General features: G+C 48.6%; 45 protein-coding genes and 1 pseudogene (1 of these 46 running past the window's edge). 27 read left to right on the top strand and 19 right to left on the bottom strand.

From position 1 onward, the window contains the following. The 3 genes from HF569_RS08745 to HF569_RS08735 all read left to right on the top strand — a co-directional run. On the top strand, positions 1 to 1,461 hold the 3' portion of the coding sequence (locus HF569_RS08745) for a glycoside hydrolase family 2 TIM barrel-domain containing protein (protein WP_168902138.1). 426 nt of this gene lie to the left of the window's left edge; the window shows 1,461 of its 1,887 coding nt (coding positions 427-1,887); its start codon lies off the left edge, out of view; the stop codon is at positions 1,459 to 1,461. Continuing rightward, positions 1,445 to 2,410 carry a beta-galactosidase small subunit gene (locus HF569_RS08740; RefSeq protein ID WP_168902137.1) on the top strand — a complete coding sequence of 322 codons (966 nt, stop codon included), beginning with the start codon at positions 1,445 to 1,447 and terminating at the stop codon, positions 2,408 to 2,410. Before HF569_RS08745 ends, HF569_RS08740 begins: the two co-directional genes overlap by 17 nt. 104 nt (positions 2,411 to 2,514) lie before the next feature. After that, positions 2,515 to 3,330, top strand: coding sequence for a hypothetical protein (locus HF569_RS08735; RefSeq protein WP_168902136.1), 816 nt, complete (start codon positions 2,515 to 2,517; stop codon positions 3,328 to 3,330). A 107-nt stretch (positions 3,331 to 3,437) separates the two neighbouring features. Here the strand turns inward: HF569_RS08735 and HF569_RS08730 are convergent, their stop codons facing one another. The 4 genes from HF569_RS08730 to HF569_RS08715 all read right to left on the bottom strand — a co-directional run bounded on the left by HF569_RS08730 (position 3,438) and on the right by HF569_RS08715 (position 9,989). Beyond that, entirely contained in the window at positions 3,438 to 5,339 is a 1,902-nt protein-coding gene (locus tag HF569_RS08730) for a heavy metal translocating P-type ATPase (RefSeq protein ID WP_168902135.1), read from the bottom strand. A gap of 114 nt (positions 5,340 to 5,453) precedes the next feature. Then, positions 5,454 to 5,843: a hypothetical protein gene (locus tag HF569_RS08725; protein WP_168902134.1), complete on the bottom strand. Its 390-nt coding sequence runs from the start codon at positions 5,841 to 5,843 to the stop codon at positions 5,454 to 5,456. A 384-nt stretch (positions 5,844 to 6,227) separates the two neighbouring features. Further along, positions 6,228 to 8,534, bottom strand: coding sequence for a glycoside hydrolase family 31 protein (locus HF569_RS08720; protein ID WP_168902133.1), 2,307 nt, complete (start codon positions 8,532 to 8,534; stop codon positions 6,228 to 6,230). A gap of 30 nt (positions 8,535 to 8,564) precedes the next feature. After that, positions 8,565 to 9,989 carry an SLC45 family MFS transporter gene (locus HF569_RS08715; RefSeq protein ID WP_211088948.1) on the bottom strand — a complete coding sequence of 475 codons (1,425 nt, stop codon included), beginning with the start codon at positions 9,987 to 9,989 and terminating at the stop codon, positions 8,565 to 8,567. A gap of 231 nt (positions 9,990 to 10,220) precedes the next feature. On the opposite strand from HF569_RS08715, the gene HF569_RS08710 reads away from it, so the two are divergent. After that, complete coding sequence (locus tag HF569_RS08710; RefSeq protein WP_168902132.1) at positions 10,221 to 11,201, top strand: LacI family DNA-binding transcriptional regulator; 981 nt, start codon at positions 10,221 to 10,223, stop codon at positions 11,199 to 11,201. A gap of 956 nt (positions 11,202 to 12,157) precedes the next feature. Here the strand turns inward: HF569_RS08710 and HF569_RS08705 are convergent. From HF569_RS08705 to HF569_RS08695, 3 genes are read right to left on the bottom strand one after another with little or no spacing between them, the layout of a single operon-like run. After that, positions 12,158 to 12,712 carry a Dps family protein gene (locus HF569_RS08705; RefSeq protein WP_168848809.1) on the bottom strand — a complete coding sequence of 185 codons (555 nt, stop codon included), beginning with the start codon at positions 12,710 to 12,712 and terminating at the stop codon, positions 12,158 to 12,160. Positions 12,713 to 12,748: 36 nt separating this feature from the next. Next, entirely contained in the window at positions 12,749 to 12,976 is a 228-nt protein-coding gene (locus HF569_RS08700) for a heavy-metal-associated domain-containing protein (protein WP_168848810.1), read from the bottom strand. Positions 12,977 to 13,001: 25 nt separating this feature from the next. Next, positions 13,002 to 13,229, bottom strand: a complete 228-nt coding sequence (locus HF569_RS08695; protein WP_168902131.1) for a heavy-metal-associated domain-containing protein — start codon at positions 13,227 to 13,229, stop codon at positions 13,002 to 13,004. A gap of 239 nt (positions 13,230 to 13,468) precedes the next feature. Between HF569_RS08695 and HF569_RS08690 the strand changes: the two genes are divergently transcribed. Both HF569_RS08690 and HF569_RS08685 read left to right on the top strand, forming a co-directional pair. Beyond that, positions 13,469 to 14,632, top strand: a complete 1,164-nt coding sequence (locus HF569_RS08690; RefSeq protein WP_168902130.1) for an MDR family MFS transporter — start codon at positions 13,469 to 13,471, stop codon at positions 14,630 to 14,632. Between the two features lie 257 nt (positions 14,633 to 14,889). Beyond that, complete coding sequence (locus HF569_RS08685; RefSeq protein WP_168902129.1) at positions 14,890 to 16,089, top strand: AAA family ATPase; 1,200 nt, start codon at positions 14,890 to 14,892, stop codon at positions 16,087 to 16,089. On the opposite strand, the gene HF569_RS08680 is transcribed toward HF569_RS08685, so the two are convergent. Continuing rightward, the gene (locus HF569_RS08680; RefSeq protein ID WP_168902128.1) at positions 16,073 to 16,825 is read right to left on the bottom strand and encodes an NADPH-dependent oxidoreductase; all 753 of its coding nucleotides are present in this window, start codon (positions 16,823 to 16,825) and stop codon (positions 16,073 to 16,075) included. The two genes, HF569_RS08685 and HF569_RS08680, sit on opposite strands and share 17 nt — an antisense overlap. After that, positions 16,818 to 17,291, bottom strand: coding sequence for a class Ib ribonucleoside-diphosphate reductase assembly flavoprotein NrdI (gene nrdI / locus HF569_RS08675; RefSeq protein WP_168902127.1), 474 nt, complete (start codon positions 17,289 to 17,291; stop codon positions 16,818 to 16,820). The genes HF569_RS08680 and nrdI overlap by 8 nt, the downstream gene beginning before the upstream one ends. 368 nt (positions 17,292 to 17,659) lie before the next feature. On the opposite strand from nrdI, the gene HF569_RS08670 reads away from it, so the two are divergent. Beyond that, positions 17,660 to 19,171, top strand: a complete 1,512-nt coding sequence (locus HF569_RS08670) for an ABC-F family ATP-binding cassette domain-containing protein (protein WP_168902126.1) — start codon at positions 17,660 to 17,662, stop codon at positions 19,169 to 19,171. A gap of 137 nt (positions 19,172 to 19,308) precedes the next feature. Further along, entirely contained in the window at positions 19,309 to 20,742 is a 1,434-nt protein-coding gene (locus tag HF569_RS08665; protein ID WP_168902125.1) for a DHA2 family efflux MFS transporter permease subunit, read from the top strand. 82 nt (positions 20,743 to 20,824) lie between these two features. Here HF569_RS08665 and HF569_RS08660 read toward each other — a convergent pair whose 3' ends face one another. After that, complete coding sequence (locus HF569_RS08660) at positions 20,825 to 22,159, bottom strand: MATE family efflux transporter (protein WP_168902124.1); 1,335 nt, start codon at positions 22,157 to 22,159, stop codon at positions 20,825 to 20,827. Between the two features lie 83 nt (positions 22,160 to 22,242). Next, the gene (locus HF569_RS08655; RefSeq protein ID WP_168902123.1) at positions 22,243 to 23,166 is read right to left on the bottom strand and encodes an AEC family transporter; all 924 of its coding nucleotides are present in this window, start codon (positions 23,164 to 23,166) and stop codon (positions 22,243 to 22,245) included. 141 nt (positions 23,167 to 23,307) lie between these two features. On the opposite strand from HF569_RS08655, the gene HF569_RS08650 reads away from it, so the two are divergent. Beyond that, entirely contained in the window at positions 23,308 to 23,487 is a 180-nt protein-coding gene (locus HF569_RS08650; RefSeq protein WP_168902122.1) for a hypothetical protein, read from the top strand. Positions 23,488 to 23,561: 74 nt separating this feature from the next. Here the strand turns inward: HF569_RS08650 and HF569_RS08645 are convergent, their stop codons facing one another. Beyond that, a complete protein-coding gene (locus tag HF569_RS08645; RefSeq protein WP_168902121.1) occupies positions 23,562 to 24,929 on the bottom strand; it encodes a hemolysin family protein in 1,368 nt (455 codons plus the stop codon). 215 nt (positions 24,930 to 25,144) lie between these two features. On the opposite strand from HF569_RS08645, the gene HF569_RS08640 reads away from it, so the two are divergent. After that, positions 25,145 to 25,510, top strand: coding sequence for a hypothetical protein (locus tag HF569_RS08640; RefSeq protein WP_168902120.1), 366 nt, complete (start codon positions 25,145 to 25,147; stop codon positions 25,508 to 25,510). 333 nt (positions 25,511 to 25,843) lie between these two features. Further along, complete coding sequence (locus HF569_RS08635; protein ID WP_168902119.1) at positions 25,844 to 26,269, top strand: Hsp20/alpha crystallin family protein; 426 nt, start codon at positions 25,844 to 25,846, stop codon at positions 26,267 to 26,269. 612 nt (positions 26,270 to 26,881) lie between these two features. Here HF569_RS08635 and HF569_RS08630 read toward each other — a convergent pair. Further along, positions 26,882 to 27,730 carry an aldo/keto reductase gene (locus HF569_RS08630; RefSeq protein WP_168902118.1) on the bottom strand — a complete coding sequence of 283 codons (849 nt, stop codon included), beginning with the start codon at positions 27,728 to 27,730 and terminating at the stop codon, positions 26,882 to 26,884. Positions 27,731 to 27,802: 72 nt separating this feature from the next. After that, positions 27,803 to 27,964, bottom strand: a complete 162-nt coding sequence (locus HF569_RS08625) for a hypothetical protein (RefSeq protein ID WP_168902117.1) — start codon at positions 27,962 to 27,964, stop codon at positions 27,803 to 27,805. 176 nt (positions 27,965 to 28,140) lie between these two features. Between HF569_RS08625 and HF569_RS08620 the strand changes: the two genes are divergently transcribed. Together HF569_RS08620 and HF569_RS08615 are read left to right on the top strand one after the other, a co-directional pair. Beyond that, a complete protein-coding gene (locus HF569_RS08620) occupies positions 28,141 to 30,480 on the top strand; it encodes a cation-translocating P-type ATPase (protein ID WP_168902116.1) in 2,340 nt (779 codons plus the stop codon). Between the two features lie 120 nt (positions 30,481 to 30,600). Then, entirely contained in the window at positions 30,601 to 31,125 is a 525-nt protein-coding gene (locus HF569_RS08615; RefSeq protein WP_057732142.1) for a DUF1836 domain-containing protein, read from the top strand. Positions 31,126 to 31,235: 110 nt separating this feature from the next. On the opposite strand, the gene HF569_RS08610 is transcribed toward HF569_RS08615, so the two are convergent. Further along, positions 31,236 to 33,029, bottom strand: coding sequence for a glycerophosphoryl diester phosphodiesterase membrane domain-containing protein (locus HF569_RS08610; protein WP_168902115.1), 1,794 nt, complete (start codon positions 33,027 to 33,029; stop codon positions 31,236 to 31,238). 408 nt (positions 33,030 to 33,437) lie between these two features. Between HF569_RS08610 and adhE the strand changes: the two genes are divergently transcribed. The 4 genes from adhE to HF569_RS08590 all read left to right on the top strand — a co-directional run bounded on the left by adhE (position 33,438) and on the right by HF569_RS08590 (position 38,935). Continuing rightward, the gene (adhE, locus tag HF569_RS08605; protein WP_168902114.1) at positions 33,438 to 36,056 is read left to right on the top strand and encodes a bifunctional acetaldehyde-CoA/alcohol dehydrogenase; all 2,619 of its coding nucleotides are present in this window, start codon (positions 33,438 to 33,440) and stop codon (positions 36,054 to 36,056) included. A gap of 597 nt (positions 36,057 to 36,653) precedes the next feature. Next, a complete protein-coding gene (apf, locus tag HF569_RS08600; protein WP_168902113.1) occupies positions 36,654 to 37,265 on the top strand; it encodes an aggregation-promoting factor in 612 nt (203 codons plus the stop codon). Positions 37,266 to 37,722: 457 nt separating this feature from the next. Next, positions 37,723 to 38,352, top strand: a complete 630-nt coding sequence (gene apf, locus HF569_RS08595; RefSeq protein WP_168902112.1) for an aggregation-promoting factor — start codon at positions 37,723 to 37,725, stop codon at positions 38,350 to 38,352. 232 nt (positions 38,353 to 38,584) lie between these two features. Then, the gene (locus HF569_RS08590) at positions 38,585 to 38,935 is read left to right on the top strand and encodes an aggregation-promoting factor C-terminal-like domain-containing protein (RefSeq protein ID WP_168848831.1); all 351 of its coding nucleotides are present in this window, start codon (positions 38,585 to 38,587) and stop codon (positions 38,933 to 38,935) included. 411 nt (positions 38,936 to 39,346) lie between these two features. Here the strand turns inward: HF569_RS08590 and HF569_RS08585 are convergent, their stop codons facing one another. Both HF569_RS08585 and HF569_RS08580 read right to left on the bottom strand, forming a co-directional pair. Continuing rightward, complete coding sequence (locus HF569_RS08585) at positions 39,347 to 40,972, bottom strand: ABC transporter permease (protein ID WP_168902111.1); 1,626 nt, start codon at positions 40,970 to 40,972, stop codon at positions 39,347 to 39,349. Positions 40,973 to 40,977: 5 nt separating this feature from the next. After that, positions 40,978 to 41,877, bottom strand: coding sequence for an ABC transporter ATP-binding protein (locus HF569_RS08580; RefSeq protein ID WP_168902110.1), 900 nt, complete (start codon positions 41,875 to 41,877; stop codon positions 40,978 to 40,980). A gap of 176 nt (positions 41,878 to 42,053) precedes the next feature. On the opposite strand from HF569_RS08580, the gene HF569_RS08575 reads away from it, so the two are divergent. The 4 genes from HF569_RS08575 to HF569_RS08560 all read left to right on the top strand — a co-directional run bounded on the left by HF569_RS08575 (position 42,054) and on the right by HF569_RS08560 (position 46,323). Then, on the top strand, positions 42,054 to 42,701 hold the full coding sequence (locus tag HF569_RS08575; protein ID WP_168902109.1) for a TetR/AcrR family transcriptional regulator: 648 nt from the start codon (positions 42,054 to 42,056) through the stop codon (positions 42,699 to 42,701). Between the two features lies 1 nt (position 42,702). Continuing rightward, on the top strand, positions 42,703 to 43,362 hold the full coding sequence (locus HF569_RS08570; RefSeq protein ID WP_168902108.1) for an HD domain-containing protein: 660 nt from the start codon (positions 42,703 to 42,705) through the stop codon (positions 43,360 to 43,362). 401 nt (positions 43,363 to 43,763) lie between these two features. Further along, positions 43,764 to 45,392 (top strand): mannitol dehydrogenase family protein, encoded by a 1,629-nt coding sequence (locus HF569_RS08565; protein WP_168902107.1) that lies wholly within the window; start codon positions 43,764 to 43,766, stop codon positions 45,390 to 45,392. Between the two features lie 49 nt (positions 45,393 to 45,441). Further along, positions 45,442 to 46,323, top strand: coding sequence for an aldose 1-epimerase family protein (locus HF569_RS08560; protein WP_168902106.1), 882 nt, complete (start codon positions 45,442 to 45,444; stop codon positions 46,321 to 46,323). Here HF569_RS08560 and HF569_RS08555 read toward each other — a convergent pair. Further along, positions 46,320 to 46,994: a histidine phosphatase family protein gene (locus tag HF569_RS08555; RefSeq protein WP_168902105.1), complete on the bottom strand. Its 675-nt coding sequence runs from the start codon at positions 46,992 to 46,994 to the stop codon at positions 46,320 to 46,322. The two genes, HF569_RS08560 and HF569_RS08555, sit on opposite strands and share 4 nt — an antisense overlap. A gap of 105 nt (positions 46,995 to 47,099) precedes the next feature. Here HF569_RS08555 and HF569_RS08550 point away from each other — a divergent pair, with 105 nt between their 5' ends. The 6 genes from HF569_RS08550 to uxaC all read left to right on the top strand — a co-directional run bounded on the left by HF569_RS08550 (position 47,100) and on the right by uxaC (position 57,564). After that, positions 47,100 to 48,092, top strand: a complete 993-nt coding sequence (locus HF569_RS08550) for a D-isomer specific 2-hydroxyacid dehydrogenase family protein (RefSeq protein ID WP_168848839.1) — start codon at positions 47,100 to 47,102, stop codon at positions 48,090 to 48,092. A gap of 518 nt (positions 48,093 to 48,610) precedes the next feature. Next, positions 48,611 to 50,149 carry a gluconokinase gene (gene gntK / locus HF569_RS08545; RefSeq protein WP_168848840.1) on the top strand — a complete coding sequence of 513 codons (1,539 nt, stop codon included), beginning with the start codon at positions 48,611 to 48,613 and terminating at the stop codon, positions 50,147 to 50,149. 116 nt (positions 50,150 to 50,265) lie between these two features. Further along, positions 50,266 to 51,168 carry a phosphogluconate dehydrogenase (NAD(+)-dependent, decarboxylating) gene (gene gnd / locus HF569_RS08540; protein ID WP_168848841.1) on the top strand — a complete coding sequence of 301 codons (903 nt, stop codon included), beginning with the start codon at positions 50,266 to 50,268 and terminating at the stop codon, positions 51,166 to 51,168. 932 nt (positions 51,169 to 52,100) lie between these two features. Then, positions 52,101 to 54,596 (top strand): glycoside hydrolase family 31 protein, encoded by a 2,496-nt coding sequence (locus tag HF569_RS08535; RefSeq protein WP_168902104.1) that lies wholly within the window; start codon positions 52,101 to 52,103, stop codon positions 54,594 to 54,596. A gap of 74 nt (positions 54,597 to 54,670) precedes the next feature. Continuing rightward, positions 54,671 to 56,068 carry an MFS transporter gene (locus HF569_RS08530; protein ID WP_168902103.1) on the top strand — a complete coding sequence of 466 codons (1,398 nt, stop codon included), beginning with the start codon at positions 54,671 to 54,673 and terminating at the stop codon, positions 56,066 to 56,068. 68 nt (positions 56,069 to 56,136) lie between these two features. Beyond that, positions 56,137 to 57,564: a glucuronate isomerase gene (gene uxaC, locus HF569_RS08525; protein ID WP_168902102.1), complete on the top strand. Its 1,428-nt coding sequence runs from the start codon at positions 56,137 to 56,139 to the stop codon at positions 57,562 to 57,564. Between the two features lie 14 nt (positions 57,565 to 57,578). Here the strand turns inward: uxaC and HF569_RS08520 are convergent. Continuing rightward, positions 57,579 to 57,671, bottom strand: a pseudogene (locus HF569_RS08520) (IS5-like element ISLpl3 family transposase); the annotation flags it as partial.

Below are 57,671 nucleotides of genomic sequence, written 5' to 3'. Positions count from 1 at the left end.
CTGCGCCACAAACGGGTCAGCATTGAGTTTGATGGGGTCGAACAGGCGATGTACCTGTGGCTGAACGGTCATTTTGTGGGCTATGCCGAGGATAGCTTTAGCCGCAGTGAATTTGATTTAACGCCGTACTTACAGGCGGGAGAGAATTTATTAGCGGTCGAAGTCTTCAAGCACAGTACTGCGGCCTTTCTCGAAGATCAGGACATGTTCCGGTTTTCTGGCATCTTCCGCAGCGTCCGCCTCGTTGCCAAGCCCCGTCTACACGTGGAGGATTTAACTATTCAGGCCACTTTGACGCCGGATCTTGAAACGGGAGAATTCTCGGCCCACTTAGCCCTTTCCGCGGCAGAAAGGTTGGCGGGATCCGTTACCGCCACCTTATTTACGGCGGCGGGCGAGCAACTCTGGACGACCACTCAAGCAGTAGCTGAAGAACTTACGGTCAAGGCGACTTTGCCCCACGTCCATCGTTGGGATCACCACGATCCTTATCTTTATCAGCTCAGGTTATCCGTAGTCGATGATGCGGGCCAGCTGGTTGAAGTGGTGCCCTATGCCGTGGGCTTTCGGCGGTTGGAACTCAAGGATAAGGTCATTTATCTAAACGGTCAGCGGCTGATCTTAAACGGCGTTAACCGTCACGAGTGGGATGCCCAGCGTGGGCGCGCCGTAACGGTAGCGGATATGGAGCGAGATCAACGGGTCTTCAAAGCTGCCCACATCAACGCCGTGCGGACATGTCATTATCCCGATCAGGATCTGTGGTATCACCTGTGCGATCGGAATGGGATCTATATGATGGCGGAGACTAATCTGGAGACCCACGGCACTTGGCAAAAGATGGGCGTCGTTGAGCCATCCTATAATGTTCCAGGCAGCTTGCCACAATGGACGTTGGCCATCTTAGATCGGGCGCGTAGCAACTATGAAATGTTCAAGAATCATCCAGCGGTGCTCTTCTGGTCGCTAGGCAACGAGTCCTATGCGGGCGATGCACTAGTCGCCATGGACCAGTTCTACCATACGGTTGATCCTACGCGGCTGACCCATTATGAAGGCGTTTACCGTAATCGGGCCTATGCAGACCGTATCTCCGATGTGGAGAGCCGGATGTATGATCCGCCGCGGGATATTGAGGCTTATCTGCAGAATCACCCGGCCAAGCCGTTCTTGAACTGTGAATACATGCATGATATGGGGAACTCTATCGGTGGCATGGGCAGTTACATGGCATTGCTTGAGAAATACCCGATGTATCAGGGCGGCTTCATCTGGGATTACATTGATCAAGCGCTCTGGGTCAAAGACGAGGTGACGGGGCAACCGGCACTCCGGTATGGCGGAGACTTTGATGACCGTCATTCTGATTATGAATTTTCTGGTGACGGCCTTCTCTTTGCCGATCGGACGCCTAAGCCAGCCTTACAGGAGGTGCGTCATTATTATGGCCAATACGACTAAACTCAACGTAGTTTATGGTGATGTGACACTAGGTCTTAGTGGGCCGGGATTCCGATATATTTTCGCCTATGATCGGGGCGGGCTGGAATCATTGGTCCAAGAGGGTAAAGAGTGGCTGTACCGCGTGCCGACGCCAGCTTTCTGGCGAGCCACGACCGACAATGATCGGGGCAACGGCTTTTCAGTTGCCGCGGCGACTTGGCTGGGCGCGGACATGTTTAAAACGTGTACAGCCATTAATGTGGTGGTCGATGGGCAGGCGATTCCTTTGCCAATCGCCCCCGAGAACAATCGGTATACGGCTAAGGAAACAGCGACGACAGTGACCGTGACTTTCACCTACACGACGCCGACGGTTCCAGCGACGACCGTTGATGTGGCCTATACTGTAACGGCGACCGGGCAACTGACCATCGCGGTCCATTACGCTGGTCGCGCAGGGTTACCTGAGTTGCCAGCACTGGGGCTACGTTTTCTATGTCCCACGCCGGCGACGGGCTTTGACTACCAAGGCCTTTCGGGTGAGACGTATCCCGATCGTTTAGCGGGCGGCCAACCGGGGACGTACCATGTTGAGGGCTTACCCGTGACGCCATACTTAGTGCCCCAGGAATGTGGCATGCACATGCGAACGCAGTGGGTTACGGTGACCCGCGCCACGACGCAAAATAATAGCGATCCCGATCACCAACCGTTCCAATTGACACTGCGGCAGGCCGCACATCCCTTTGCCTTTAGTTGCCTGCCTTACACGCCAGAAGAATTAGAGAATGCGACTCATATGGAAGAGTTGCCGTTGGCCCGGCGCACCGTTCTAACCGTGTACGGCGCGGTCCGGGGTGTCGGCGGCATTGATAGTTGGGGAAGCGACGTTGAGCCGGCCTACCACATTGCGGGGGACATTGACCACGACTTTAGTTTTGTAATCGCTGGTCCGGTGGCGAAGTAGCTGGCCTGGGGGATCTACGATAAAGTAGATTGATTTGATTTTGAGTTGCGCACAGCAGCTACGATTCAAAGTGTTTTTTAGGAATATACTAGGGGGTTATTGGATTGTTAAACTTTAAGAAAAAAGCGACGGTGGGGTTATTATTGGCCAGTGCTATCGCGAGTTTAGGACTATTTGCAACACCAGCAGCGGCACAAGCATCTAGCAAGTATTTGCCAGGGCAGTTTGGGAGCTACGTTCGAGCTAAGCGCAACGTATATGTTGGTATTTCACAGTGGCACGGGAACGGCTACAAGCCTTTGTTAAAGAAGAAGGGGTCATTGCTCTTTGTGATGAGTTCAAGCCAAAAATTTGGCAGTCCAGTGGTTAAATCTTCCTTCACTTCTGGGGCGGTACACTACAATCGCCTCAAGAAGTTGGCCTTTACCATGACGGATACCGTGCCACTGACAAAAGCTAACTTTAGAAAGGTCAGCCTCAAAGCGCCAATCCGTGCGGTTGCGCTGCGTCAAGGGAATGGCTTTAAAGAAAATAAAAATGGTGGTTTTGCGTCACCAATGTTTTATCTGACACTCGACAATTATATCCAGTATTACAGTCGGGCGGCGATGAAAAAATACGATGACGGTGGGGTTATGGAAATCAACTACGGGAACAGGTATGAGCTCTATAAACCGACAGCGTCTGCCAAGATGACGAAAACCACGGTCAAGGGGAATACGACGACGGTTAGGTACAATAAGTACATTAAGGGCCTGCCGGGGAAGAAGATCGGTGCTCACAAGTATCAGCTCAAGATCACCAATCTTAAAACGACGGGTAGCCGTTCCTTCGATGATGATTATTATGGGAGCACCTGGGATAATTACACCGTCAACGATAAGCCATACTTCTCTGGAATTGTTAATGACTTTGGCTAGTTCAAGTGATACCTATTCAAAATAGCAGTCGTCTTCTTGAAATAGATTCGGAGACGCTAAAAAGGTCGGGAGCGATGTCCCGACCTTTTAATATCTATTCAACTGTATTAATTCGTCGCAAGTTGTTGTGCAGGTTGCTTCGTTGGCTTGTTGACGTGGGGATGGTAACCAATTAACCGCATGGCGTTGAAGATAACCACGAGGATTGAGGCTTCGTGGACAAACATCCCGCTGGCCATGTAGATGTAACCGTAGACCAGACCAATCAGTAGGAAGATGACGGTCGCAATGGCAATCGTGATATTTTCCTTCGTGTTCGCTGCGGTCTTCTTAGCGAGGCCAACGGCGTGGTTCAAGGCCGTGAAGCTAGATTGCATTAAGACCACATCAGCCGTTTCAATCGCGACGTCGGTCCCACCACCCATGGCGATGCCGACACTAGCGGTTGCGAGCGAAGGACTGTCGTTAATCCCATCCCCGACGAAGGCAACGTTGCGACCCATGTCTTGGAACTTCTTGACGAAGGTGACTTTATCAGCTGGCAGTAAGTCAGCATGGACTTCATCAATGCCCAGTGATTCGGCAACGGCTTGGGCAGTGGCCTGATTGTCACCCGTTAACATAACCAGATGCTTGATTCCTTGCCGTTTCAGGGCAGCGAGTGCCGCTGGAACTTCAGGGCGAACCGTGTCAGCCACACCGAGAATAAAGGCTAATTTGCCTTGGTAACCAACTAATACCGTAGATTGACCTTCATCTTGCATCTCATGTAAATCGACCAATTGGGCGTCAGTTAGCGTAATGCCGTGATCTTTTAAGAGGGCTGCATTACCAACGTAGAGGGGATTGTCGTGCCATTGGCCAATCATCCCACGGCCCTTGACCGTATCAGTCATCATTGTCGGGGCATCATCAGCAATGCGGCCGGCTAAATGAGTAGTGATGGCCGTTGCCAGTGGGTGATCAGAAGTCTGTTCAACCTGGGCAACCGCACCAAGGAGTTGGTCGTCATCCGTGTATTGCTTCATGTCAGCGACGTCCATCTTACCCGTCGTTAACGTCCCCGTCTTATCGAAGACGATCGTGTCGACCTTAGAAAGACTGTCAACCACGTCGCCACCTTTGATCAGGATACCGTTCTTAGCGCCGTTACCGATTCCGGCCACGTTCGAGACGGGCGCACCGATAACCAAGGCCCCAGGGCAACCCAGTACCAATACCGTGATGGCTAAACGAAGATCTTGTGAGAAGACGTAGACCAGAATGGCGATGACCAAAACGGCTGGCGTATAGTATTGCGCAAATTTATCAATGAACTTTTCAGCAGGAGACTTAGTGTCTTGGGCTTCTTCGACCAGTTCGATAATCTTGGAGAAGGTGGTTTCGTCACCAACCTGAGTGGCTTCGATCTGTAGCGTGCCGCTTTCAACCATGGCACCGGAGTAAACACCGTCACCGTTGGCTTTATTGATCGGCCGTGATTCACCGGTAATTGATGATTCGTTGACGTAACCAGAACCACTGACAACCTTACCATCGACGGGAACTTGGCCGCCCGCCTTGACCAAGACGACGTTGCCTTCTTCCAAATCGTCAACGTCGACTTCTTCCGTGGCGCCGGCGTCGTTAACCAGTAAGGCAGTGGTTGGTGCCATCTCAGTCAGTGATTGAATGGCGCCCCGCGTTTTGGCAAGCGTCTTTTGTTCCAGGTAGGAACCGAAGAGGAATAAGAACGTAACAATAGCTGATTCTTCGAATTCACCGATGGCAAAGGCCCCGATGACGGCGATGCCGACTAAGAGTTCAATACTGAAGACCTTCGCGCGTAAGGCACTGATCGCTCGTAAGACGATGGGTGCCGCCGCGATAACGGAGGCGATGATCCAAGCGGTGTCAGTGACATAAGGCACCTTGGTGAACCAGGCGTTCAGGAAGCCGACGATGATCAAGCCGGCTGACCAGAAGGTAATGGGATTAGTGTGAGCATAAATATAACGTTGGAATGCCATAAGAGTACGATCCTTTCTTTGTCTGAGTTAATTAAGGGTTATCGTTCCTTGTTTATGTACTCATTATGCCGGGGATCGTGCCGGATTAACTTGATGCGAATCAAGTTAGGCGATTTATTTGAAAAAATCGTCATTAATTTGGGGATTATCGTGCCAGAGGGTCTGAAATTCACGGATAATCGGCGCAAAGTGATCCAGAGCAGCGGCATTCCAGTCATAGATGGTGTAGGTCACCAGGTCGGGAAAACGGTCAGAATTCGTCATGTCGGTGGAGGAACAGTTGGGTTCATAGGCTTCGTGAAGCGTAAATTTGGCTGAAAGTTGGCCCAGGGCTTCGGCAACGCGAAGAGCGGCGTGGTACCCACGAACATCGACCGTCAGCTCAGTTGAATCAGGCGCGAAGCTCTCGAAGTCGAGGTTAACACTGAGATTGCTGGTGGGATCGGGGCCCAATAGCTTGAAGATGAGATAATGGCGAAGTTGCTGGAAGTCGTGAGCTGGCATGGTCAATTCCTTTCGTAATTAAGGTTAGATTCAATTCTAACAAACGTATGTAAAAATCCCGTAAAGTCGGCGTTAAATTTACCGATTTCACGGGATTCTATTGATTTATTGAAGGTGGAAAATCAAATTGATGACTAAATCGCCATTACTATTACGATCGGCAAAATAGGCTCGCCGCTCTTAATCCGGGGGAGTAGCATAGCCGGGAGTGAGTTAACTTTGGGCTCAGCCGTGGGATTTACCAAGTGTTTTTCTTGGTAAATGGCGACTTTGAGACGTGATTTTCGGCTCAAAGCGAGGCCTAAGACCGCCCTGTGGCTTAGGCCGTCCTCCCCACAGCGATCCAGCCCAAAGTTGACGAACGGTAAGGCGACAGTCCCGCGGTTAAGCGCGGTAGCCATCGCTGGCGGCGTCGTAGGTCAACGTTACCGTACTGCCGGGCAGGTCGATCGTGATCGTCTGGTAAGCCGGCGCGAAACCATGGTGCAGCAGCTTAACGGCCACTTGACCATCCTTAACCGTAATCTCATAGCGGTTGAACTCGCCGTTTTGGTAGTTGAAGTCCAGCCCATCATCTTGGTAGTGTTCGTAAGTTCCGGCATCCCCGAAGAGTTTGAAGGTCATTGCCGTATCGGGTTCCTCGCTGATGTGGTCAACTGTGGCGCCCCATGGCAAGATGGTTCCTTGCTTGACGAAGAGGGGCAATTTATCCAGTGGGGCCTCGGCGACGATGTCTTGCCGGCCGTCGTATTCGCGGTTGTTCCAGAAGTCAATCCACTTGCCAGCGGGGAGGTAAACGAGCCGCTTAGTCTGGGATTTTTGAACAATCGGTGCGACTAGCAAATTGTCGCCGACCATGTATTCATCGTTTAAGTCGCGAACGCGTGGATCATCGTCGTAGTTCAAGACTAGTGGCCGCATGACGGGGAGACCAGTCTGGCTCTCCTGCGCGAAGAGATCGTACAGGTAGGGGATGAAGTGGTAACGGAGCTTGAGGTACTTGCGGTAAATCGACAGCGTTGGTTCACCGAAGGCCCAAGGTTCTTGGCGCCGAGTGCCCATCGCTGCGTGGTTTCGCAGGAGGGGACTGAAGATGGCTGCTTCAATCCAGCGCGTCAGTAACTCGGCGTTGGAGTCGGAAGCAAACCCACCGATATCGGTTCCAACGAAGCTAAAGCCACTGAGGCCGAGGTTGCAGAGTTGTGGGATCATCATTTGGATATGCGGCCAGATACTCCGGTTATCACCGGTCCATACGGTTGAATACTTCTGTGTGCCAGCGTAGGCCGCCCGAGTAATGACGTAAGGCCGCCGTCCCTGTTGGTCCTTTAGCCCGGTGTAAGTGGCCTTCGCCATGTTGTGACCGTAAACGTTGTGCATCTTAGCGTGGGTTGAGGGGGTATCCTGATCGCTGAAGACAGTGTCGTCAGGAATGTCGCCCTCAAAGGTTGCCGGTTCGTTCATGTCGATCCAGACCCCGCCGACGCCGTGATCCGTCAAGAACTGGTTATTTTTAGCCCACCACTTGCGAACGGCTGGCCGACCAAAGTCTGGGAAGGCGGAATCGCCGGGCCAAACTTTATTGATGTAGACCTTACCAGCCGGCGTTTTAACGAAGTAGTTGTGTTTAATGCCCTCTGCGTAGGTCTGGTAATCGGGATCTTGCTTAACACCGGGGTCAATGATGGGAATGACCTTAATGCCCCGCCGCTTTAATTTAGCCACGAAGGCCTTCGGGTCGCCGGCAAATTTCGTCTTGTCCCAAGTGAAGACCCGGTAGCCATTCATGTAGTCGACATCAAAGTGGATGGCGTCACAGGGCAGATCGTATTTCTGCAGATTGTCCGCGATGGCTTGAACCTCGGTCTGGCTCGCACTGTACCCCCAGCGTGATTGTTGGTAACCCAGTGTCCATTTCTGTGGTAAAGGTGTTCGACCGGTTAAATAAGTGTAGTTGGTGACCACGTCTTTGAGCGTTTGCCCACCAATGATGTAGTAGTCGAGGTTGCCTTGTACGGCGGAGTAGAAGTAGTAGTGCGGATCTTCCTTGCCCATGTCAAAGTGGCTCTTGTAGGTGTTGTCGAAGAACAGGCCGTAAGGATGACCATTCTTCAGCCCCAACATGACGGGGATTGATTTGTAAAGGTTAGGGAAGTTTTCCAGTTGTGGCGCTGGATTGTCGACGTTCCAATTGTCATATTCAAAGCCCCGCTTATCCAGGTAGCCGGTTTTATCGCCGAGACCGTAGAGGTGTTCATCGGGCGCCAAGGATTTGATGACTTCGTAGTAGCCCGTGTCGGACTTGACGGTGGCCTTCGTGACGCTGTGGCCCTCGGCTTCGACTAACCGCTCGTGGACTTTATCGATCCCTTTGTCTAGTAGCTGGCGGTCGCCGCGGTAATCCGTCACTAAGGCGTTGCCGTGGGCATCGTAGGCGTCGATGTGCCGCTCTGCGTCCAAGCTTAGCGTTAACGCACTGGTCTTCAATTCGTAGTGGTCGCCGGCATCGGTTAACGTGTAGTCGGTTGGCTGTTCCTTATTGCCCTCGATGGCGTAGGATTGGCCGTTATCCCCGCGGTTTTCAAAGACGCGGATGATCGCTGGCGTTACCACCGTGAGCTCTAAGGGATGTTGTGGATAGTCAAAAGTAATCGTTTGTTTAGTACGTGTGTATTTCGGTAATGTTGTCATACAAATTCTCTCCTCAATCAGAAGTTAAAGCTATTGAACATCTTCGGACAAGTCTTTCTGCGGCTTATCTTGCTTCAAAACACCAATTGCAATGACCGCAATTAGCATAGAGACACCGGCAACTAGCATCATGCCGGGCATTGATTTGCCCACCATTCGGAAGACCAAGAAGCTGGCTACGGAAGCGATGATTTGTGGCAAGCAGATGGTTCCGTTGAAGATACCGATGTAAGATCCTTCGTTGGACCCGTTCAGTGACGATGTGAAAATGTTGAAGGGTTCAACGTGGACGGTGAAGAAGCCAATCCCGATTAAACAGAATGGCAAAATCAGTAAGTATTGATTGTGGATGAAGAAGACCCAGATCAATCCGATGGCGAAGCAGGTAATCCCGAAGCGGTACCAGAATTTCCGCTTGTAAGGGTTGGTGTGCGACAGAATTAAGAAGCCGTACAGCACGGCCGCCATTGATTGAATAAAGGTGAGAATCCCATACCAGTTCCCAGCGGCTTGATAACCGGCCGAGGTGGCATTGGTGGTGTTCCAAACGTTTTGTGCAATGGCACCGGTGGTGTAAGTCCACATGTATTGAATTCCAATCCAAGCAAACATTTGGACTAAGGCGACTTCCCACAGTGCTTTCGGTGCTTCCTTAATCAGTTGCCAGATGGACTTATGGTTCTTGTGCGCCTGTGGGTCAATCTGGTGATAGTTGGCATAAGTTTCGGGATCATATTCCTTGACGGAGTGAATCGTGTAGGCTGAAATGCCTAACAGAATAGCGGCGCCAATGTAGAACGCTAACCGTACTGACAGGGGAACAACGCCTCGTTTAGCAGTGTTGGCGACCCCTAAGTAGGTTAAGACGAAAGGTAGTAACGTGGCGAGCACACCACCTAAGTTACTGAAGGCTTGTTGCCAAGACCAAGCCTTATCTTTTTGATTTTCATTGACCATGTCGCCGATGATCATCCGGAAGGGTTGCATGCAGACGTTACTGGACAGGTCCATTAATAGAATGGCAATCGCACCAAATAATAGGGCGGCCAGTGACGCGTAACCAAAACCAAATGATCCGGCGTTTGGTAGGAGAATCATGACCAGTGCCGCGATCGGCGCACTGAACAACAGGTATGGCATCCGTCGACCGAAGCGCGGTGACCACGTGCGATCGGAGTATTTACCAACTAGTGGTTGAACAATTAATCCCGCTAGTGGGGGCAAGATGAAGAAGAGTCCCAGGTTGGTTGGATCGGCCCCAATGGTTTGGAAGATCCGACTCATTTGTGACGATTGCAGTGAGAAAGCCATGTTAACCCCGCAAAAACCAAACGTAATGGCAAATAAGGTCTTTAACGGTAAATTCGGCAGGGAGTTGGCAATCCGTGCTGGCTTCTTAGTGGTAGTGCCAGTCGGTTTAACGGCCCCAGCTGCATGTGCTGTTGGTTGATTCATGATGTTCCATCCCCTTGATTAAATTAAAGCCTAATACCTTTCAACGACTACATCCTATCACTTTGCGTAAACGTTTACAATGTCTATCCATCAACAAGTTAAACGTTTACCCTTTTTGCTGGGAAATTCGCCCGATTAAGACTATAATTGGGGTATTAGTTATGGAGCGGATGGCGTTTGGCCTCAGTCTTTTGGACGTTATGCCGCAGAGTAGAAAGTTAGGTGACAATCATGACGAAACCAACCATTAAAGACATTGCGGCCCAGTCAGGCGTCTCGATTGCGACGGTCTCACGGGTACTGGCCAATAAGTCGGGATCGTATAGCGAAAAGACGGCAGCAAAAATCCTTAAGATCGCAAAGGAGCTGGGGTACCGGAAGAATTCGGCCGCAGTTGATTTGGTCAAAAAAGGTGCGGACGTCATCGCCCTCATCATCAATGCCACGCCGACGAACTTCTCCACGCAGATTATTGATGGTATTCAACAGCGGGCGAGCGAGCTCGGTCAGGGCGTGATCATTCTGTACGCGGGTAATCGGGATCATGCGTTGCAACATCAAGCGATTATCACAGCCCTGGGGCGCTCCGTGTCAGGGATCCTGCTGGCGGCGATTGAACCGGATGAAGAGGATCTGACGTTATTGAAAGAGTCACAGATTCCGTTTTGTTTTGTCTCATTGTATTTAGGTACGGCCGCAATCTTAGCGGTCAGTTCGGACAACCGGGACCTGGCTTATCAAGCCACGCAGTATTTGATTGATCAGGGCCATACGCGGATTGGTCTAGTGGGGATTGATGAGTATCATACGGGGAGTCAACGGCGGATCGGTTACCAGGAGGCGATGACGGCCAATCACTTGGCGCCCGCCACCGTCTTGCCAGGCGACTACAGCTATGAAGCGGGGGTGCGCCTGCTACAAGCGGTTAAAGATCAAGGTCTGACTGCGGTTCTGGCAGCCAGTGACATGGTCGCCGCGGGGATATTGACCGCGGCCCAGCAGCATAAAATCCGGGTACCGGCAGACTTATCTATCATGAGCATTGACGGCACAATCATCTGCCAGATTACGACGCCGGCCCTGACCAGTGTCACGCAGGACTTTTATCAGATTGGGCGGCAAAGCGTCAACAAAGTTATGGGCCAGCCAGCCTTGGATTTCGTACCCGTTAAAATTGTGGAACGCGCGAGTGTGGTTCCGCCGGCAGACTAGTGGATACTGGCAGTTGAAGAAATAACGGTCATTTTTGCAAAAAAAATATTTATGCAAAAACACTGACTGACACGATCGCCAATGGTTAAAGATTTGCCCTGTCTGGCACGCTGGGTTTTGTGTGTTGATGTTTGAAAATCAGAGATAATGCCGCCTTACCGTTCGTCAAATTTGAGCTGGAGCGCTGTGGGGAGGACGGCTAGAGCCAGAGGGCGGTCTCTAGCCTCGCTTTAAGCCGAAGAGCACGTCTTAAAGGCGCCATTTACCAAGAAAGTCACTTGGTAAATCCCACGGCTGAGCTCAAATTTAACTCACTCGCGGCTGCGGTGGGTAAACTTGTCACGCTGGTAGTCCCTGCGCCTTGCCGGTCGGCAGATATGGGCTGGAACGGTGCGAACGCAACTTGAAGCCTCGAAAGTGCCGAGTCTACAAGCTTGGTTTTCTACTAAGTCAGTAAGAAGATCACTTACTGGCTAAGTAGAACGACGCGCCTGAGCCCATATCTGCCGACCTCACGGCTGACACAGTGTGCCTGAGGTAACGGCCACAGCTGTTATTAGTCGAACTGAAAACGTTAAGTCATCACACTCTTTCAACTATTGTCTTGGTAAAACACAATCAGAGCCGGAGGAGGCCAGGGATGGAGTCAGCCGTGAAAGTGGTGTTAGCTGGCGATTTTTCAGCCAGCTTTACAGCACGGGCGACTTTGGAGACACGTGGTTTTCGTGGCTCCAAATCGAGCGAGAAGACTGGTGGTCTCCCAGGCTGAAGCGGCCCCACAGCAGGCGGAATTCCTGGCAGCCGGAGTGCGGCCAGTCATGCTAATTTAATGGTGCGAAGTCTGACCAGTACTGAGATAAAGTAGGCGTTTCATCTTTCAACCTTTAGTTGACAATAAAAAACACGGTCGTGACGTCACCTCGCAGTGTGGCGTCACGACCGTGTTTTATTAATGATTAGTCTTCATCATCGTCATCGTCTTCTTCGTCCAAGCCGTCGCGGGCATCGTTGCCCAGCACAGCTTGTAACTCACGAATGATGTGATTGTTGGTTCCGCGTAAGGTGGTGAGGAAGCTAGCTAATGCTGGCCGCTCTTCCTTTTCAGCGAGCTTGATCGCGCGGTCGATGAAAAGGTTGTGGGTATCTGCGTCGTGAACGAGCTCACTGACTTGTTCTTCGGCGGGCAGATACTTCTTAGCGCCGCTTTCTTGGAGCATGTTGTAGTCGTGAAATTCTTTAGTGGTGGTCGAGACAATTTCGCCTTCGTCTAGTAGTAATTCACCGAGGGCGTCGAATTGCTGACGGTAGGTGTCAATGTAGGTGTTGAGCAATTGACGCACGCTCAATGCTAGTGGCCCCTTCACCGACCAACGAACTTGATGGAACTTCACAATTGAAATGTGAAGATTGGCTAAAATGTGATTGGTCATGGCCCCAGCCGTAGGGACGTGGTGGTCGTGTTCCGTTTGAGCTTGTTCAGCAGCGTAGCGGTCTTCAATAGTTGTCGTCATTAGATTAACTTCCTTTCAATTTGGGGAATCAGGGGATTAGAGTGCCTTTACTTTAGAACTTTTAACCACGTAGCCGAGGTCGGTTACGGTGTCGGCCAGACTATCAGCCGTGACCTGACTGTCATCAAATTCAGCCTTGATCTTGCTGGCGTTAAAGAGTACCTTAACGTTTTCCACGCCGTCTTTTTTGCTCAGCGCGCCTTCAATCTTGGTCATGCAAGATGGGCAGGTCAGTGCGTCTAACTTCATCGTTACTTTACTCATGTTAAGAACCTCCTATTAGGTTTAATTAAAGTGCTTTAACCTTACTACTTTGAACGGCGTAGCCTAAATCGGTGACCACGTTGGCCAAATCTTCGGCAGAAACTGTGCTGTCGTCGAATTCAGCTTTAACCTTGCTAGCGTTGAAGAGCACCTTGACGTTTTGAACACCGTCTTTTTTACTCAGCGCACCTTCAATCTTGGTCATGCAAGAGGGACAAGTCAGGGCGTCCAATTTCATAGTTACTTTACTCATAATGAAAACCTCCTTCGACGAATATCGTTTGCCTTGATTACATGACTTAGTATACGGGCAAGTCACTTAGAATAACTTGACTCAAATCAAGTTACGGAAAGTTTTTTTGAAATATACATAAATTGAATAAAATCAAATCTGAAATCGTGATTTAACGGGCGTATTAATCATCGTTGTTTTCTTTCGGTATAAAATATGCGACAATGGAGAACAGAATTTAAACAAGCGAGGGACAATAAATGTGGAAAAGCAACAAGGAAGTCAGTCTGGCAGGAATTCTTTCAGCCACGTTACTGCTTAATGCGGCAGCGGCGTGTATGTGGCCGTTAACCACGGTCTACATGCATAATCAATTGCATCAGACGTTGACTTTAGCGGGGATTGCGTTGTTGGGCATGTCCCTGTGTATGATTTTAGGAAATTGGCTGGGGGGCTGGCTCTTTGATAACTGGTCACCATTTAAATCAGCGGTGTTGGGGACCCTGTGTTCATTTATCCCCATGCTGATCCTGATTTTCTTCCACGGCTGGCCCATCTTTGGCATCATGCTGCTATTCATTGGATTAGGTGATGGTGTGGTGATGACTGTGGTCAATTCGTTTGCGGCCAACGTGACGTCTATCAGTAGTCGCCGGGTCTTCAATTATTTGTATATCGGGATGAATCTAGGGGTTGTTATCGGAACGCTGATGGTCGGCTACCTGATGGATCATGGTGTACAGCTGGTCTTTATCGCCGCTAGTATCTGTTACACGGCTTTACTGCTGATTATTTTGGCGGACTTCCGAATGAAGATTACGACCAAGACACAGCACCATAAACACCAGGCGGCCAAGCCCGCACAGCTCAATCTGATCTGGCTAATTGCGGTGATGGTGTTCTGCTTGTACATGAGCTACACGCTGTGGGAAAGTGTGATTTCGGTCCACATGACTAATCTCGGAATTTCCTTTGAACACTACAGCCTGTTATGGACGCTGAACGGGCTGATGATTGTGTTTGGTCAGCCAATTGCGAATCGGTTGGGGAGTTATTTCAAGATGAGCTCGCAAATTGCGGTGGGGTCGTTGATCTTCATCCTGTCATTCTTGATCTTGGTATTTGCCAAAACGTACGCCGTCTTCGTGGTGACGATGGTGATCTTGACGATTGGCGAAATGATCGGCTTTCCCGGGATTCCAGCCTGGATTGATAAACTAGCTGGGGACAATGACAAGGGGAAATTCCAAGGCATCTACAACATGGCCATCTCGTTTGGCCGGGCAGTCGGGCCGTTGTACGGTGGCTTACTGATCGAATACGGCAGTTATCGGGACCTGTTTGGGTCGGTGACCTTGCTGATGCTGTTGGCTTTAGCAGCAGTGATGATTCGTAACCGAATGAACCGCGCCCGGTCGAAGTAAGGCCTATAACGGATCAAGCGACTAGCATGGACTGAGGAGCTTGAATAGCAAAAAAGAATGACCCTTGCGGGGGTCATTCTTTTTTTACGGAATTGAGTGTGCGGCTGAATGGCTAACACCTAATAGGAACGATGTTGATTTAACGGCATAGAGATCGCTTTCACAACGCGTATAATAGCAGATTTGGGTGAAACGGGTAAAAGTCGTTGCTTATCACCTGAACAGGCGTAATATTCTAGAAAAGAGGAGGCTGTGTTATGCTAATTGACTTCACGTTGACTAATTTTCGCTCTTACCAGGAGCCGACGACATTTTCTTTGGAGAGCGGTGGCGGTGTTCAGGAGTGGCAGCGCGAGAACACGGTTTCGCTGACTGCGGATCTGCGTGTTTTAAAGTGTGCAACGATTTTTGGGGCCAACGGTGCTGGTAAGAGTGCGGTATTAGCCGGATTAGCACGAATGCGGCAGATGGTGACGGTCCCCACGGAACAGATTACGGATGAGCTGCCTTACGAGCCCTTCCAATTTGATACAGAATCGGCGACGCAGCGGACAACTTTTACCGTGAATTTCGTGCGTAATCAGCAGATATATCGGTATGCTTTCAGCTATACGGCCACGCGGGTGATCGATGAAGTGTTGAGTGTGGCCCAAGGCGATCAGTATCAGGTCTTATTTGCGCGTGAAAATGGCGACGTGACGGTAGTTCCGGCTGGATTAGCAGTGATTGCACAGCGCGTGCGCCCCAATGCCCTGATGCTGGCGGCGTTACAGCAATGGAACTATCAACCGGCAATCGAAGTTTTTGAATGGTTTAGCCAGGATTTGGTGATCCTGGGTGAGTGGCCCAGTGGCGATTGCCTCGATGACGACTGGATTCAAACGCAATTGGTGAGCCTGCTACGAGTGCTGGGAAGTGAAGTCGCCAACGTGGTCCAACGGCGAGTGGCGATCCAGTTCTTAGACGGTTCTGCGGTGACGAGGCCGGACCTTTACCTGGTTTATGAAAAATACGATGAAGAAGACGCGGTGCGGGGCTACCAGGAGTTACCGTTGACTAGTGCCTCAGTGGGTATGCAGCAACTAGTCAGTATCAGCTTGGCTTTGATTGTGGCGCAACACGCGCAGCATCCGCGGACCATCTTGGTGGATGACCGGTTGACTGCGGTACATCCGACGGTGGTTGCCGCATTATTAGGCTTGATCAATTCAGAGGCCAATCAGAATCAGGTGGTCTTGACCACGAACCAACCGATGCTGATGAGTCAGCAGTTGCGGGTCGATCAAGTGTATTTAGCTGAAAAGAATTACCGCGGAGTCAGCCAACTGACGGCGCTACTGGACTTTGAAGGCGTGGCAACGAGCGGTTGGCTGGCGGATTACCTGACCGGTCAATTTGGTGCCATGCCCACGGTCAATGTGTCGGATCTCTTAACGATTTTTAAGGCAAAGAGTTGAGAAATCCTTGCGCCTGCAGAACTTGTGCTAATTTTGCCCGTTGTTGGGGATCGCGAGACAACTCGGCCGCAATGTGGTGGGAGAAGGTTTCCGCGCGTTGATGAGTACCGCGTGATTGGTAGTAGTCCGCAACGGTCTGATCATAGCTGGCCAGATCAGCGGCCGACGCCAGTGGCTGGTAATGATTGGTGAAGTGCATGAGTGATTGTGGTAACCGGGGTTTCTGCTCAGGTTGCTCAGCCGGATGGCCCATAGCCAGACCGAAGACGGGAAAGGTGAGGGGTGGAAGTTGGCACAGACTGATGACCTGAGCCGCATCGTTAAGGATACTCCCCATGATGGTACTGCCGAGTCCCAGGCTTTCACCAGCGACAACCATTGCTTCGGCGGCAATGCTGGCGTCGAAGATTCCGGCGAGTAGTTTATCTGTACTGTGAAGATTTGCCGTCGTCGTAGAAGTCTTAGGCGCTAATTGCGCATTGCGATATTGATCCGCTAAGAATAAGAAAAAGTGACCCGCCTTTTCTAGCCAGTGGTGGCCGGTGATGTCGCCTAAGGTTGCCAATTGCTGAGGGTCAGTAATGCTAATGATGCTGTATTGTTGTGAGAAGGTGCTGGTCGGTGCGTGCTGCGCGGCATCAACGAGGGTGGTGACCTCGGTGGCCGTTAATTTTTCAGCCGTAAACCGACGAATGCTGCGGTGATTGAGCAGCGTGTCTAGCGTGGGATTAGCCATTGGGAGCCACCTCCTTCATGCGGGTGACCAGTGCATCGTAAACGCGGGCTTCGTCACGGGGCACGCCACGTAATTCGTAGTTAGCGATGAAGGGCGCGTTGAATTTTTTAGCGTAGCGCTTGGCCGTCAGACAATACTGTTCATTAAAGTTACGATTGCCACTGCCCACGACCCCGATGAGTTGTTGGGCGTTGTTACCGTAGCTGATGTATTCACCCAAAACATTGGTCATTAATTCCTTCACACCATTGTCGATACCGTTGCCACCGTCAAGGTATGTTGGGACGAAGCAAAAGTAAGGCTGGGTTTCGGCCGTAAAGTCGCTGGCTTCGCTGATTTCAGTCGCCGTAATTTCTGGACTAGCGGCATTTTGGGCGTGTTGCTTGGCGGCATAAGCGGTTAGATTTTCGACGAAGTTGCGCGTGTTGCCTTCGATTGAGATAAATAAAATACGTAATGGTTGCATGAAATTCCCTCCAGATTCGCTGATGAACTTACTCCTAGTGTACACGGATTCTCATGGGAAAGCTTCTAAGTTTTAACCGCTGATTTTGAAAAAGTGGCGGGGTAGCTTGTCAAAAATACGGCGATATGCTATTCTAGTCGTACTTTAAGAAAGAACGAGGTATTCAGCCGATGCGTAACTAATCACTCTCAAATGTTTGTCAGCTTCACCACGGTTTAAGGGGTGGAGTGGGCCTGCAATTGGGATTGATGGTTACGCCGACTGAATTGCTAAGGGCAATCAGTGGGCGCCATTTCCATTTGGGAAATGCGGCCACCTTTTTTATTTGCCAACCATTGATCCCTGCTTTTTAAAAGGGGGACGACTTTTTGACACAAATTAACTTAATCAAAATAACTAAGACGGTGGCTGGCGAGCCGCTATTTACGCTAGATCAGCTCACGGCCCATACCGGTGAACGGATTGGTATCGTGGGGGCCAACGGGACTGGCAAGACCACCTTAGCACGGATTATTGCCGGCACCGATACGGAATTTACGGGGCAACGGACGGTGACAGCGCCGGTTACCTTGGTTCCACAAATCGCGCCAACTAATGGCCGATCTGGTGGACAAAGTATGTTGGACCGGGTGCGCCGGGCCTTGGCGCAACGGCCGGAAATTTTAATTCTGGATGAACCTTCAGCCAATCTTGATGACGATCATCAGCAATGGCTACGAGATCAGTTGCAGCATTTTTCCGGCTTGTTGCTGATTATTTCTCATGACCGGGAACTCTTGACGGCCGTGGCAACCCAAATCTGGTCACTATCAGAGAAGACGTACACGCAGTACAACGGTAATTTCGCTGACTTTGAACGGCTACGTGAACAGCAACGAGAAAATGAGTTGACCCATTATCAACAAGCCCAGCGCGAGAAACGAGAATTGAAAAAGGCCATTCAGGCCCGTCACGAAAAAGCTAATCGGATTCGTAAAGGTAGTCGTCGTATGAGTGCGGCCGAGTTGTCCAATTCAAAGACTGTGCGGGAACAGAATGCTGGGAAGATGGAACGGGGTGCCCGGGCGTTGAAGGAACGCATGGATCGGCAGACCATCGCTAGCAAGCCGCACGAGACGTCGGCCCTGAAGATGGTCAGCACGGACTTGCCGCCGGTAACGGGGAAATACTTGGTGACGGTGGCTGATCTTCATTTACAACGTGGCAAGCACGATCTGCTAGACCACGTTCAGTTGCGAATTAAACCCGGTGAACGTGTAGCCTTAGCCGGACCTAATGGGAGCGGTAAGTCGACCTTGATTGAAGCCATTTTGGGTCACCAGTCGGGAACTCACTTGGCAGCGAGCGCACGCGTCGGGTACTTTCATCAGGATATGACGGCCTTACCCAGCGACCAAACGGTTTGGCAGGTCATGAGCCGGGTCACCGCGCTGGATGACAATCGGACGCGGCAGATCATGGGGGCCTTTGGACTGAAGGCCATCTTCTATGATCGCCTAATCGGTGAGCTGAGCGGGGGCGAGCAAGTCAAGCTACAATTGTTGGCCATTCTGGTCAGTGCCAGCAACCTGTTAATTTTGGATGAGCCAACTAATTATCTGGATTTGCCAGCGCTACAGGCCTTAGAAGAGTTTCTCATTGGTTATCCCGGAACCGTGTTATTCGTGGCGCATGATCAAACGTTCCGGCAAAGGGTCGCAACCCGCGTGCTGAAATTGACGGCGCATCGGTTGATCGACCCGGCCAAGACGGCTCAGGGAACGCCAGCGACGGATCTGCCACGCTTGCAGTTTGAATACGATCAATTAATGATGGCGCCACAGTTAGATACGCAGCGATTACGTGAGTTGCGCGAGCAAATTGCCGCGCTGAAAAAGTAGCGAAAACTGATGAATTGGTAAGAATTTGTCTATGAAACCGGTTACCTCTAATTTTTCGCTAAGTTTCACTTACGAAGATACTTTTTTTCTGTTACAGTAATCCATTGTGTTTGAAATGAAAGCGAGTGTGAAAACAAATGGATTCTGTACAAAGTAGCCAAACAAGTATGGCTAAGAAAGCCCGGGTAGAAGTTGCCCACCCAATGCTAGCCATGATGGGGATGCTGATCGGGGGCTTTGTCGGGATGTTTTCCGAAACGTCCTTAAATATTGCGTTGCCACAGTTAATGGCGCAGTTAGGTGTGACGACGGCCACGGTGCAGTGGTTAGTCACGGGTTATATGCTGATGGTGGGGATTGTTTTACCATTGTCTAGCATCATTACGAAGTGGTTTACGACGCGGCAAGTGATTTTGTTTGCGTTGCTTGATTTCATGGTCGGTGCCATTATCTCGGCGAGTGCGCCAGGCTTTGGCGTCTTGCTATTTGGTCGGATGATTCAGGGGATTGCGACGGGATTAATCTTACCGTTGATGTTTACGGTGGCCATGCAAATCTTCCCGCCTTATAAGTTGGGGGCCGCCATGGGAATGGTTGGTCTGGTGATTATGTTTGCACCAGCCGTTGGTCCGACCCTTGCCGGTATCGTGCTGGGGATCGCTTCTTGGCGGTGGATTTTCTGGCTGTTCGTGCCATTCTTAATTATCGCCTTTATTTTTGCCGTCTCATCACTGAAGAATATTGCTGAGGTTTCCCGGCCCAAGGTTGATTTCGTGTCAATCTTGTTGTCTACGGTAGGATTCGGTAGTTTGGTCGTCGGTGTCAGCTTGGCTAGTGATCATGGCTGGGGCTCTACGACGGTGATTGCGGCCTTAGTGGTTGGGATTATTGTGTTGGCCTGGTACACGCACCGGCAGTTAGCGATGCCTAATCCGATTCTCAACCTGCGGGCGTTTGCCATTCCAGGATTCCGAATTGGGGCGAGCCTCGTGATGATTAATTTCGGAATTATTTTATCTGCGATGTACCTGTTGCCGATGTATATCCAAAAGGGATTGCTGGTTCCAGTTGCTCTGACGGGGATTATCATGTTCCCTGGTGGTGTGATGAACGCAGTGGTTTCTGCCGTGTCAGGGCGGATGTATGATCGCGTGGGGGCTCGGATGCCAGCGCGGATCGGCTTTATCATTTCCATGGTGGGTGCGTTGATGTTGGCTTTCACCAGCACACACAGCGCAGTCTGGTATGTGATCTTGGCCCACGTCATCTTGATGATTGGGGCACCGCTCGCGATGTCACCGTCACAAACGTATGGCTTAAACTCATTGACGGGACCAATTGCGGCCGATGGGAGTGCCATCATGAACACCTTACAACAGATTGTCGGTGCGATTGCGACGGCGATTGCCACCAGCTTGTTGGGCATTGGTCAAGCGGCTTACATTACTTCCGGTGCCAACCACGCAGCGGGGGCCTTCGTTAACGGTGCCCACTACGGGTTCTTCTTCACGTTGGCGTTGGCTGTAGCTGGGTTCTTGTTAGCGCTACGGATTCCTAAGGCTAACCGGTAATTGTTTCATGTGAAACAGTATCAATAAACAAATGGCACTCAAATCATAGCTGGTTTGAGTGCCATTTTTGTCTGTTAAGTCGTTAGTCGTCTAGGAAAGTCTTACGCCGAAAGACGCGGAAGACCATCAGTAGGCAGTAGGCGAGTGCTAGCCCCCAAGCCAGCGGGTTAGCATAGGCGATGGCGGTGAAGCCCAGACCGGCGATGGAAAGCCAGCCAGCGGCCGTCCGACCAATCAATTCGCCGAGCCCGGAGAAGATGGCGTAGAAACTGTGGCCCCATCCCTGTAACGTGTTACGGAAAATCATTAAGATGCCGTGAACGGGGAAGTAACAACTGATAATGATGATATAGAAGTTGGCTTCACGGAGGATGTCTGGATGACCCGGGCCGATAATTGCTGTGACTAGTGGTGTCTTTGCTAAGTTGATGACGGCGAAGGCCACGGCAGAGTAAATAACCTGAATCCAAACCCCATCGACAATGCCGCGTTTCATCCGGTCCCGCTGTTTAGCCCCGAAATTTTGAGCCTGATAGGTAGCCATGGCGGCTCCGACGCTCTCCATGGGTAACGTAAAGAGCTGGCGGATCTTTTCGGCTGCTGACTGCGCCGCAATGATATTGGTGCCCAAGAGGTTAATGGCGTCCTGCATCACGATGGCGCCAATGGCCGAGACGGAATATTCAAATCCCATCGGGAGACCAATCAGATTCATCTTCTTGATCCGTTTCCAGTTTAGGGCCCAGTCTTTACGTGTCAGTCCCAGGTGGAACTTAGGGAAGACGGTGAGATTGAGTAGCCCACCAATGAACTCACTGATAACCGTTGCGATTGCAGCGCCGGCGATTCCCCAGTGGAAGACTAAAATAAAGATCAAATCGAGAATGACGTTAAGCACCAAGGAGACGATGAGAAAGTAGAGGGGATGAACGGCGTCACCAAAGGAACGAAGGGCATCAGCCGAATAATTAAAGAGAATATTAGCGGGAATCCCTAAGAAGGAAATCGCCGTAAAGATAATGGTAAACCGTAGAATCTGGTGAGGCGTATGTAAGGCGATTAGCAGGGTCGGCGTTAACGCGACCATGAGAGGAGTCAATATCACGGCCAGGACGAGGCAGAGCCAGACGGCATTGGTGAGATATTGCCGAACTGCGGTAGGATTTTCTTCACCTACGCTGTGGGATAGGGGAATGCTGAAACCGATGCAGGTGCCTTGAACAAACCCCATGATCAGGAAGCTCAGGGGGTAATAAGCCCCAATCGCCGCCACCGCATCGACACCAATCAGTCGACCGACAATCAGGGTGTCGATAAAATTATAAAGTTGTTGAAAGAGGGAGCCGCCGATCAAGGGGAGTGAGAATAAAATAATTTGTTTAATCGGGCGGCCAGTGGTCAATTTGATGGGTGCCATGAGATACCTCCTGCTTTGTTAGCGTTTTCAATACTAGCTAGTATACCAGTTGATGAACTGGTAAGTAAATGGGCCGGGGTGTGCTAAAGATTACAGAGCGCGAACACGACGGGGATGGTGGCGATGCTGAAGATGGTGGAAATACTCATCAGTGTGACGGCCGGGCTGGGGTCCCCGTGAGCTTTTAGGGTGAAGAGGACCACGTTACCAGCGACGGGACAAGCGGCCATCAGAACGGTGGTGTAGAGCGGAATCCCGCTGATACCAAATGCTCGTAAGATGATAATGTCAATAATTGGAAAGAGTAGGTTGCGGAAAAGCAGGGGCCACCATAGCTGTGGATTGAGAGAAGCGCGGTTGAATTTGACGGCGGCTAGGCTATTACCGATGACGATCATGGATAATGGGGTGTTGATCGAGCTAACGTAGCGCACCGTGTGATTGAGTAAGCTGGGCAGTTGAAAGCCACTGGCGAAGATGGCTAAACCCAAAACGATCGCGACGATGTTAGGATTGAGCAGAATCTGACGCCAGTTGATGGGTGTTCCCTTTTGGCGTGGCGTAAAGAGGGCGATTCCGTGCGTCCAACAGAAGATATTAAAGGCGGCCAAGGAGGCGACCGCAAAGAACACGCCGGTACTCCCGAAGAGGGCGCTGGCGAGGGGCACCCCCATGAAGCCAGCGTTGGAATAGACGGCGCCAAACCGCATGATCCGCTGGAGGTTTGGATCGGTGGCATGTTTAAAGGCTAGATTGGTGATTAAGACCATTAGACCGTAAGTCAGGAGGATTCCCGCGAGCACGAGGCCCAGACTTTGGAGGCGGCTGGGCGAGAAGGGTTGTTCAAAGGCGTTGATAATCAGACACGGCGAAACGATATAGAGCAAAATATTGGTCAGATCAGTTGCGGTCTGACTGTGCATGAAAGCTAGTTTATTGGCAAGTAAGCCGACGCCCATGAGGAGAAACATTAAGATGATTTGATTGGTGAGTTGACCCATATCCATGATACTTACGGCTTCCTTTCTGCGATTAGGGAATAATGGCGTAACGATTTATTATGGGAGCACGGATTAGCTCCTGTCAAATTTAGGCGTGATTTCAATCAGGGTGGGGCTTACAATGGTGACAGAAGTGGAGGGAAGAGCATGCGCTTTAACCGTCAATTTTATCGTACTGTGCGCTTTTGGAGTGGACTAGTGGTCATTGGACTCATGCTACCAAATTTCATCTCAGTCAGCTTAACCAGCGCTTTCTGGTGGGTATCGCTCGCTTGCCTGATTGGTGGTGTGGGGTACGCCTTAGCTGGGTTTATTGTGCGTCACTAACGGGGCCCGTCAGTCGAGGTGTTGGACCACAAAAAAGGTCAGGACAATTTGCCCTGACCTTTTAGCATTTCTCATTACTTGTGGTCATCTTCATCAGTTACCGTTGTCGTGATTTGCTTTTGAATCGGGTTAACCGTAACTTCTAACCAATTGATGAAGGAGTTCTCGTAGTCCAAGACCTTGAGATCAAAGTTCTTTAAGTGAATGATATCGTTCACCTTGACGTTCGGATAATTATCAATAATGAATCCGGCCATCGTGACGGTCTCAGTCGTTTCAAACCCCTTGATATCGGTGTTAAAGTACCGCTCAAAGTCGTACGTGGTCATCTTACCATTGACTTGGAAAGTCCCATTTGGCTGTTTGAAGATATACTGATCGTTAGCATCATCAATCTCATCACGAACCGTTCCAAAGAGTTCTTCATAGATATCCTTGTCGGTGATGATCCCAGAAGTTCCACCGTACTCGTCAACGACAACGACGATTGGTGTCCGCTTCTTGATCATTTGTTGCAGGACTTCAGTGATGGGGGTGGTTTCAGGAGTCGTGGAAATATCACGAATCAACTTATCCACCCGAATCGAGGCATCCACCTGTTGCTGACGGATTAGATCGTAATTATAGACGTAACCGAGAATCTTATCCTTATCGCCGTCAGCCACCACCGGCAGCCGGCTGAACCGTTCCTGCAGGTAGACGTTGAGGGCATCTTTGACACTCGAGGTGATATCGATAACTTCGAGTTGCGTCCGGTCAATCATGATGTCCTTAGCAACCTTGTCATTTAGTTCGAAGGCCCGTTGCATGTAAACCAAGTCATTCTTTTCAAGCTCGCCACCTTCCACGGCACTCCGTGAAAGGTTAAGAATTTCAGCTTGGGAGAAGACTTCGTCACTTTCATTGGCGACCTTGAGACCCATTAACCGCACAACGCCAGACGCGCTAGTGTTGAGTAACCAGACAAATGGGTAAAACAGAATGTGGCAGTAATGTAAAGGCGTGACGATAAGCATCAACACCTTCATTGGCATATCGATGGAAATGTTCTTAGGCACGATTTCTGTAAAGACCACTTCCAAGTAGGTCAGCAAGAGCACCCCGATAATCACACTAATGGTATGGGTCGTCGCCGTGTTCAGATGAGCTGGTGCCAGGCCATCTAAGAGTAAATCAACGAAGAACGACTCACCGATCCACCCTAAGATGATCCCGGCAAGTGAAACTCCGACTTGCGTTGTTGATAAATATTCGTTTAAATTGGTGACCATTTTCATGGCCCGGTTGAGCTTAGTTGACGGTTTGTCACGTTCCTCGATCTTTTCTTCCAAGGCACTAGGACGCGTCTGTACTAAAGCAAATTCACAAGCAACAAAGAAAGCTGCAAAGAAGAAGGTAATTAAAATAATAATTAGGTTCACAACTATCTGACCGCTATCCACACATCATTCCTCATTTCATTAATTCTATCTCTTTATTATAGCGCGTGTGCGCCCCTTTTTATAGTAGGTAGATTGAACCAAATTCTACTCCCAAAGCGTTCGCCTGGCAACCGAACACGAGAAAATAGTTGGTTTAACTTTAGAAAATGAGATACTTAACGTTTGCGGCAAAAAGGACTAAACTGAAATTAGTAACATCAAAGGAGATTTTGATTATGGCAGATGCACCAAAGGAAGAAAAAGAGACGCCTACTATTGAGATTCCCACGGAAGACGTGGAAAAGGCGGCTAAGTTATTACTGACAACGGGGTATGTGACAAAGCACGATCTACCAAAGATGAAAGATTTATCTTGGGCAACCGCACTTTCGAAGTCCGTGACGAAGCATTTCTTGGAAGATGACGATGATCACGATCCATACGTCTACTTCGAGCAATTTGACTTTGCCGGTGGGGACATTGATTCCATTATCTTTAACATGGATATTGTGCCTACCCGTGAAGAAGCTTTGCAAGACTTAGCTGAAGCATTGGGTGAAAAGATTGTTGTTCCAAAGGATAATGATCAAAAAACTTATTAAAGTCAGCCAATTTTGGCGTACGGGAGTTCTCGACAGGGATGTCGAGAGCTCTTTTTTTAACGTTTAGTTAAGATAGTCTGACTGCCGCAACCAAAGTGGGTATTTTAACGTTAGTAAGAGTAGAGGGATTAAATGGGTGTTTGACCTTTAGTCTAAAATTTTGATCTTTGAAAAATGAATTATTACGTTTCTTTAGAATGGAGTGTTGATTTATAGGCGATTTAGGTGAATAATTAGCACTCTAAAAAAAGAGTGCTAATTATTTGCTTTTCTGACCAATGCTGACTATTATAGAAAATGTAATCAAGTAAAGCAGAAAGGGGTTAATTGATTATGGCTAATGATGTAATGAATCGGAACTTTGATTTCTTTGATCCAATGAATTTCTTCAATGAAGTAGGGAACTTGGGCCACGATATGTTTAGTGGCAACAGTGATATGAAGACAGATGTTGTTGAACATGACAAGGACTACGTTGTAACGGCAGAATTGCCAGGCTTCAAGAAGGATGACATCCATGTCGATTACCGCGATGATACTTTACGTATTTCTGGTAAGTCTGAGGTTAGTCAATCTGCCAAGGATGACGATGGCCGGATCTTACGGCAAGAACGTCACAGTCAAAATGTGGCCCGTTCCTTCTACCTGCCAAATATCGACTTGAAGCAAGTTAAGGCTAACTTCTCAGATGGCATCTTGACGTTAACCTTGCCAAAGCAAGCCGACGTTGAAGACAATCATGAAATCAACATTGACTAACTGGTATTAAGGGCTGCCTGGATTGCTGAAACTTGTCGCCTTGCTTGCCGAGACCTATAACTCAGGGTTACCACCTGCGGCTGCCAACGATTCCGGCTACTGTGGGGATCGCCTGCGGCCTGAGAAGCGGTCCTCCGGCTCGGTTTGAAGCCTGACTAGGAGCGTCAGTCTCCAAACGCGTCCCACCCTGTAAACCGAGTGAGAAGCCTCGGTCAACAGGGTCGACACAGCTGCCTCCATCGTTGTCCTCCTCCGGTTGTGCCGCTATTGTCGTGTGATACTTGCCAGTGGCGTCGGTGTAACACGGTTGTCAGATGGCATATCAACGTAGCCGTGAGTGAGTCAAGTTTTGGCTCAGCCGTGGGATTTACCAGGTGTTCTTCTTGGTAAATGGCGACTTTGAGACGTGATCTGCGGCTCAAAGCGAGGCCTAAGACCGTTCTGTGGCTTAGGCCGTCCTGCCCACAGCGTTCCAGCCAAAACTTGGCGAACGGTAAGGCGGCCGCGGTAGGGCACAGGTTGACCTTTAATGAAGTTGTTAAATAAAACGTCCATTCTGACATGAGAGCAGAATGGACGTTTTGTATACATAAGTTAAAGCGTAGGAAAGGCTTAGTACTGTTTCCCCGTTTCGTAAACAATTTCTGGTTCATTACCAGTTCGCTGGTACTTGTTGAGAAGGTCGATCGTCGACATTTCGTCTTCAGTCAGTGTGAAATCAAAGACCTGGGCGTTTTCGGCAATGCGATCGGCGTGTTGTGACTTAGGAATTGGTAAGATACCATGTTGTAATTCCCAACGCAGGATGACCTGTGCGACGGATTTGTTGTAGTGCTGACCAATCTTAGCAATCATCGCATCGCCCAGTACGGCCCGCCGTCCCAGTGGGCTCCAGGCTTCCGTGACAATGTTGTGCGCTTGGTTGTAGTCCAGTAAGGCCAGTTGATTCAAGTAGGGATGATATTCGACTTGATCGATGACGGGCATTTCTTTGGCCTTGGTCGCCAAGAGATCTAGGTGTGCGGCGGTGTAGTTGGAAACCCCGATGGATCTCACTTTACCGTCGGCCTTGAGCTTCTCGAAAGCCCGCCACGTGTCGAAGAAATGTTCGCGGACTGGCCAGTGAATCAATAATAGATCTAGGTAATCAAGTTGTAGTCGCTTGAGCGAGCCTTCTACAGCCTTCAACGTCTGGTCGTATCCTTGAACTTCTTCGGCAACTTTGGTGGTCAGAAAAAGTTCTTGGCGGGGAATCGCTAACCGGTGTAAGGTTTCGCCGAGTAGATCCTCATTACGGTAAAGCATGGCGGTATCGAATAGGCGATAGCCCTGATCCCAAGCGGTTTTGATGGTGGTATCCATGGTATCTTGATCACTGATCAGGTAGGTCCCAAAACCAAAGCCGGGGATGCGATGGCCATCGGCAAGTTGGATGGTGTCTGCAAGACTGTTAACTGTCATAGTTGTTCCTCCTTGGCATTAATTGATACGTATAACCACTATGTTAGGCCAATTTAGCGCCGTTGGCAACGCTTACTTTTTAGCTTTAAACTGGTCATAGAGATTAATGGACGCCTCAATGAGCATGCCAACAGTCATGATCCACATGGCGAGCATGTTTTGCTTGGCGAGCATGCAGCCTAGCAGAATAAGATAGAGAATGAAGAGAATAACCGCTGATGATTTATGGTTCATCGTAAAGCCTCCCTTGAAAGTATAAGGTCCACTTCCATTTAACCACTGTGGCGGCTTTCTGTTAACTGTCCATGTATTTTTAGTTAAGAATCCCCAAAAAGCCGACAGATTAATCGGTATGAAAGCGGATTATCGAGTACAATATGGGTAACGAACCGGTAAAGGAGGACGCCCAAATGACAGACCGTTACTTGCCGCTGGTCGATCAAGGCCTCACTGAAGATGAGGTCCATCACCGGGTGGCGGCTGGTTTAAAGAACGACCCGTTACCACCGTTAACGCGGAGTGTGAAGCAAATATTTCGGGATAACTTATTAACGCTATTTAATTTAATTAATCTCCTACTGGGTGGCCTAGTGCTGATTACCGGTAGCTACAAGAACCTGCTGTTTTTAGGCGTGGTGGTTTTTAACACCGGGATTGGTATTTTTCAGGAAATTCGGTCTAAACGCCAGGTCGATAAGCTCGCCCTGTTGTCGGAGGGCAAGATCAACGTCTTGCGCGGGGGCCAGCTGTCCCCGCTCCATCAAGATGAAATCGTACAGGATGATTTGTTAGTGATCGGTCGTGGGGATCAACTCCCGGTCGATGGTTTGATTCGTGAAACCGCGGGAATGGAAGTCGATGAATCCCAGATTACGGGGGAATCGACGCCGATTATTAAGAATACTGACGATCAGCTGGTTTCCGGCAGTGTAATCTTAGGGGGCAAAGCCGTTGTGCAGGCAACCACTGTTGGTAGTGGCAGCTTTGTTAAGCAGCTGGCCCATTCTGCTAAAGAGAAGCGGCGATCAGCGAGTCAGCTGTTACGCATTATCAACCGGATCATCAAAGTGCTGACGTTTGCCATTATTCCGTTAGGCGCTGGCTTGTTCATTTCAGCGTTGATGCGTGGTCAAGACCAGAATCGTGCAATCCTGGGTACGGTCGCCTCTATGGTGGGGATGATTCCCGAAGGCCTGGTGCTCTTGACGTCGGTCGCACTAGCTGCTGGGGCATTTACCCTGGGGCGGCGGCACGTTTTAGTTCGAGAATTGCCGGCGATTGAAGCCTTGGCCCGAGTCGACGTGCTCTGCTTGGATAAGACGGGGACGATTACCAATGGTAAATTAGTTTTGGAAAATGTCGAGGCCGTGGGAAACCAGACGCCGGATCAGCTAAAGCCCATCTTAGCGCAGTTAGTTGCGGCCACGGCCGATGATAATGAGACCGCTACGGCGATTAAGGTGGCGTTGGGGACCCCTAACGTGACCTCGTCCGAAGTGCTACCATTCTCTTCAGGTCGCAAATGGAGTGGCGCGCGGCTGGCGACGGGCAGCTACGCGATGGGCGCTCCAGAGTTTATTTTTGAAACGGTACCGACTGCGGTTCAACAACGCATTCAAACGTTAGCTGCCCAAGGTTACCGGGTCCTGTTGCTGGCTCAAGTCGACGCCCTCACGACGCCTAGGCCAACGGCGCCGCGAGCCATCGGGTTGATTTTAATCACGGATGAATTGCGGCCCCGGGCCAAGGACACCTTTAGCTTTTTTGCCAATCAAGATGTCGCGTTAAAGGTGATTTCGGGTGATAATCCGGTGACGGTGGCTAGTATCGCTGGTCGTGCGGGAATTGACGGTGCTGAGCGGCTGGTCGATATGAGTCGGGTCGGCACAGAACCGGACTATAATCAGTTGGTGACGGATTATAACGTCTTTGGCCGCGTCACGCCGCAACAGAAGCAGAACTTGATTAAGGCTTATCAGGCGGCCGGACACACCGTTGCGATGACGGGTGATGGGGTCAATGACTTGTTGGCTCTGCGACAGTCAGATTGTAGTATTGCCATGGCATCGGGGAGTGAGGCCACGAAGAGTCTAGCGGATTTCGTGCTGGTCGATTCAAATTTTGACGCCATGATTAATGTCTTGAATGAGGGCCGGCGGGTGATCAATAACATTGAACGGGTGGCCTCGCTGTACCTGATCAAGACGATGTATTCAGTAGTGTTGACGTTGATCTTCATCTTTATGAGCCGGAGCTATCCCTTTGAACCCATTCAATTAACACCTATTTCCTCGTTAATGGTGGGGATTCCGACGTTCTTCTTGGCCCTGCAACCGAACTACGCGCGGATCGCCGACCGGTTTATGAAACAGGTAATGGAGATTGCGGCGCCGGCTGCCACTTGTGTCGTGGGCTACATCATCGTGATTATGGCGTTGGGGACCCAGTTTGGCTTAAGCTTTGCCACGACCTCGACCCTCAGTGTCCTCATGACGGGCTTGATTAGCTTAAACGCGCTGGTCATGGTGGCCCGGCCGTTGAATCGGTTCAAGATTGGTCTGATTGCCGTGATGGCGAGCTTGTTTGCGATCATCTTTCTCATCTTCGGGCCCATCTTCTCACTGGTTAGCCTCATCAATTGGCAACTGGCGGTCATCTACCTACCACTGATGGTGAGTGTGCAGCCCGTCTTCATTCTGGTTCAGGAGATCTTAGGAAAACGAATCTTGAGTCGGATTCGGTGGCGGTAAACGCCGGCGAGGTTCCTCGTCAACGCGCTAGCTGAAACGTCATGATTAGATTATATCTAGTCACTGTAACTAGGTAATGTGCTATAATGTAAAGTAGAAATGGAAGGGTAGGGAAGAAATATGGCTGATTACAATCAATACACCCGCTGGGAAAACCAGATGCACAAAGCAAAACTGCCGCGATGGGATGATTTGCCGAAGTTTGATCTCTATATGGACCAGGTTACCGCGCTAATTAACGATATTCTGGGACCGTTAGGCATTGATACCATCACGCCAGCAATGATTAATAACTATGTTAAGCACCACGTTATCCTAGCACCCGTCAAGAAGAAGTATCAGACGATGCAGCTTACGGATATTTTGATGATCAGCCTGCTCAAACCGATGTTCCAGACCGATACGGTTCGTTCTGGGATCGACCAGATTACGGCTGGCGATTATCCCAAGCAGGCCTACGATAACTTTATCGGTCAGTTAGAGGATCGGTTGCATCATTTGGGTGAAGAACAGGTGCAGCCCGCCGCGAAGGATCTGAACGAGAAGCTCATGCAGGTGGCCGTGGATGCGGTCGTTGCTCGCCTCCAGTCCGAAAAATTATTACACTTAATTAAACGACCAATTCGTAAAATTGAAAAGAAGTAGCCACGTGTTTAGGCTAAAAAGGGCGTCCCAACATTTCTGCTGGGGCGCTCTTTTAGGTGGAAAAATCAAACAATGGCAAAGTGAAGTCTATGCCTAGAATGCCGCGAATCCTACTGGGTTTGCGTTTCTAACGTCAGATCATTCATGAAGGTTAACAGGAGGTTAGCGTAGCTAGGATGATCCGTATTGTCTTTAATTTCCTGTTGGATCAGGTGCAAGTTGTTGGTAATTACGCCGTTAACCCCGATGAACATCATCTGGTCCATCGTCGTGATGTCATCAATATCCCAAGCGTAAACCTGCTTATGTTCACGGTTAGCCTCTTCAACGAAGGTGTCATTCAGGGTGGTTTCCTCCATGGTGTAGGCGTTGGCCCGCGTGTGAGGGAAGGTGAGGTTGTAGGGCATGATGTAACTGACGAAAAGGTTGGGATGCTCGCGCTTGAGCTGATTCATGATGGTGTAGCTGAGCGTATGAACCTGTTCATGATTAGCGAGAATCCGGGCACCAAATTGGCGGTAGAAGCGTTCGGGAAGATCCTTGGTATCCGCGCCCCCGGTCTTAATTTCAATCAGGAGTTTCTGATGATGTTGAATTGCCGCGTCGAGATACTGATCAAAGCTGGGAATCTTGGCTTGATAGCCATTTTCCGTGACGGTGACGGCGGTCAACTGCTTGAGCGTCATCTTAGCGACCTGGCGTTTAATCCCTGCCAGCTGCTTGAGATTACTATCATGCATGACGACAAATTGATGGTCCTTGGTCATCCGGATATCCATCTCCACGTAATCGGGATGTTCGCGACTGGTTTTAACCATGGCGGGAATGGTGTTTTGCACGCCGTTGCCATTGTCAACGCCACGGTGGGCAATGGTTAGCGGCTTGCTCATCGCTAGACCATTTAGATAAACCAGATTAAACGCCACCAACAAGGCACTAATCACGGTCAGACCACTGACGATCAAAACGCGGGTACGTAATCGCGTCTTGGCCGGTTCCCGGAAGCTAAAGAGCATGGCGGGCGTCGGTTGATGAATGTCGTGGCTACTGAGAATGACCATCATGAAGATCACCGTGGCATAGCAGACGATGAATTCAGTGATCACTTCCATGAGGAAGAGGTTGATGGTCGCCGCAACCAAGGCGATGTGGGTCTTATCGAAGAGGACTTGACCGACGTAAAGGGCGCTGTAGATGATGGCTACCGTAACACTGACGATCACGAGCGTCACCAGAATTTTTAAGAGGTAATTCCAAAATTGACCGCGCGTTCGTTGCCAGCTGAGACGGATGGCGTCGCGGCTGTGATAATGATCGATCATCATTAAGGGAAGCACCGCAATGAGACGAATCCCGAGATAAGCCGCGCCAACGTAAAAGATACCTAATAGTACGGCAAAGGCATTGTTAGCCATGAGATAGCTCACGATAAAAGCAGGAATCTTGGCCTTATTGAGTAACGGCGTGGTAAAAAGTTCGCTACCGAAAGGCATAATCACAATAAAGTAGCCAATAAAGAAAAGAAAGGTGCTGGGAGAAGCCCCGGCAATACTACGGACGGTGTCTCCCAGAATACTCAACATGGTTTGTGGCCGACCATGCCGAATATTTGTAATCCCGAGTAGTAGGTAAGCAAACTGCCAATAAATGAGCGTCACAATTGCCAATAAAATGACGAGCAAACCGACGATTGCCAGGGGATGGTGGAGCAATAAATTACCGATATTCGTGTAAGACACGTAGGGAACGTGTTGCCAGCGCATAAGTGCGGAGGTTAACCAAGTGAAGAGTGGGACGGCGAGGTAGCTGACGACTAGATTTGTTAAGAAGACCAGGGTTACATAGCTTCCCCAGTGATGGAAGAAGTGCCGGTTAGCGTCACGCCAGAAAGCCCAAGGACGCATAGAATCACGCTTTCTATTGAGATATTTTCGAAAAAAGAAACATTATTCCAGGATGAAAAGGTTATCTACCTTTACTTTATCATAGTCTGTAAAAGCGGGAACAAAAATTGCTTAATTGGGGGATAAAAGCGGAATTCCAGCTGGAGATTAGCAAAACGATAACGGCGAAAATGAAAGAAAAAGAGTTGGTTGTGATTTAGAACACAGCTTAAAAAATAAAAATATTTTTTCTAAATATATGTATGCGCTTACATGTGCTGTGACTGTAACCCTTGATGGTTGTGGATTTGTTTGTCAGTTCAACTAGTTGTGATTTTTTTAACATAAACCTCTTGCAGAATTTAAAAAAGGTGATATGATTTAACTCGTGAAGAACTTAACAAGATGTTTTCAAATGGAGGCATAAGAATGTTAAAAGACGTGAAAGAAAATCCAAAAGCTAAAAAGCAAGAAAACGGCGAAACGGTTGATCAAATGATCGATCGGTTAACTGCCAAGGCCCACGACGCACTGTGCGCCATGGACGATTTTACTCAAGAAAAAGTTGACCACATTGTTCACCAAATGGCAATCGCTGGTTTGGACCATCATATGGAACTTGCCAAGGCCGCTTATGAAGAAACCGGCCGGGGTGTGATGGAAGACAAGGCCGTCAAGAATATGTTTGCTACCGAAGAAATCTGGCACTCAATTAAGAATGATAAGACGGTAGGCATCATCAAAGATGACCGGGAACGGCAATTGATTACGGTGGCCGAGCCACTGGGGATCTTAGCCGGGGTTACGCCCGTTACTAACCCAACGTCAACGGCAATGTTCAAGTCATTGATCGCCGTTAAGACGCGGAACCCAATCATCTTCGCCTTTCACCCACAAGCACAGAAGTCATCCGTGATGGCTGCTAAGGTTGTTCGGGATGCAGCGATTGCTGCCGGTGCCCCAGAAGGCGTTATCCAATGGATTGATAAGCCAAGTTTGGAAGCCACAACTGCCTTGATGAATCACCCTAAAGTAGCGAGTGTCTTGGCTACCGGTGGTCCTGGCATGGTGAAGGCGGCCTACTCAACTGGTAAGCCAGCCTTGGGAGTTGGTCCTGGTAACGGTCCAGCTTACATCGAAAAGACGGCTAACATTAAGCGTTCTGTCTACGATATCGTGCTGTCGAAGACGTTTGATAACGGGATGGTTTGTGCTTCTGAAAACAGTGCTGTTATTGATCAAGAAATCTACGATACGGTTAAGAAGGAAATGCAAGATCGCGGTGTCTTCTTCATTAAGAAGAGTGACGAAAAAGCTTTGGCTGACGCAATGTTCCGTCCTGAAGGTGGCGTTAAGGGCCCAGTTGCCGGGATGTCTGCACAAAAGATTGCTGAATTAGCTGGGATTAAGGTGCCCGCTACGGCTAAAGTCTTGGCTGCAGAATTAACTGGCGTTGGTCCTAAGTTCCCACTTTCCCAAGAAAAGTTGTCTCCAGTCTTATCCGTCTACAAGGCCAAGAGCCATGAAGACGCGTTCAAGATTTGTGATGAGCTCTTACACTTTGGTGGGTTAGGCCACACGGCTGGAATTCACACGATGGATGATGACTTAGCAACGAAGTTTGGGATTAAGATGAAGGCCAGCCGGGTCTTGGTTAACACGCCATCCGCTATTGGTGGTATTGGGAACCTCTACAACGAAATGATCCCATCATTAACGTTGGGAACTGGCTCATGGGGCAAGAACTCCGTCTCCCATAACGTTTCCTCATTTGACCTGTTGAACATCAAAACGATTGCAAAGCGGCGAAATAATATGCAGTGGATTAAATTACCTCGAGTTTACTTTGAAAAGACATCTGTCCGTTACCTTGACGATATGCCTGGTATCAAGCGGGTCTTCCTGGTAACTAGCCCATCAATGGTTGAATTGGGTTACATTGATACGGTCTTGAATGAATTGAAGCGTCGGCCAGATGGGATTGAATACTCACTGTTCTCTGACGTTGAACCTGATCCTACTACGGACACGGTTAACCGTGGGGTTGCGCAGATGCGGGTGTTTAAGCCAGATACAATCATTGCTTTAGGTGGTGGCTCACCAATTGATGCCGCTAAGAACATGTGGCTCTTCTATGAAGATCCTAATGCTAGCTTCTTCGGGGCTAAGCAGAAGTTCTTGGATATTCGGAAGCGGACTTACAAGTTCAATAAGCCTACGAAGGCCCAATTTGTAGCGATCCCAACTACTTCTGGGACTGGTTCTGAAGTTACACCATTCTCCGTGATTACGGATTCCAAGACGCACGTGAAGTACCCATTGGCTGACTACGCTTTGACGCCAGATGTAGCGATTGTGGACTCACAGTTCATTCAGACGGTACCTAAGAAGACAGTAGCTTACTCTGGGTTAGATGTGTTGACCCATGCTATTGAATCTTACGTCTCAAACATGGCCTCTGACTACACGCGGCCATGGTCCTTACAAGCGATCAAGTTGGTTATGGATAACCTGACGAACTCCTACAATGGTGATGTCACGGCCCGCGAAGAAATGCATAATGCCTCAACGCTTGCCGGGATGGCCTTTGCGAATGCCTTCCTTGGGGTAGACCACTCAATCGCCCACAAACTGGGTGGCGAATTCGGCTTACCACATGGTTTGGCAATCGCGATCACCTTGCCACACGTCATTCGTTACAACTTCAAGGAACCAACGAAGCTGTCAATGTGGCCTAAGTATGAGTACTTCCGGGCTGACGAAGACTACGCGCAAATTGCACGGTACCTCGGCTTGCCAGGAAACACTAAGGAAGAATTGAAGGAGTCCTTGGTCAAGAAAGTTATCGACTTGGCCCACTCAGTTGGTGTGACGTTGAGCTTGAAGGCCAACGGGGTTGATAAGGCGCACTTTGATAAGGTAGTTGATCATTTGGCTGAATTAGCCTTTGAAGATCAATGCACGACGGCTAACCCAAAGGAACCTTTAGTTTCTGAACTGAAACAGATTATGCTTGATGAATATGATGGTAAGAACGTTGAAAAGTAACGTTTGATCCGCGACGGTCACTCTGAAGAGGGGTGGCCGTCTTTTTTTGTCGCTCGTTTAAGGCGAGGAATCCCCGTGATGGCGGCGATTTTGCAGGGCCAGCTGATCACTATTAAACGTGTTTCTACTATATTATAAGGTGGTGTAACTGCTACAAGTAGAAATTAAATGATGCGCTATCGGCTTAAGCCTGAAAATTATCGACTAATTGCTGAGAGGATGAGTGATTTTGGGGGCGTAAGTTGGACTTTATTAACGGAAAAAAACGGTAAGAGTGAGAAATAATGCCAGCTATTTTCTGAACATGACGCGTTATTTTCGAAAAATTGACTGATTTTCATCAAATTATCATCAAAAATCGTAAAAAAAGTCGGATTTTCAGTGCAAAAGGCACGGTAAATCCGGCCTCTTTTTGGCTAAAATGGGTAAAAATTGGCAAATAAAAGCGGTTTATATGACAACAGAGTTACAAATATTACGGAATGTCATAATGTAATATTTTTCTTAACCTCCGCGTAATCTAACGTCAATTTGAATGTAATACCTATCAGTTATTCTAATATCCGTTAAGCAAACAAAGGAGGACATTCATTACTTATGAATATCAAAAAAGCTTTAGTTACTACTTTAGGAACGGTTGCCGTTGTCGGTGCCGGTCTCTTCGCCTCAACACAAACGGCAAACGCTGATACTGTTACGGTCAAGCAGGGGGATTCTGTTTGGTCATTAGCTAACACGTACAACACGACCGTTAACGCCATTGAAAAGGCTAATACCTTGGCTAACAGCAACTTGATCTACGTGGGTCAACAATTGAATGTGCCTACCAGCACGACTTCAACGACTGCTGCTAACGTGGCAAGCCAAAACTACAGCAACAATGCTTCTACGCAAGCTAGCCAATCCACGACTAGCCAAGCAACCACTTCTTACTCAAACCATGCCGCAACTAGCAGCAACACGTCTGCTTCAACTGGCGTTTCTGGCTCAGATGCCAGTGCCAAGGCTTGGATTGCTGGTAAGGAATCTGGTGGTTCATACTCAGCTCGTAACGGCCAATACATCGGTAAGTACCAATTGAGTGCTTCTTACTTGAACGGTGACTACTCCGCTGCTAACCAAGAAAAGGTTGCCAACCAATACGTGGCTTCCCGTTATGGTTCATGGTCTGCTGCCCAATCTTTCTGGCAAGCAAACGGCTGGTACTAAAACCCAGTTAACTTAATCGTTTAAATCAAGTAAGCTCTCACGGATGCAGGTCCGTGGGGGCTTTTTTGTAGTCAGCGGGTAGTGGGATCTAGCTGAAAAGGAGACGATCTTCACTAAAATAGTTGGTTATTGAAAAACGAGACGGGTGTTTTTCGCCGATCTTTTCCAAATATAGGGGGAATCGGCGAAAATTTAGGCCACTTGCGCGTGATTTTTTCCAATAGTTATTGTGTAAATACGGTAAAAGCGTCACATCGCAGTAAAGAAACCGGCGAATTACGGCTGGATGTTGCGGCATCGTTAACCATGTTACAGTTTGTCACGTAACCCATTTTTTCTTAATCGGGGTGTAACTCAGGAACAATGGGGGTGTAACGTCCACAGGTTATGATAGGTCTCGTTAAGTAATTGATAGACAAACCGCTTCACTTAAATTAAAAGGAGGACATTCATTTTTATGAATATCAAAAAAGTTTTAGTTTCTACTTTAGGTACTGCTGCAGTGTTAGGCGCCGGGTTATTTGCTGGCACCACTTCCGCTAACGCCGACGTCCGGGTAACGGTGAAGTCGGGAGATACTGTTGCTAAGATTGCAAACCAATACAAATCAAGTGTTTCTTCTATTGAGAGTGCCAACAACCTAAAGAATGTCAACTTAATTTATGTTGGCGAATCACTGGTCGTTCCTTCAACCACTTCAACGTCTACGGCAACGACGACACAAGCGGCACAAACGACCACACCAAGTACGACGACGCAAAAGCAATACAAGCAGTACAGCTCAACGCAAAACTACAACAATACGGCTGCTGCAACCACGTCTAAGACGAATACTGCCACGACTAGCACGTCAACGACGACTGGTTCCGATTCTTCTGCTAAGGCATGGATCGCGAACAAGGAATCTGGTGGCTCATACTCTGCACGGAACGGTCAATACGTTGGTAAATACCAATTGAGTGCATCTTACTTGAACGGGGATTACTCTGCTGCTAACCAAGAAAAGGTAGCGAACAACTACGTTTCTTCCCGTTATGGCTCATGGGCAGCTGCCAAGTCTTTCTGGCAAGCAAACGGTTGGTACTAAACTGAATTCCGGTTTAGCTAGCCACGAGTTAATAAACTAAAATTAGAAACGACGGTAAAACCTTTACGGGTGGACCGTCGTTTTTGCGTTCGTTAAACCGCGATATCAGCGGTTTTTTAGCCCAATTGGATGGATTTGGGGTTGGCTGTTACCGTTTCGTAACATGCAGACAACTTTCCTGTAACCTGGGAACGTTATGCTATTCTTAAGAAATTCGTTAGGAGGGACCAGATTGAAGTTCAAGTCAGGATTGATGGTGTTATTAATGGTAATTTCAATGGTCCTACCTAGCGTTGCGGCGGTTACGAGTACGACGACTTCGGCGGAAGCTAGTGCAGCTTACGTTTGCAAGTTGTCTAAGAAGGAGCGGCGGGCCAAAGCGTGGATTGCCAACAAGGAGTCTGGTGGTAATTACCGCGCCAAGAATGGTCGCTACTATGGCAAGTATCAATTAACCCGCTCATATCTGAAGGGCGATTACAGTAAAGCCAATCAGGAGAGAACGGCCGATAAGTATGCCCACAGCCGTTATGGCAGTTGGGTTCGAGCCAAGCATCATTGGTTAGCTTGTGGCTGGTTCTAAATAAATGATAAATACTGGTGTCACCGTTGGTTAGATAGCCGATGGTGGCTTTTTGTTTGGGTAAAAGTATTGTCAGATTGGCGGTGTGATGCTGGATAATTGGCTGTGGTGGTGACCATTCACTGTGATCCGGAGATTCTATCTAACGGTATAGTTAATAGCATACCGGAGAATGCTGATAAAAACGACTACAATTTGATTATTCTTTTTGGAGGTTTAGACGTTTATCTTGAAGATGAAATTCAGCAAAAGTAATCCAAGCAAGCAACAAGTATCATCATTTGAAATATAAGAAACATTATCAATAGTTAATCCTTGATTATAATGAGCTGATCCGGTATGCTGAAGTCATTGAAAAAGAGCTTAAAAAAATGGAACCCCGAGGAGGATTCCATTCTTGATCAAGTCAATTTAACTCATGTGTAAGTCGCGTCGATGATAGCCCCACCAGCCGATTAAGATGAGAACGAGGCTGAGAACCAGCATCCAGCTGAAGTTTGCCCATTCAACATCGTGACTCGGTACCTTATTCATCCAACCTAATGGTGATAGGTGTTGGGCCCACTTAGGGAGCTTCAGCATGCCACCCATATAGAGTGTAATGAAGCCGAGGCCGAGGTATAGCCAGTTCAGAGCTCGGATGCGTGGCCACCAGCCAATGATCGCAGTGGCAATACCGATGAAGACGAGGACAGCTGGCAACTGCCCCCAGATGGATTGCCAGAGTTCAAAGGTGGTTAACCCATCCTTGGGGTGGCTGAGAGTGGCGTTGCCGACAAGGATTAGGGTACTAATGGCGACACCAAAGGCGACGATACTGCTCAGTAGACCAGTACCAACGTAGCCGAAGAAGAGCTGAGTACGCGAGAGTGGCCGCGCATACAGGGACTCTAACCAACCATTGGTTTCATCGCTATACAGTTTGTAGACCAGTTGAATGCCAGGGATAGCTGCCAAGGCCGCCATGAGGATAACTAAAGTAGAAGTGAAGCTGACCAGCATGGCGTGATTAGCTTCGTGCAACACATTGGAGCCGAAGACCTGTTGCATGGTTGGGTTGGTTTTTAGCATGTCACCCACGCTATTGTAGATGCTCCCATAGGTCATGGCCAGAATGGCTAGACCGATGATCCAACCAATAATAACGTTGTGTTCGCGGCGCCAGAGGAGTGAAACCGGTCCGCGTAAAAAGGCCGAAGCGATTCGGCGACCTGGCCGAGTAGCAATCGCGCCAGCATTTAGATCACGCTGTAAGTTAATGATTGCAGCGAGTATGAAGAGAATGAGGGCTAGGAGTAAAGCGAGCACGATAGGTAACCAGTTAGGGTGATGGTATGGTGAAATCTTCTCGACCCAACCGAGGGGAGACCACCAAGTGTAGTCAGGATTCTGAACGTCGGTCATCATCCGCACAATGTAAGCTAAGCCGAACAGGGCGTAAGTCAGCCCGGTGGCACTAGCTGAGTGATCAGCCAGTTGTGCGGTCAGGAGGGCTAATAGGCCAAAGGCCAGACTGACGGCTGCTAAACCAATGGCCACAGCCCAGTTTCCTTCGGTCGTAATCCCGTGCATATCGGAAAAACCGAGTCCGATACCATACAGGATCGCGACTAAGGCATTAACAATTACTAATTCTAAAGCCGCCGCACTTAATGGGGCCAACTGACCGACCGCGCGTGAGCGGATTAATTCGGTGATGCCTTCATCTTCTTCACCACGAGTGGCATGAACCCCCAACATAATATTCATGATGATTTGTGTGATGGTCATAAAGACGACCATTTCGGTTGAAAATATCTGAGCGGTTGATGGATTGTTTGTGAACTTGAACGCCCCTAACAGAGCAACCATAGCGGGGCTCTTGAGCGTATCTTTGATCGCAGCAATCTCGTGTTGGGTGCCGAAGATATCCGTAAATTTGAAAGCAACGCCAATCATTAGGCCCACGAGAACGAGAATCCAGATCAGAATACGGAAGCGGTCGCGGCGCAGGGCCAGTCCGGTTAAACGGCCAGTGCGGGCAAAACGTGATGTCATGATTCTCACTCCTTTTCCGTCGTGTAATAGTGCATAAAGAGATCTTCTAGAGTTGGCGGTGTACTTTGCAGGGCCATGATGTGGTGCTCAGTGAGGGCCAACATGACAGCTGGTAATGCCTTGGCTTCCACTGAAAACTGCCATTCGTTGGTATGCTGACCCGGTTCGGCATTGTGAACCCCCGCCAACTGTGTAACATCTAATGGTGTCTTCAGCGTGACGTTGATCACGGTACGCGTCAGATGGCGCATTTCCGCTAGACTTCCCGTTTCGATGATCCGACCCTCACGAATAATGGCGATACGGTCACACATACGCTCAACTTCAGAGAGAATGTGACTGGAGAGTAAGACGGCTTTGCCTTGTTGTTTGAGTGCCAAGACGGCCAATTGAAATTGTCGCTCATTCAAAGGATCGAGGCCAGAAGTTGGTTCATCGAAGATATAGAAGTCAGCGTCCTGAGAAAAGGCCGCAATGAGTGCTACCTTTTGCCGATTCCCTTTGGAGTAGGTCCGGGCTTTCTTGGTCGGGTCGAGCCCGAACTGCTTAATCAAGTCATCCGTTCGTTGTGAATGGTGCGCGCCATTCATCTTTAGTAGGAGATCAATGATTTCACCACCGGTTAGGTTAGGCCAAAGGTAGACATCACCGGGGACGTAAGCCAGCCGGCGGTGAATAGCAACACTGTCGTGCCAGACGTCTTGACCAAAGATGGTTGCATCGCCGCCAGTGGCCCGAATGAGACCTAGAAGCACGCGAATAGTGGTGGATTTACCAGCGCCATTGGGTCCAATAAAGCCAAAGACCTCACCGGCATTAACGTTAAATGTGATGTCTTTCAGGGCTTGAAAATGCCCAAAACTTTTTTGGAGATGATTAATTTGTAAGACAGGTGTAGCTGTCATATGAATTCCCTCCTCACGGTTATTTAAATCGCTATCATCGTAAGCCCCCCACTAATGGAAGTCAATAGAAAAGTGAACTATTTTTACGAAATAGTTCACTAAAGTTAAAAATGTTTCCTTAATGAGGTATGATAGAATGGATAGCAGGGAATTTTTTAGCAAAAGTGGTGAATGTAATGGCAACGAACCAGCAGCGACGTGAGCGGCAACGGCAAAATATTTTGCAGGCGGCAAGAAAGTTATTTATGCGCGATGGCTATAAGGTGACCCATATCAAGGATGTGGCGACTGAGGCCAACGTTTCGCAGGTGACTCTTTATAAGTATTTTGATAGTAAGTTGGCTTTAGGACATCAGGTTGTGCTAGAGATGATTGTTGAGGGGTACGCGGATTACCAAAAGATGGTGGATGATCATACGCGCTCATTTCGTGAGCTGATTCAGTTAATGATTACCACGAAGACGGGCTATGCGGTTGAAATGAGCGATGACTTTTATCAGTTTGTTTCCGACGATATGCGTGGGGCGTTAGGCAACGATGATGCGCAGCAACTCTATCAAGCAGGCAAAGAGAAATTCTGGGATAGTGTAATCACTCGCGGACGGGCCGCGGGGATGATTAGTCCCAAGTTGTCCAATGAAGCACTGATGATGTACCTGGATATGTATGTTCAGTATTTCAGTGCCCCGACCAGTCATCCGGTGATTGGGGATGCTAAGACCTATAAACATTACGCCGATCAGCTGATGCACCTCTTTTTCTATGGATTCATTGGTAATCCGCCGCAGAGTGATGATCAATCAGCAAAGGAGCAGATAAACTAATATGGCAGAAGCAGAAGTTTTAGCAGCGGTTAGACAATTTTCGCAATCTAAAATGGGTGATGATGAAACGGGACACGGCTTCGATCACATTCAACGGGTCGTGGGGCTTGCAGAGCGTTTGGTGCAAGCCTACCCAGCCGCCAATCGGGTTTTAACGGTGACGGCAGCGTATTTACATGACGTGATTGACGAAAAGTTGGTGACGGACACCGCCCAAGCCAGCGAAGAAGTACGATATTTCTTAAAGCAACAAGGGTTTACCGCCGATCAGATTGAAACGATCTTCTTAATCATGGATAACATGTCTTATCACAAGACACTAGATGGTACGGCTAAACCGTTGCCGTTAGAGGGTCAGTTGGTTCAAGACGCGGACCGACTAGATGCGATTGGTGCGATCGGTATTTCGCGGGCAATCTATTTTGGTGGTCATTTCGGTGAAAAGATTTACGACCCAGCGGTACAACCGCGAACGGCGATGACGCACGCGGAATACCGGAATCTAAACAATGAAACGATTATTAATCACTTCTATGAGAAATTGTTAACGTTGAAGGATTTGATGAACACAGCGGCGGCTAAGCAGCTGGCAGAGCATCGCCAACAGGTCATGCTAGACTTTTTATCAGAGTATAAAGCGGAATGGAACGCGGAAGCATAAGGCTTTCGCGTTTTTATTTGCCGGGAAGTCAAAGTTAGGGATTTAAAGATTTCAAAGCAAGTGATATACTATGACTGTACGGAATGTTCACGTTAACATTTTGCGTTGAGTGAAATGCTAGCGTTAACGATTATTGGCGTACATAACTAATGTATTAGATAGGTGTAATTCAGAAAAAAGGGTAAAAGACGTTAAACTTTACAATACCGGCGTCACCGGTTGGTGCTAAGGGCTTTAGCTGGATATTAGCTAAGGCGTAGAGGTTGACAATTTCTGATAATATTGTATTATGAAATCGGTTACACTGTCATACTAGTATATTAGTTGGACGGTGCTGATTGTTCGACCATTAGTTGAATTTGACAGTTCGATACTTTGACAATACGAAAGGGCGGTTTCAGATGGTTAAACTAACGGATGATTACTTAAACAACAAGGCGGCTTTTACAGCAGCTGGGATTAAAGTTCCTACTTATGATCAAGATAAATTACGGAAAGCAACAAATGAACACCCACGTTGGGTTCACTTTGGTGGTGGGAACTTATTCCGCGCGTTCCATGCAGCCATTGCGAACACTTTAATTGAAAAAGGCGAATTAGACTCAGGTGTGATCGTGGCCGATACTTATGATAACTCTGTGGTAGATGGCGTTTACAAGCCATTCAACGATCGGGTTCTCCGGGTTGTGACGAAGGCTGATGGGAACTTTGACAAGGAATTATTTGCGTCAGTTACGGAATCACTATTTGCAACGCAAGCCCGCAAAGAAGATTGGAAGCGGATGCAAGAAATCTTCAAGGCACCTTCCTTACAAGTCGTTTCCTTCTCAATTACTGAAAAGGGCTACAACTTGAAGACCGTTTCCGGTGAATTGAACGACATCACCAAGGCTGATTTGGCTGCTGGTCCAGAAGCACCTAAGGGGAACATGGCTGGTTTAGTTTCCTTATTATTAGGTCGTTTCCAAAACGGTGCAACGCCACTGACCTTGATGAGTACCGATAACTTCTCTAACAATGGGGACAAGTTAAAGGATAGTGTCTTGACGGTTGCCAAGGGCTGGAAAGAAAACGGATTTGTCGGTCAAGACTTCTTAGATTATTTGGAAGACGACAAGAAGATCAGTTTCCCACTATCTATGATCGACCGGATTACGCCAAATCCTTCTGAAACCGTTAGTGCTAAGTTAAAGGACTCTGGGTTTGAAGATTACGAGATTATTCACACGGCCAAGCACACTAACATTGCCCCATTCACGAACACTGAAGAAGTTCACTACTTAGTTGTAGAAGATAACTTCCCGAATGGCCGGCCAAAGTTTGAAGATGCCGGTGTCATCATGACTGATCGTAAGACGGTTGGCGAAGCAGATGAAATGAAAGTTACCACCTGCCTGAACCCACTGCACACGTCATTGGCTATTTTTGGGAGTGTTCTGCGGTTCAAGTCAATTTCCGACGAATTGCAAAACGATGACCTGGTTGGCGTTATTAAGCAAATTGGGTACGTTGAAGGCTTGCCAGTTGTGACGGATCCTAAGGTTATCAACCCTAAGGAATTCATCGACCAATTGGTTACGAAGCGTTTGCCTAACCCATACATCCCGGATACACCACAACGGATTGCAACGGATACGTCCCAGAAGATCCCAGTTCGTTACGGGGTCACGATCAAGCAATACGTTGACCGCGACGGGTTCGATCCTTCGACCTTGGAATTCATCCCATTGACCATTGCGGGTTGGTTCCGTTACTTGATGGCCGTTGACGATGAAGGCAATGCCTTTGAACCAAGTCCAGATCCAATGATGGATGACTTGAAGAAGTACGTTGGCGACATTAAGTTGGGCGAAAAGACCGACGTTCACGCACACTTGAAAGATGTTTTGACGAATACCTCAATCTTCGGCCAAGACCTCTACGCAGTTGGTTTGGGTGAAAAGGTTGAAAACTACTTCAGTCAAATGATTGCTGGCAAGGGTGCCATCGTTAAGACGATCGAAGACGCTTTAGCTAAGCACGCTAAATAATTAGAAATTTGTTGGTCGTCACGCAGAATTTATGAGGAGTGAGAAGTTTATGATCACCATTCAAAACAGTCGCTTTCGGGTTGCGATTAATGAAGTTGGAGCCGAGTTAACCCATTTTGTGGATCAGGCTACTGGTCGTGATTTAATTTGGAACAACGATCTCTGGCCAAAGCATGCGCCGGTATTATTCCCGGCAATTGGTCGTTCGAACGAAGACAGCTACTTGATTGATGGTCAGAAATTCGATATGCCTCAACACGGGTTTGTCAGCGGCTTAACCTTTGCCGTTGCCAAGCAAACTGATTCGGCAGTGACCCTATCGGCCCGGGCTGACGACGACACGAAAAAGATGTATCCTTTTGACTTCGAACTCCAAGTAACCTTCAGCTTGACGGCTGACGGCTTGAACTTGAAGTTTGAGGTTAAGAACCATGATACTCAAGATCTTTCCTTCTCCTTAGGGTCCCATCCGGCATTCAACGTGCCATTCTCAGATGGTGAACAATTTACGGATTACCAAGTGGCCTTAACGCCGGCACCACAAGACTTAACCCACTTTGAGATCGTAAAAACGCCAAATCCATTCCGGAGCGGCAAGAGTTTACCGGTCAAAAATGAAGATGGCGTGATTGATTTGAACTATCCAATGTTTGATGATGGGCTGATCATTCTGAACGCACCAGGCCTGGAACATGTGACGTTGCGTTCTAAGACGAGTGGTAAGTCGATTACGTTAGACGTTAAGGACTTTGACTACGTTACCCTTTGGACCAAGGAAGGTGCCAATGCGCCATTCCTGTGCATTGAACCATTCAATGGTCTACCAGATGTTTCCGGCGATCTTCGTGAATTGAAGACCAAGGAAGGGAACCACCATGTGGCTGCCGGTCAAACGGAAACGATGGCTTATGACATTCACGTCAAAGACTAGCTCATCCGGTTATAGGCTGTGATCTTCCCGGTGAAGCCCGATCGATCAGCTGCTTGGATAACTAGGGTGGTAATGCCGCCGTTGGCCGGGTAGTTGGTCAGGGCGTCAAAGTCGGGACCGTACCGAAGTACCAGCGAACGAATCAAGGTGCCGTGGGTGACCACGAGTAACCGATCACCATCCTGGGCTTCGGTGAGCAGATCTTGAATGCCGTGGTCGACGCGTTGGCTGAAGGTTACGCCGTCTTCTGAAAGGTGGCGTGGATCTGCAGCGTGCATCGCATCGCGGGCGACTTCAAACGAGTATTTCTGAATGATTTCGGCTTGCGTTTGGCAGCCTAGCTGTTGCGCCGCGCCGACTTCTTTCCAGGCTTGGTGAAAGTCCAATCCTTCATAGGAACCGAAGAAGACTTCGCGAAAAGCCTCGTGTTGTTCGGGCGCGACTTGTAGGAAGCGATTAGGTTGAATGATATGTTTGGCCGTGTCGATCGCACGTTTGAGATCGGATGAATGGTAGCTTTGGTACTGGGTATCTCGAAGCAACTGGCCGACTTGATCGGCCGTTGCGATCCCAGCCGTCGTTAGTGGTGAATCAGCCCAGCCCTGGAGTTTATCCATGGTGTTGAAGATGGTTTGCCCGTGACGGACGAAATCAATGGTAATAGTTTTCATAAAAATAGCCTCCTCACGATATGTATATCCACATTATACGCATATTCGCCAGGCGACGGGTGTAAGTTTGAATTTGAATTTAATTATTTTGGAGGTTTTTGGAAAATGGCACAATACAAAATTGCGGTGGTTAACTCAAGTAGTTTCGGACAAGTCTTCAAGGAACACTGGAAGCAAATTGAAGAAATTGGTGAAGTTAAGCGGTTCATGTTGCCTACGGACATCGATGGTAAGTCATTAGCCAAGGAATTAAATGGCTATAACATTATCATTGCTTCCGTTACCCCAATGTTTAACAAAGAGTTCTTTGATAACAAGGACGAAACCTTACTGATCTCGCGGCACGGTATTGGCTTTAACAACGTTGATATCAAAGCTGCTAAGGAACATGGGACTAAAGTGGCAATCGTGCCACAATTGGTTGAACGGGACTCCGTTGCCGAAAACGAATTGGCTAACTTGATGACGTTGGTTCGTCGGACAGTTCAATCCGCAGAACGCGAACGTGATGACCGTTACGAAGATCGTGCCGAATTCATGGGGAATGAATTATCTGGTAAGACCTTTGGGGTTATCGGCTGCGGGAACATTGGTAGTCGGGTTGCAGAATTGTTCAGTGTCTTTGGTGGCCCAATCTTGGTTAACGACCCAGATCCTAAGGCCCCAGCTGGCTGGTTGAAGAGCCACAACGTTGAACGCGTTGACCTCGATACTTTGTTGGAAAAGGCGGATTACATTTCTCTGAACGCTTCTTTGAACGACGGCAACTACCACCTGATTGATGCCAAGAAGATTGCCAAGATGAAGAAGGGTGTTTACCTGTGCAACAACGCGCGGGGTGCCCTGATTGATGAAACGGCCCTCTTGGACGGGATCAAGTCTGGTAAGGTTGCGGGTTACGCTGCCGATGCTGTTGAAGTTGAACCGGTACGGGCAACGTCACCATTACTGCAGAATGACCGCGTATTATTGACGCCACATACCTCCGCTTACACTTACGAATGCCTTCACGGAATGGGCGAAAAGTGTGTCAGCGATGTGAAGAATATTGTTGCCAACAAGCCGTTGGTTCGTGAATTAACAAGTACTTTAGCCTAGTAAACAGGCCGAACGGGACCATGTGCTGCTAATCGGGGCACGTGGCCCCGTTTATATCCTAACGCCGTACACTGTGTACGTGGTTTCCCCGCCTCTGACGGTTGAAAACTCCACCCTGTGGGGCACGCTTGAAGCCAAGGGGCGGTCTTCAAGCTCGCTGCCAAGCCTCACTAAAGTCGTGAGTCTTGACAACGTCCCATGCTGTAAGACTGGAAGAACACCAGCCTAACAGCATCGACACTGGGTTCCGTTTTCAACCGTCGCCGGCTACGTGACAATGTTCACTGAGTAGTAGCTGGAGGAAGTCAGACAGAACCCCGTGTCGGTGGTCTTGGCTGGGGTTCTGTCCCAGCTTAGACCACGGCCAACTTTGAAACTCGGTTTTTGAGGTTCAAGGTTGCCCTGAAGACCGCTTCTCAGGCTTCAGGTCTGCCTCACCGGGTGGCGTCTGACTACCGGAAGCGAACGTTGGAAGTAGACATTTCAAAAATCGCCAAAATAAAAGGAAGTTGAAAATTATGGACTATTTAATCGGAATTGACGTTGGTACCACGAGTACCAAAGCCGTACTGTACAACACTGATGGAGAAATCTTTGGTTACGCCAACAAGCTGTACCCTTTGATTCAAGATAACCCCGACATGGCTGAAGAAGATCCAGACGTTATCTTCGATGCCTCCGTCGAAGCTCTGAAAGAAGTTACGGCTAAGGCCGATCCTAAGGAAGGCAAAATCTTAGGGGTCTCTTGGTCAACGCAGCAACACAGTTTGGTCGGGATGGACAAGGACTACAAGCCAACGACGCGGGCCATTACTTGGGCCGACAATCGTTCTGAAAAGGTAGCGTCACGGATGGCCGCCGATGGTAGTGGCTTGGAACTCTACAAACGGACTGGTTTGCCAACTCATCCCATGGGCGTGGTTTACAAGTTGTTGTGGATTAAAGAACAACACCCAGATACCTACAAGAAGACTCAATACTGGGTTGGTTTGAAGGAATACCTGTTGTACCGGTACTTTGGTCAACTCAAAGAAGAAACGAACATGGCGTCCACCACGGGTCTCTTTAACATTCACACGATGGACTGGGACGAAGAATCCATGAAATTGACCGGGATTACGCGTGATCAATTGCCAGAACTCGTTGATACGACTTACCAGATGAAGGGCTTGCACCCAGAAATTGCGAAGAAGATTGGGTTCCCAGCTGATACACCATTTATCATGGGTGGAACTGATGGGGCACTGTCCGAAATTGGTTTAGGTGCGATCAACAAGGGTGAAGTTGCCGTTACCATTGGGACTTCTGGTGCCGTTCGGACCTTCGTTGACAAGCCACAGATTGACCCTAAAGGCCGGATTTACTGCTACCCTGTGATGCAAGGAAAGTGGATTATCGGTGGCCCAGTGAACAACGGTGGGATCGTCTTCCGTTGGGTACGTGACAACCTCTTTGCTCCTGAAAAGGAACAGGCTAAGAAGGAAGGCAAGGATCCATACGATCTGTTAACTGAAATTGCCAGCAAGGTGCCTGCCGGTTCCGATGGCCTGATCTTCCACCCATTCTTAGGTGGCGAACGGGCCCCAATCTGGGACGGTAATGCCCGGGCTTCTTACTTTGGCTTGACGCGGCAGCACAACCGGTCTCACATGGTTCGGGCCGCACTGGAAGGGATTGTCTACAACCTCTACACTGTTGAATTGGCCTTGAAGGAAGCTATGGAACCAACGGCTATTTTGGCAGCCGGGGGCTTTGCTCGGTCACCACTATGGCGGCAAATGTTAGCTGACATCTTTGAAGAACCCGTAACCATTCCAGAAGCTTTCGAAAGCGGTTGCTTGGGTGCGATGGTGATTGCTCAGATTAGTCTAGGCTTAGCTGACGACCTGTCAGTGGTTAAGAAGTTTATCGGAAAGATGAACACGTACAAGCCAAACCCAGAAACTTTCGAAAATTACCGGGAAATCATGCCAATCTACATTCGGCTTGGTCGGAAGCTCCAAACTGAGTACGACAGTATTGCAGAATATCAACGAAAACGCGCACCAAAGGAATAAATCGTTAGTTTTGATGATTTATTTTCAAAAATAGCTTGAAATTTGTAAAACTTTTTCATATAATAGAAATCGTTAACTGATATATTACTTTTTTCAAGCAGAGAGGAACTTATACCATGAAGATTGGATTAGTTGGATTAGGTAAGATGGGTAGCAACTTAGCTCAAAACATGATGGACAACGGTCACGAAGTTGTTGGGTTTGACTTGAACAAAGATTTTGTTAAAGAAGTTGCCGGATTCGGCGCAGAAGCAGCTACGTCACTTGATGATTTGCTTAGCAAATTGCCTTCTCCTAAGATTGTTTGGCTGATGTTGCCAGCTGGCAAGCCAACTGAATCAACGGTTGCCACATTAACCGACGTCTTAAGCGCTGGCGATTACATTGTCGATGGTGGGAACTCCTTCTGGGAGAACTCCGTGGAAGATGCCAAGAAGGCAGAAGCCAAGGGCATTAATTTCTTCGACTGTGGGACCTCTGGTGGTCAGTCTGGTGCACGGCATGATGGTAACTTCATGATCGGTGGTACCAGTGCTGAGGCGTTTGAAACGTTGAAGCCAATCTTTGAAGGCATTGCCCAAAAGGATGGTTACCTGTACACCGGCGCTGCTGGTTCAGGTCACTACTTGAAGATGGTGCACAATGGTATTGAATACGGGATGATGGAAGCTATCGGTGAAGGATTTGATGTCCTGGCTCACAGTGACTTCAACTACGATAACGAAGCCGTTGCCCGGTTGTGGAACTCCGGTTCTGTGGTTCGTTCATGGCTCATGGAATTGGCTCAAGAAGCCTTCTCTAAGGATGCCAACCTGGAAGAAATTCGGGGGACGATGCACAGTTCTGGTGAAGGTAAGTGGACGTTACAAGAAGCCCTCAACCAAGAAGTTCCAGTTCCTGTTATCAGCTTAGCGTTGATGATGCGTTACCGTTCAATGGAAAACGATACCTTTACCGGTAAAGTTGTTTCTGCTTTGCGGAATGGTTTTGGTGGCCACGCGGTCGACAAGATCAAGTAAATTCAAACTGATATTAAACGAAAGCTCAAGCCGTAATGGTTTGAGCTTTTTTGCTGCCAACGCTTCAGTGTTGGCAGGATTCACGCAGTTAAACTGGTCGCACTCCGGTTGTCAGAGGTTCCGCCTGCTGTGGGGACGCTTCAGACTGGAAGACTGCCAGTCTTATCGCTCGGCTCCACCCATGGCCTCCTCCGGCTTTGATTATGTTTTACTCATAACGGCAGTTGGAAGACACGGTTACTTAGGAGGCTCAATCCAATCTATAACGACTGTGATGTTCATTATCTCAGTTGCCTAAGCATGCTGTGTTAGCCGTGAGGTCGGCAGATATGGGCTCAGGCGCGTCGTTCTACTTAGTCAGTAAGTGATTTGCTTACTGGCTTAGTAGAAAACCAAGCTTGTAGACTCGGTTCCTTCGAGGCTTCAAGTTGTGTTCGCACCGATCCAGCCCATATCTGCCGACCGGTAAGGCGAAAGGAACTCCCATGTTGCCTAGTTTTAGGCGAATTTTTGTTTAATGTCGGTATGTCATCAACGAGCGATAATTTCAAGTAGAATTGACCAATCTTGAAACTGATATCTAAGTCATGCCATCTGTAAAGCAAAATTTTCAGAAAAAATGCGAATTTAAACGTAAACTTAAGGCCGTTAATATATTTTCAGTCGATATTTTCACAAAAAATAAGATAAAATGACGACCAATATGAAGTCATTTGTGGGTGTATAAACATTGTTATATCAGGGATAGAGAAGACTAGGCGACCACTTTAGCGACAGATTTGGAGAAACATTCATTGACAGCGCTTTCACTAACTAGTAAGATATGGGTGTTGGCAGAACTGGTATATTACTATTTCAATTGCAAGGTGATTAAGCCATTGATAGAGTGAGGACCAGATACGAACAGCTTTTTTGGACAAGGAGTGAGATTAATGAAGTTAAGCAGCAAGGTTCAGTCCGTGGAGAATCGGGGTGACTATCTTGCCATTAAGACAGATGGCGCCCAGTTTCAAGTTTACCTGCTGGATAATAACATTATCCGGATGCGGAGAACGTTCCAGGATGAATTTGCTCCGGAAGCATCATATGCTCTGGTCAAGACTGCGTGGGCAGATAAGACCGACTCACTGATGGCAGACGAGCGGCAACGGGTCCAACCATTACCGCTTGATCTGCGAGAAGACGCAGATGGCTATTCAGTCTCTACGGAGAAGTTGACCCTCAAGATTAATCGTGAACCTTTTGGGTTTGAGATTTGTGATAAGGCAGGCAACGTGCTACATAAAGATTTACCAAAGCGGTCCTTCCTTCAGGATGACTTAGGTCGTTCGTATCACTACAGTACGATGGGCGATCACAACTTCTTCTATGGTTTCGGTGAAAAATCCGGTGAATTGAATAAGTTCAAACGCCGCATGCGCATGCACAACACGGATTCTCTCGGTTGGAATGCAGCGAAGTCCGATCCCCTGTATAAGATGATTCCATTTTATATTGATTTTGACAGTCAAATGGGAATCGCTTCAGGTCTTTACTACAACAATTCCAATGACTCCACGTTCGATATGGACAGTGAGCACAGTAACTATTGGCACCGGTACAGTTACTTTGAATGCGACGGTGGTGACCTGGATGTCTTTTTCATCGCCGGGCCAACTATTAAGGATGTCGTGAAGCACTATACGGATCTGACGGGGAAGACGGCGATGATGCCGAAAGCTTCTCTAGGTTACATGGGATCAACCATGTACTATACGGAGCTGGATAAGGATGCCGATCAGGCGATCTTAGACTTCGTGGATACCTGCAAGCAAAATGATATTCCGTGTGACGGCTTCTTCATGTCATCGGGGTATACCACGGGTGAAGATGGCAAGCGGTATGTCTTCAACTGGAATAAGGAACGCTTCCCAGATCCACAAGACTTCGTGAATAAATTAAAAGAAAAAGGCGTGCTCCTCGCACCAAATATTAAGCCAGGAATGTTGGTCACGCACCCGCTAGCCAAGGACTTTGCTGATGCGAATGCCTACATTAAGACGCCAGACGGTCAGGATGATCAGGTCGACCAATACTGGGGTGGGGCAGCTCACTTCGTTGATTTTACCAGCGAGAGTGGCCGGGCCACCTGGGCCAAGTTCATGACGAAACAGTTATTGTCGTTAGGGATCACGAGTATCTGGAACGACAACAACGAATATGAAATTAATGAAACCGCCGCCAAAGTTGAGGCTGACGGGGTTCACGCTACGATCGGTGAAGTTAAGCCGATCATGCCAACGATGATGGCTAAGACAGCTCAGCAAGCCATCGCAGATTACGATCCTAATGTCCGACCTTACCTAATTAATCGGGCTGGTTTTGCCGGTATTCAACGGTACGCGCAGACTTGGGCCGGCGATAACCGGACGAGCTGGACTAACGTGAAATACAACATCCCAACCATCTTGGGTATGGGGCTCTCCGGTGTGGCTAATCAAGGCTGTGACATTGGTGGCTTCGACGGCCCAGCTCCCGAGCCAGAATTGTTCGTGCGGTGGGTTCAAAACGGCATCTTCCAGCCACGGTTCTCAATTCACTCGTCTAATGACGACAACACCGTTACTGAGCCTTGGATGTACCCGAGCTATACCAAGTATATTCGGGATGCGATTCAGTTGCGCTACCAGTTGATTCCGTACTTCTACTCACTGTTGCATGAAGCTTCCGTGACCGGGGCACCAATCATGCGGCCGCTGGTCTACGAATTCCAAAACGATCCGAAAACGTATGAAGAAAGTTTTGAATTTATGTTAGGGGCCTCACTGTTAGTCGCCAACGTGGTTGATAAGGGTCAAACAACCAAGAAAGTATACCTACCAAAGGGTGCCGATTGGTATGATTTAACGACTTATCACTACTACAATGGGGGCCAAACGATCGAGGTGCCGGTTGACTTGGGAAGCATTCCCATGTTCTTACGGACGGGGAGCATCATTCCTGAAAGCAAGGGCCTGATGAATATTCACAACGATACAGTTGAAAACTTGGACGTTTTGGTTGAACCGACTACAGCGAGTGCTTTCCAGTTGTATGAAGATGATGGTCAGACGATGAGCTACAAGCAAGGGAACTGCTTGACCACGGATATTTCCGTCACGCCAAGTCAGCACCAAACGTTAATTAACTTGCATAAGCAAGGGAATTACGATTCCCAGCTGAAGCGCTACACGTTCCGGGTTTGCTGCCCAGACATCGCGCCATTGACGATTGAACTGCAAGGTCAACCGTTGGTACAATTCTTGAAATTCGATAAGTTCAACGCCGCCACTGAGGGCTGGTTCTTCGATGGCGAGAAGCGTCAAGTGATCATTAAATTTAATAATGTAAGCGATTCAGACATTAAGTTGAGTATCGAGTCGAGTGTCAAAGACTTAATCTCAATCTAAAGCTAGGTATTTGCTATATTTGCGGCATCTCACTTTTTAAATTTATCTTGGCAAAATTGCCGGAGGTTGGAAAAATGGATACACAAAAAACAAGTATTGATCGTTCAAAGCCGTTTGGTTGGGCTGACCGATTTGGTTATGCCTTAGGGGATGTTGGGAACAACTTCTCATTCGCTGTTGTGAACACCTTTTTGATGATCTTTTACACCAATGTGTTGGGATTGTCTGGGGTGACCGTGGGACTCTTGTTCCTGATTGCACGGTTTATTGATGCCATTGCTGATGTTACTGTTGGTCGGTTGGTTGACAGTAGTAAGTTGCACAAGAGTGGCCGGTTCATTCCGTGGATCGCCCGCTTCAAGTATCCACTACTGATTGCGACAATCTTGGTTTTTGTGCCATTCGTTAAAGAGTTGGCGTTTCCTATCAAGATTACCTACGTCTTTATCACTTATTTACTCTGGGGGATCTTCTACTCCACCGTTAACATTCCTTACGGCTCCATGGCTTCGGCGTTAAGTGATTCGCCAAATGATAAGACTTCCTTGTCCACTTGGCGGAGCTTAGGGTCAGCTACGGGGAGCGCCATCGTTAGTTTTGTGGTGCCAATCTTCATGTATGTTGGCGCGTCACAAAAGATCGACGGGGTGCGGTTCTGGATTGTGGCTTCCGTGATGGCATTGCTGGGCTTTGGGTGTTACATCTTAACCAGCAAGCTGCCGACTGAACGGGTGCGGACGCAGCGGAGTGAGTCGGTTCCACTGGGGACGGTACTGAAAGATATGTTTACGGACCGGGCCTTAGTCATCCTGGTGGTCTTGGACATCATCCTCGTGATTAACCAAAATCTATCCGGTACTAACATTTCCTACTTATTTAATGACTACTTTAAGAATAGTAGTGCCATGTCCATTGCGTTAATCTTCAACTTTGCCACGGTATTACTGCTGGCGCCTTTTGCCCAATACTTTACTAAGAAATTTGGTCGGAAGGAAGTCACGACGGTTTCGCTGTTCTTTGCCAGCATTGTTTACGGCATTCTGGTATTTATTCATACCAGTAGTGCCATGGTTTACCTGGTCTTCCTGTTCTTTGGTAGCTTGGGTGCGGCCATGTTTAATCTGATGGTCTGGGCCTTCATTACCGACGTGATTGATAATCAACAAGTCACGACGGGGATTCGTGAAGATGGGACGATCTACGGGGTGAACTCATTTGCCCGGAAGGTTGCCCAAGCCCTCGGTGGTAGTTTTGGGGCCTTCATGTTGACCATGATTGGGTACGTTTCTTCTACTTCTGGTGGGGCAGAACAATCGCAACAAGTGATTGACCGTATCTACTACTTGGCTTCCGGAATCCCAGCCGTCTGCTGTGGACTGGCTGCCTTAGTAATGTTGTTCTTCTACCCACTGAACAAGAAGCGCGTGGAGAAGAACGCCGCCATCCTACGGGAAAAGAATGCGAAGAACTAGGCGATATTAACTGTTCAAGCTTCAAGTGATCACCAATAATTTTTACAAAATTAAAGGAGACTTTTGAAATGGCTTTATTGAACGAAGACTTTTTACTCACTAATGAACCTGCAAAGAAATTATTCCATGAACATGCGGAAAAGATGCCAATCATCGACTACCACTGTCACTTGGATCCTAAGGATATCTATGAAAACAAGAACTATCCTAACATTACTCGGATTTGGTTAAATGATGGGAATGCCGGGGACCACTATAAGTGGCGTTTGGAACGGGCTAACGGTGTGCCAGAGGAATTGATTACCGGTGACGGTGACGAATACCAGAAGTTCTTGGCTTGGGCGAAGACGATCAACCGGGCCATCGGGAACCCACTCTACGAATGGACGCATTTGGAATTGAAGCGGTTCTTTGGCATCGACGAAGTCTTCAACGAGAAGAGTGCGCCAGCCATCTGGGAAAAGGCCAATGCCTTACTCCAAACGGATGCCTTCAAGCCCCGTAACTTGATTAAGAATGCCAATGTGAAGGTCGTCTGCACCACGGATGATCCCGCTTCTGACCTGCACTATCACAAGTTGTTGAAGGCCGAAGAAAAGGAAAATGGCTTTAAAGTCTTGCCTGCTATGCGGCCAGATAACTTGGTTCGGATCAACCAAGGAAACTACGGCGAATACATGGACAAGTTCAGTGAAGTTTCTGGCGTAGATGTGACGGACTTGAAGTCCTTGACTAAGGCGCTAGAACAACGCTTTACTTTCTTCGCTTCAATGGGTGGCCGGTTGTCTGACCACGGGTTGAATACGTTCCATTACGCTGAAGCCTCTGAGGATGAATTTAACGCCATCATGGCCAAGGCCCGCAAGGATAACCAACACTTGACGGACGATGAAGTCAACAAGTACCAGACGACGTTGCTGAAGGTCTTGATGCGCTTGAACCAGAAGTTCGGTTGGACCATGCAGTACCACATCAACGTTTTGCGGAATGCTAACGGCCCAATGTTCCGTAAGCTGGGTGCTGATACCGGTTGGGATTCAATGGGTTCTCAAGCCGGGATTGCTGGCGAAATGATGAAGCTGTTGAGTTCAATGTCCGAAGAAGATGGGATTCCTAAGACGATTCTGTACTCCACGAACCCTAACGACTGGATGGAATTGGCTACTGGTATGCAAAGCTTCCAAGGTGACGGCGTTCAAAAGCTTCAATTGGGCTGTGCATGGTGGTTCAACGATACCCGTGATGGGATGCATGACCAATTGAACATCTTGGCTCAACAGAGTTTATTGCCAAACTTCGTGGGGATGCTGACCGATTCACGGAGCTTCCTCTCCTACACGCGGCATGAATACTTCCGGCGGGTACTCTGCAACCTGATTGGTGAATGGGTCACGACGGGTCAAGTTCCAGAAGATTACGATTACCTGGGCAAGATTGTTGAAGATATTTCTTACAACAACGCACACGACTACTTCGGCTTCTTTGATAAGGACTAGGGTCCGTCTGAAAACTACTTAAGTAAGATGCAAATTGAGGCAATGTAAACCGTAGCCAGATAAACATGAGCGAGCTTATCATAACGCGTTGCAATCCTACGAAAGTT

Origin of the sequence: Levilactobacillus tujiorum, assembly GCF_012641185.1 — a bacterium.
Taxonomy (GTDB): Bacteria; Bacillota; Bacilli; order Lactobacillales; family Lactobacillaceae; genus Levilactobacillus; species Levilactobacillus tujiorum.
This window is presented reverse-complemented; position numbering and strand designations above follow the sequence as displayed.

Coding starts and splice junctions, on each gene's coding strand:
- HF569_RS08740 (WP_168902137.1), top strand. CDS start 1,445: ATGGCCAATACGACTAAACTCAACGTAGTTTATGGTGATGTGACACTA.
- HF569_RS08620 (WP_168902116.1), top strand. CDS start 28,141: ATGACAGACCGTTACTTGCCGCTGGTCGATCAAGGCCTCACTGAAGAT.
- gntK (WP_168848840.1), top strand. CDS start 48,611: ATGGACTATTTAATCGGAATTGACGTTGGTACCACGAGTACCAAAGCC.
- HF569_RS08530 (WP_168902103.1), top strand. CDS start 54,671: ATGGATACACAAAAAACAAGTATTGATCGTTCAAAGCCGTTTGGTTGG.
- HF569_RS08710 (WP_168902132.1), top strand. CDS start 10,221: ATGACGAAACCAACCATTAAAGACATTGCGGCCCAGTCAGGCGTCTCG.
- HF569_RS08615 (WP_057732142.1), top strand. CDS start 30,601: ATGGCTGATTACAATCAATACACCCGCTGGGAAAACCAGATGCACAAA.
- HF569_RS08705 (WP_168848809.1), bottom strand. CDS start 12,712: ATGACGACAACTATTGAAGACCGCTACGCTGCTGAACAAGCTCAAACG.
- HF569_RS08610 (WP_168902115.1), bottom strand. CDS start 33,029: ATGCGTCCTTGGGCTTTCTGGCGTGACGCTAACCGGCACTTCTTCCAT.
- HF569_RS08630 (WP_168902118.1), bottom strand. CDS start 27,730: ATGACAGTTAACAGTCTTGCAGACACCATCCAACTTGCCGATGGCCAT.
- HF569_RS08550 (WP_168848839.1), top strand. CDS start 47,100: ATGGCACAATACAAAATTGCGGTGGTTAACTCAAGTAGTTTCGGACAA.
- HF569_RS08655 (WP_168902123.1), bottom strand. CDS start 23,166: ATGGATATGGGTCAACTCACCAATCAAATCATCTTAATGTTTCTCCTC.
- apf (WP_168902113.1), top strand. CDS start 36,654: ATGAATATCAAAAAAGCTTTAGTTACTACTTTAGGAACGGTTGCCGTT.
- HF569_RS08535 (WP_168902104.1), top strand. CDS start 52,101: ATGAAGTTAAGCAGCAAGGTTCAGTCCGTGGAGAATCGGGGTGACTAT.
- gnd (WP_168848841.1), top strand. CDS start 50,266: ATGAAGATTGGATTAGTTGGATTAGGTAAGATGGGTAGCAACTTAGCT.
- HF569_RS08585 (WP_168902111.1), bottom strand. CDS start 40,972: ATGACATCACGTTTTGCCCGCACTGGCCGTTTAACCGGACTGGCCCTG.
- HF569_RS08650 (WP_168902122.1), top strand. CDS start 23,308: ATGCGCTTTAACCGTCAATTTTATCGTACTGTGCGCTTTTGGAGTGGA.
- HF569_RS08685 (WP_168902129.1), top strand. CDS start 14,890: ATGCTAATTGACTTCACGTTGACTAATTTTCGCTCTTACCAGGAGCCG.
- HF569_RS08700 (WP_168848810.1), bottom strand. CDS start 12,976: ATGAGTAAAGTAACGATGAAGTTAGACGCACTGACCTGCCCATCTTGC.
- HF569_RS08690 (WP_168902130.1), top strand. CDS start 13,469: ATGTGGAAAAGCAACAAGGAAGTCAGTCTGGCAGGAATTCTTTCAGCC.
- nrdI (WP_168902127.1), bottom strand. CDS start 17,291: ATGCAACCATTACGTATTTTATTTATCTCAATCGAAGGCAACACGCGC.
- HF569_RS08640 (WP_168902120.1), top strand. CDS start 25,145: ATGGCAGATGCACCAAAGGAAGAAAAAGAGACGCCTACTATTGAGATT.
- HF569_RS08720 (WP_168902133.1), bottom strand. CDS start 8,534: ATGACAACATTACCGAAATACACACGTACTAAACAAACGATTACTTTT.
- HF569_RS08565 (WP_168902107.1), top strand. CDS start 43,764: ATGGTTAAACTAACGGATGATTACTTAAACAACAAGGCGGCTTTTACA.
- HF569_RS08570 (WP_168902108.1), top strand. CDS start 42,703: ATGGCAGAAGCAGAAGTTTTAGCAGCGGTTAGACAATTTTCGCAATCT.
- HF569_RS08635 (WP_168902119.1), top strand. CDS start 25,844: ATGGCTAATGATGTAATGAATCGGAACTTTGATTTCTTTGATCCAATG.
- HF569_RS08660 (WP_168902124.1), bottom strand. CDS start 22,159: ATGGCACCCATCAAATTGACCACTGGCCGCCCGATTAAACAAATTATT.
- HF569_RS08580 (WP_168902110.1), bottom strand. CDS start 41,877: ATGACAGCTACACCTGTCTTACAAATTAATCATCTCCAAAAAAGTTTT.
- HF569_RS08575 (WP_168902109.1), top strand. CDS start 42,054: ATGGCAACGAACCAGCAGCGACGTGAGCGGCAACGGCAAAATATTTTG.
- HF569_RS08695 (WP_168902131.1), bottom strand. CDS start 13,229: ATGAGTAAAGTAACTATGAAATTGGACGCCCTGACTTGTCCCTCTTGC.
- HF569_RS08665 (WP_168902125.1), top strand. CDS start 19,309: ATGGATTCTGTACAAAGTAGCCAAACAAGTATGGCTAAGAAAGCCCGG.
- HF569_RS08730 (WP_168902135.1), bottom strand. CDS start 5,339: ATGGCATTCCAACGTTATATTTATGCTCACACTAATCCCATTACCTTC.
- HF569_RS08625 (WP_168902117.1), bottom strand. CDS start 27,964: ATGAACCATAAATCATCAGCGGTTATTCTCTTCATTCTCTATCTTATT.
- HF569_RS08725 (WP_168902134.1), bottom strand. CDS start 5,843: ATGCCAGCTCACGACTTCCAGCAACTTCGCCATTATCTCATCTTCAAG.
- HF569_RS08715 (WP_211088948.1), bottom strand. CDS start 9,989: ATGAATCAACCAACAGCACATGCAGCTGGGGCCGTTAAACCGACTGGC.
- HF569_RS08560 (WP_168902106.1), top strand. CDS start 45,442: ATGATCACCATTCAAAACAGTCGCTTTCGGGTTGCGATTAATGAAGTT.
- apf (WP_168902112.1), top strand. CDS start 37,723: ATGAATATCAAAAAAGTTTTAGTTTCTACTTTAGGTACTGCTGCAGTG.
- adhE (WP_168902114.1), top strand. CDS start 33,438: ATGTTAAAAGACGTGAAAGAAAATCCAAAAGCTAAAAAGCAAGAAAAC.
- HF569_RS08680 (WP_168902128.1), bottom strand. CDS start 16,825: ATGGCTAATCCCACGCTAGACACGCTGCTCAATCACCGCAGCATTCGT.
- HF569_RS08555 (WP_168902105.1), bottom strand. CDS start 46,994: ATGAAAACTATTACCATTGATTTCGTCCGTCACGGGCAAACCATCTTC.
- uxaC (WP_168902102.1), top strand. CDS start 56,137: ATGGCTTTATTGAACGAAGACTTTTTACTCACTAATGAACCTGCAAAG.